40 protein-coding genes and 1 pseudogene are annotated in these 47,636 nt (G+C 58.9%); 24 read left to right on the top strand and 17 right to left on the bottom strand.

Going from position 1 to position 47,636, the window contains the following annotated elements; translation table 11 throughout:
* From RJQ10_RS07290 to RJQ10_RS07270, 5 genes are all read left to right on the top strand, one after another.
* The coding region (locus tag RJQ10_RS07290) for a TonB-dependent receptor (RefSeq protein ID WP_350145111.1) at positions 1-2,347 on the top strand (2,347 nt) is incomplete at its 5' end.
* A gap of 104 nt (positions 2,348-2,451) precedes the next feature.
* On the top strand, positions 2,452-4,392 hold the full coding sequence (locus tag RJQ10_RS07285) for a CocE/NonD family hydrolase (protein ID WP_350145109.1): 1,941 nt from the start codon (positions 2,452-2,454) through the stop codon (positions 4,390-4,392).
* Between the two features lie 30 nt (positions 4,393-4,422).
* Entirely contained in the window at positions 4,423-5,850 is a 1,428-nt protein-coding gene (locus RJQ10_RS07280; RefSeq protein WP_350145107.1) for an acyl-CoA thioester hydrolase/BAAT C-terminal domain-containing protein, read from the top strand.
* Between the two features lie 188 nt (positions 5,851-6,038).
* Entirely contained in the window at positions 6,039-6,791 is a 753-nt protein-coding gene (locus tag RJQ10_RS07275) for a VOC family protein (RefSeq protein WP_350145105.1), read from the top strand.
* Positions 6,792-6,811: 20 nt separating this feature from the next.
* A complete protein-coding gene (locus RJQ10_RS07270) occupies positions 6,812-8,716 on the top strand; it encodes a CocE/NonD family hydrolase (RefSeq protein ID WP_350145103.1) in 1,905 nt (634 codons plus the stop codon).
* A gap of 30 nt (positions 8,717-8,746) precedes the next feature.
* Here RJQ10_RS07270 and RJQ10_RS07265 read toward each other — a convergent pair whose 3' ends face one another.
* Positions 8,747-10,264: a class I adenylate-forming enzyme family protein gene (locus RJQ10_RS07265; RefSeq protein WP_350145101.1), complete on the bottom strand. Its 1,518-nt coding sequence runs from the start codon at positions 10,262-10,264 to the stop codon at positions 8,747-8,749.
* Between the two features lie 7 nt (positions 10,265-10,271).
* Complete coding sequence (locus tag RJQ10_RS07260; protein ID WP_350145100.1) at positions 10,272-11,282, bottom strand: zinc-binding dehydrogenase; 1,011 nt, start codon at positions 11,280-11,282, stop codon at positions 10,272-10,274.
* A 559-nt stretch (positions 11,283-11,841) separates the two neighbouring features.
* On the opposite strand from RJQ10_RS07260, the gene RJQ10_RS07255 reads away from it, so the two are divergent.
* Genes RJQ10_RS07255 through RJQ10_RS07245 form a run of 3 tightly spaced genes read left to right on the top strand, consistent with a single transcriptional unit; the run spans position 11,842 to position 14,150 of the window.
* Positions 11,842-13,188, top strand: coding sequence for an acyl-CoA thioesterase/bile acid-CoA:amino acid N-acyltransferase family protein (locus tag RJQ10_RS07255; protein ID WP_350145098.1), 1,347 nt, complete (start codon positions 11,842-11,844; stop codon positions 13,186-13,188).
* Positions 13,189-13,227: 39 nt separating this feature from the next.
* Positions 13,228-13,626: an alpha/beta hydrolase gene (locus tag RJQ10_RS07250; RefSeq protein WP_350145096.1), complete on the top strand. Its 399-nt coding sequence runs from the start codon at positions 13,228-13,230 to the stop codon at positions 13,624-13,626.
* Positions 13,627-13,637: 11 nt separating this feature from the next.
* On the top strand, positions 13,638-14,150 hold the full coding sequence (locus RJQ10_RS07245; RefSeq protein ID WP_350145094.1) for an alpha/beta hydrolase: 513 nt from the start codon (positions 13,638-13,640) through the stop codon (positions 14,148-14,150).
* Positions 14,151-14,252: 102 nt separating this feature from the next.
* On the opposite strand, the gene RJQ10_RS07240 is transcribed toward RJQ10_RS07245, so the two are convergent.
* Both RJQ10_RS07240 and RJQ10_RS07235 read right to left on the bottom strand, forming a co-directional pair.
* Complete coding sequence (locus RJQ10_RS07240) at positions 14,253-14,921, bottom strand: VOC family protein (protein WP_350145093.1); 669 nt, start codon at positions 14,919-14,921, stop codon at positions 14,253-14,255.
* A gap of 412 nt (positions 14,922-15,333) precedes the next feature.
* Positions 15,334-16,428: a helix-turn-helix domain-containing protein gene (locus tag RJQ10_RS07235; protein WP_350145091.1), complete on the bottom strand. Its 1,095-nt coding sequence runs from the start codon at positions 16,426-16,428 to the stop codon at positions 15,334-15,336.
* A gap of 139 nt (positions 16,429-16,567) precedes the next feature.
* On the opposite strand from RJQ10_RS07235, the gene RJQ10_RS07230 reads away from it, so the two are divergent.
* From RJQ10_RS07230 to RJQ10_RS07215, 4 genes are all read left to right on the top strand, one after another.
* Positions 16,568-17,449 (top strand): VOC family protein, encoded by an 882-nt coding sequence (locus RJQ10_RS07230; protein WP_350145089.1) that lies wholly within the window; start codon positions 16,568-16,570, stop codon positions 17,447-17,449.
* Positions 17,450-17,527: 78 nt separating this feature from the next.
* Positions 17,528-19,633 carry a TonB-dependent receptor gene (locus RJQ10_RS07225; protein ID WP_350145087.1) on the top strand — a complete coding sequence of 702 codons (2,106 nt, stop codon included), beginning with the start codon at positions 17,528-17,530 and terminating at the stop codon, positions 19,631-19,633.
* 11 nt (positions 19,634-19,644) lie between these two features.
* On the top strand, positions 19,645-21,150 hold the full coding sequence (locus tag RJQ10_RS07220; protein ID WP_350145085.1) for an amidohydrolase family protein: 1,506 nt from the start codon (positions 19,645-19,647) through the stop codon (positions 21,148-21,150).
* 39 nt (positions 21,151-21,189) lie between these two features.
* The gene (locus RJQ10_RS07215) at positions 21,190-22,560 is read left to right on the top strand and encodes an amidohydrolase family protein (RefSeq protein WP_350145083.1); all 1,371 of its coding nucleotides are present in this window, start codon (positions 21,190-21,192) and stop codon (positions 22,558-22,560) included.
* Positions 22,561-22,721: 161 nt separating this feature from the next.
* On the opposite strand, the gene RJQ10_RS07210 is transcribed toward RJQ10_RS07215, so the two are convergent.
* From RJQ10_RS07210 to RJQ10_RS07200, 3 genes are read right to left on the bottom strand one after another with little or no spacing between them, the layout of a single operon-like run.
* On the bottom strand, positions 22,722-23,579 hold the full coding sequence (locus RJQ10_RS07210; protein WP_350145081.1) for a VOC family protein: 858 nt from the start codon (positions 23,577-23,579) through the stop codon (positions 22,722-22,724).
* Positions 23,580-23,622: 43 nt separating this feature from the next.
* A complete protein-coding gene (locus RJQ10_RS07205; protein ID WP_350145115.1) occupies positions 23,623-23,745 on the bottom strand; it encodes a hotdog domain-containing protein in 123 nt (40 codons plus the stop codon).
* Between the two features lie 27 nt (positions 23,746-23,772).
* Entirely contained in the window at positions 23,773-24,045 is a 273-nt protein-coding gene (locus RJQ10_RS07200; RefSeq protein ID WP_350145080.1) for a PaaI family thioesterase, read from the bottom strand.
* Positions 24,046-24,485: 440 nt separating this feature from the next.
* On the opposite strand from RJQ10_RS07200, the gene RJQ10_RS07195 reads away from it, so the two are divergent.
* Together RJQ10_RS07195 and RJQ10_RS07190 are read left to right on the top strand one after the other, a co-directional pair.
* The gene (locus RJQ10_RS07195) at positions 24,486-24,815 is read left to right on the top strand and encodes a winged helix-turn-helix domain-containing protein (protein ID WP_350145078.1); all 330 of its coding nucleotides are present in this window, start codon (positions 24,486-24,488) and stop codon (positions 24,813-24,815) included.
* Positions 24,812-24,994, top strand: a complete 183-nt coding sequence (locus tag RJQ10_RS07190) for a hypothetical protein (protein ID WP_350145077.1) — start codon at positions 24,812-24,814, stop codon at positions 24,992-24,994. The genes RJQ10_RS07195 and RJQ10_RS07190 overlap by 4 nt, the downstream gene beginning before the upstream one ends.
* A gap of 165 nt (positions 24,995-25,159) precedes the next feature.
* On the opposite strand, the gene RJQ10_RS07185 is transcribed toward RJQ10_RS07190, so the two are convergent.
* The 4 genes from RJQ10_RS07185 to RJQ10_RS07170 are packed head-to-tail and all read right to left on the bottom strand — an operon-like array spanning position 25,160 to position 29,595.
* On the bottom strand, positions 25,160-26,137 hold the full coding sequence (locus RJQ10_RS07185; protein ID WP_350145075.1) for a dipeptide epimerase: 978 nt from the start codon (positions 26,135-26,137) through the stop codon (positions 25,160-25,162).
* A gap of 15 nt (positions 26,138-26,152) precedes the next feature.
* Positions 26,153-27,175, bottom strand: coding sequence for an N-acetyltransferase DgcN family protein (locus tag RJQ10_RS07180; RefSeq protein WP_350145073.1), 1,023 nt, complete (start codon positions 27,173-27,175; stop codon positions 26,153-26,155).
* A gap of 1 nt (position 27,176) precedes the next feature.
* Positions 27,177-28,265, bottom strand: coding sequence for a YkvI family membrane protein (locus RJQ10_RS07175; RefSeq protein ID WP_350145072.1), 1,089 nt, complete (start codon positions 28,263-28,265; stop codon positions 27,177-27,179).
* A gap of 1 nt (position 28,266) precedes the next feature.
* Positions 28,267-29,595 (bottom strand): serine hydrolase domain-containing protein, encoded by a 1,329-nt coding sequence (locus tag RJQ10_RS07170; protein ID WP_350145070.1) that lies wholly within the window; start codon positions 29,593-29,595, stop codon positions 28,267-28,269.
* Positions 29,596-29,979: 384 nt separating this feature from the next.
* Here RJQ10_RS07170 and RJQ10_RS07165 point away from each other — a divergent pair, with 384 nt between their 5' ends.
* From RJQ10_RS07165 to RJQ10_RS07150, 4 genes and pseudogenes are all read left to right on the top strand, one after another.
* A complete protein-coding gene (locus RJQ10_RS07165; protein WP_350145068.1) occupies positions 29,980-30,477 on the top strand; it encodes a MarR family winged helix-turn-helix transcriptional regulator in 498 nt (165 codons plus the stop codon).
* A 256-nt stretch (positions 30,478-30,733) separates the two neighbouring features.
* The gene (locus RJQ10_RS07160; RefSeq protein WP_350145066.1) at positions 30,734-31,195 is read left to right on the top strand and encodes a hypothetical protein; all 462 of its coding nucleotides are present in this window, start codon (positions 30,734-30,736) and stop codon (positions 31,193-31,195) included.
* A gap of 193 nt (positions 31,196-31,388) precedes the next feature.
* Entirely contained in the window at positions 31,389-33,131 is a 1,743-nt protein-coding gene (locus tag RJQ10_RS07155; RefSeq protein WP_350145064.1) for an N-acyl-D-amino-acid deacylase family protein, read from the top strand.
* Positions 33,132-33,569: 438 nt separating this feature from the next.
* Positions 33,570-33,770: pseudogene (locus RJQ10_RS07150) on the top strand (thiamine pyrophosphate-dependent enzyme); the annotation flags it as partial.
* A gap of 51 nt (positions 33,771-33,821) precedes the next feature.
* On the opposite strand, the gene RJQ10_RS07145 reads toward RJQ10_RS07150, so the two are convergent.
* Positions 33,822-35,054: an aminotransferase class I/II-fold pyridoxal phosphate-dependent enzyme gene (locus RJQ10_RS07145; RefSeq protein ID WP_350145062.1), complete on the bottom strand. Its 1,233-nt coding sequence runs from the start codon at positions 35,052-35,054 to the stop codon at positions 33,822-33,824.
* Between the two features lie 110 nt (positions 35,055-35,164).
* Between RJQ10_RS07145 and RJQ10_RS07140 the strand changes: the two genes are divergently transcribed.
* From RJQ10_RS07140 to mobI, 3 genes are all read left to right on the top strand, one after another.
* Positions 35,165-35,617, top strand: a complete 453-nt coding sequence (locus tag RJQ10_RS07140; protein WP_350145060.1) for an Lrp/AsnC family transcriptional regulator — start codon at positions 35,165-35,167, stop codon at positions 35,615-35,617.
* 700 nt (positions 35,618-36,317) lie between these two features.
* Entirely contained in the window at positions 36,318-37,523 is a 1,206-nt protein-coding gene (locus RJQ10_RS07135) for a hypothetical protein (protein ID WP_350145058.1), read from the top strand.
* Positions 37,524-37,878: 355 nt separating this feature from the next.
* The gene (mobI, locus tag RJQ10_RS07130; protein WP_350145056.1) at positions 37,879-38,337 is read left to right on the top strand and encodes a conjugative transfer protein MobI(A/C); all 459 of its coding nucleotides are present in this window, start codon (positions 37,879-37,881) and stop codon (positions 38,335-38,337) included.
* 57 nt (positions 38,338-38,394) lie between these two features.
* Here mobI and RJQ10_RS07125 read toward each other — a convergent pair whose 3' ends face one another.
* The 5 genes from RJQ10_RS07125 to RJQ10_RS07105 form a co-directional block, all read right to left on the bottom strand.
* On the bottom strand, positions 38,395-38,661 hold the full coding sequence (locus RJQ10_RS07125; RefSeq protein WP_350145113.1) for an H-NS family nucleoid-associated regulatory protein: 267 nt from the start codon (positions 38,659-38,661) through the stop codon (positions 38,395-38,397).
* Positions 38,662-38,791: 130 nt separating this feature from the next.
* Positions 38,792-40,195, bottom strand: a complete 1,404-nt coding sequence (locus RJQ10_RS07120; RefSeq protein ID WP_350145054.1) for a tyrosine-type recombinase/integrase — start codon at positions 40,193-40,195, stop codon at positions 38,792-38,794.
* Between the two features lie 247 nt (positions 40,196-40,442).
* Entirely contained in the window at positions 40,443-41,948 is a 1,506-nt protein-coding gene (gene nhaC / locus RJQ10_RS07115) for a Na+/H+ antiporter NhaC (RefSeq protein WP_350145052.1), read from the bottom strand.
* Positions 41,949-41,970: 22 nt separating this feature from the next.
* The gene (locus RJQ10_RS07110) at positions 41,971-43,299 is read right to left on the bottom strand and encodes an aminotransferase family protein (protein ID WP_350145050.1); all 1,329 of its coding nucleotides are present in this window, start codon (positions 43,297-43,299) and stop codon (positions 41,971-41,973) included.
* On the bottom strand, positions 43,296-44,321 hold the full coding sequence (locus tag RJQ10_RS07105) for a LysR family transcriptional regulator (protein WP_350145048.1): 1,026 nt from the start codon (positions 44,319-44,321) through the stop codon (positions 43,296-43,298). Before RJQ10_RS07105 ends, RJQ10_RS07110 begins: the two co-directional genes overlap by 4 nt.
* A gap of 121 nt (positions 44,322-44,442) precedes the next feature.
* Between RJQ10_RS07105 and kce the strand changes: the two genes are divergently transcribed.
* From kce to RJQ10_RS07090, 3 genes are all read left to right on the top strand, one after another.
* Complete coding sequence (kce, locus tag RJQ10_RS07100; protein WP_350145046.1) at positions 44,443-45,360, top strand: 3,5-dioxohexanoate:acetyl-CoA acetone transferase; 918 nt, start codon at positions 44,443-44,445, stop codon at positions 45,358-45,360.
* Between the two features lie 66 nt (positions 45,361-45,426).
* Complete coding sequence (locus RJQ10_RS07095) at positions 45,427-45,915, top strand: GNAT family N-acetyltransferase (RefSeq protein ID WP_350145044.1); 489 nt, start codon at positions 45,427-45,429, stop codon at positions 45,913-45,915.
* The coding region (locus RJQ10_RS07090; RefSeq protein WP_350145042.1) for a hypothetical protein at positions 45,909-47,636 on the top strand (1,728 nt) is incomplete at its 3' end. The genes RJQ10_RS07095 and RJQ10_RS07090, both read left to right, overlap by 7 nt.

Genomic DNA, 47,636 nt, shown 5'->3' with positions numbered 1-47,636 from the left:
GTCGCTGCGTACACTGGCGGAGGCGCTCAACGCACAGACACTGTTTTCGTTTGATGTCGTCCGTGCGGTGGAGGCGCCCGCGCTGTCGGGGGTCTACACGCCCACTCAGGCCCTTGAGGTCCTGCTCGCTGGCTCCGGTCTTCATGGCCGGATCAATGACAAAGGAGTGATCCTGATCTGCCGGAAGGCAGACTGCACTCCCGGTGAGGGGACCAAACAGATGCAAAAGAATGAGCGTGGCATATCCGCCCCAACGGCTCCGTTGCGGCCGCGAGGGTTTCTGCTGACAGCGCTGGCTGCCCTGTTCAGCACCTCGGGTGTTGCACAGGACAATAGTGTGGAGGGCGCCCGAGCCCTCGAAGAGGTTATTGTCACCGCGACGCGTCGCGGCGAATCACGGCTCCTGGATACGCCGATCGCTATCTCGGTGCTCCAGGGATCAGACATCGAGGACAACGCGGTATTCCAGCTTGCGGATGTGCTCAAGGACGTTCCAAGTGTCGGGACGTTTACCTACTCGCCGGGAGACAGCGCGGTACAGATTCGGGGAATCTCCGCCTTGAGCGGTGCGTCCACCGTTGGCTATTACCTAGATGAGTTCCCCTTCCCTGCGGTGAACTCGATTGTCCTGCCTGATGTAGATCCTTACGACCTGCAGCGTCTTGAGGTACTTCGCGGCCCGCAGGGAACCCTGTACGGCGACGGGTCCATTGGGGGTACGGTGCGTATTATCACACAGGATCCTGACCTGGATGGCTTCCAGTTCAAGGCATCGGGCAGCTACTTTGATGTTAGTGATGGCGGCAGCAACGATGCCATCAACGCTGCCATCAATGTCCCTATCGTCGCCGACAAGCTCGCTTTCCGCGGTGTTGCCTCGCGCAGGAACTTCGGGGGCTTCATGGACAACGGCACCACTGGCGAGGAGGATATCAACAGCGCCGAGATCGAGTCCTATCGCGGCAAGCTGAAGTACCAGGCCTCAGACAACCTTTCCATTGTTGCCACGGGCTGGTTCAACGACAGGGTGCAGGATGGACGCAACTTCGGCAGCGAGGACCGGATTGCGAGGACCGAATTCGACAAGGCGGACAGCAGCTACGACCTGTACAACCTCACGGTTACGTACCAGGCCGGCTCGCTGGATATCATCAGTTCGACATCGCTGTTTGCAAGCGACGCCGTCCGGGACGCCATTTTCCCACTGATCGGTGGCGAATTTCTCTTCGTGGATGACAACAGTAACGACACACTCACTCAGGAACTGCGTTTCAACAAGGGGCTGAGCAAGTCTTTCAGCCTCAACGGCGGCTTTATTTACACAGACACAACTATCGACACCGTTCAGTCAACGGATTTCGCAGGCTTCGCGCAGGACGTCGTCTCGGAACTGTCTTCCGAGAACTGGGCCGTCTTTGCTGAATTGCATCACTACAGCATGAATGATCGCCTGGAGCTGACCTTTGGCATGAGGTACTACGAGGATGACAGGTCGTTAAGCGAAATTTCTGAATCTGTGTTCATGGGTGTTCCGCTGGGCAGGACCGACTTTGGCGTAAACGCCGCTACCTTTGATGCCGTTACACCGAAATTCAATGCCTCCTATCAGCTATCGGGTGGCGCGCTCCTCTTCGCCTCCGTGGCCAAGGGGTTCAGACCCGGCCAGCTCCTCCCCGGCAGCTTGTTGCAGCAGGCAGAGCAGTTTGGCGTGACGGTCGAACCGGGGCTCGATCCCGATGAAGTGTGGAATGTTGAGTTCGGGTACAAGAATTCAATGCTGGACGATCGGCTGGTGCTCGATTTGGCGGCCTACTACATCGACTGGAGCGACGTGCAGATCGTCATTCCAATTCTGGGCGGATCGCTCGGGGTTCCACAGAATGGTGCCGATGCAGAGGTGTTCGGTGTTGAATTCGGCATTACGGCGCGGCCTACAGAGCGCCTGACATTCACGGCGAACGGCAATTTCAACACGGCCGAGTTTGTGGACGATATTCCCGCGCTCAACATCCAGAGTGGTGATCAATTGGACAACAGTGTTCGTGAGCAATTTGCTGCCGCGGTTGACTATGTCTTGCCGCTGCCGGAATTGGGGGTCCGCGGTATCGCCAGTACCTCCGTTCAATGGAATTCGGCGAGGGAGATCCGCGGTTTCGGCGTACTCGATACCGCGGACGACATCACCAATGTCGGGGCGCGTATCGGCGTCGAGGCCGATCATTGGGGCGTCTACCTGATTGGCACCAACCTGACCGACGAGACGGGGGCGACGGGCGGTACGGGTGGAAATTTCCTGCTGCGCATGCAGCCTCGCAGTATCGGTATCAGCGCCCGGGTCGATTTCTAATCAGCGAACGGGGTTCTGATTCATACAACAGGCTGCTTTGGCTATCAGGGCAGCCTGTGTAGCTGTTAAAGCTGCGCTGGCTGAGCGACAAAGGTATACGCACAATGAATGAATTCACCAAGCTGGCGGCTCGTCGCCTCGTTCTTTTGGCTTTCGCACTCTTGCCTGGCAGTTACGCATTGAGTGCGTCCGAAGCTACCGACGCTCCAGGCACGGTTCCGTTCGAGGCGGGCCCCTACGGTGTTCGTGTAGAGCGCAGCCATTTCGTACCGATGCGTGACGGTGTGCGGTTGTCGACCGATCTGTATTTTCCTGAGGATTATAAAGGCAAATTGCCGGTCATCATCGAGCGCACGCCCTATGACAAGGGGGCTCGTCGCAACGCCAACCCCCACGACCCGATCTCACCGGCCAGTCAGGCCTACTATTTCGCCAGTCATGGCTACGCGGTTGCAGTGCAGGATCGGCGCGGAAAGTTCGAGTCCGAAGGTAAGTACGTCGTATTGAACAACGATGTCGAGGATGCGCACGACACGCTCGACTGGTTCGCGGAGCAGAGCTGGTTCAGCGGTTCTGCCTCGATGATAGGGTGTTCAATTCCGGGTGCGAACACCATTAAGGCCGCACAAACGCTACACCCGGCCCTCAAGTCCATTGTTCCGCAGTCAGCTGCTACTGGTCATGGCACGGCAGGCGACACCATGGCCAAGTTCTGGATTCGTGGTGGGGTACAGAATCTTGCCATGCCTCTCTGGACCCACTTTTCCGGCTCGAAGCTGTTCTTCCGTCCCCCGTCTCCCATGAAACGTGAGGAGTACCTAGCAGTGCGGGACTTCTTTGAGCCTGCACCCAGTGTCGGGTCCCTGAGTGAAGTAATCAGCGAGGACGGCGAGCTATCCGCCCGCTGGAAAGAGGCCCTCATGCATTTGCCGCTGGTGGAGATCGATGATGTTCTCGGCTCTCCGCCGAGCGACTGGGATGATCTGGCGTCGCGTGCGCCGATGGATCCCTGGTGGGATGGCGGTGACTACCTGGAAGACGAAACACCTGTGAATGGAGCGGCGCTGCACATCAACTCCTGGCATGACTACGGTGTGAACGAAACCTTCCTGCAATACCAGCATTTTCGGGAAAAGGCAGCGTCCGGGTGGGCACGGGACAACCAGTTCGTCATCATTTCTCCCCTGTCACACTGCAATGCTGAAACCGTATCGACGAGCGCGCGTATTGGAGACCGTGAGTTGGGCGATGCGCGCTTCGATTTCTGGGGAACCTATCTCCGCTGGTTCGATTACACCCTGAAAGGCATTGATAACGGGATTGCGGCTATGCCTCGCATCCAGTATTTCCTTCCCGGCGCCAACGTCTGGCGCACAGCGGAGGAATGGCCGCTACCTGGCACGCAGCGCACCAGGCTGTTCCTGGACAGCGGTGGCGCGGCCAATACGCGCCTGGGCGATGGTCGTCTGATTTTCTCCGTGCCGACGAGTGCTGGTGAGGACAGGTACACCTACGATCCTGCTGATCCTGTCTATACCGGGCTGAAGGCTGTGCAACAGGGTTCTTTCGAGGCGTCCTCCCTGGAGATGCGCGAGGACATTCTGGTCTATAGCTCAGATCCCCTGGAAGAGGCCCTCGAGATCACGGGCGAGCTGCGCGCGAGGCTCTGGTTGTCTGCCGATGTACCCGATACGGACCTCGCCGTGAAGCTCCTGGATGTCTATCCCGACGGTAGGGCGTATCCGATACAGGAAGGCTATCTTCGATTGCGTTATCGCGAGGGCTACGATCGTGAAGTCATGATGGAGCCCGGAAAGGTGTACGCGATCGATCTGGACATGTTGGTCGCAGCCAATCTGTTCAAGGCCGGTCACAGAGTGCGCATTGAAGTGACCAGCTCGAACTTCCCCAGCTATGGTCGGAACCTCAATACCGGCGGTAATAGCGCCCTCGAGTCGGAACACCAGCCCGCGCGGGTAACGATTTATCATGGGCCTGGCACGTCGTCCTATATCGAATTACCTGTTGTCCCTGAAAGCGCGTGAAACAACACGGGCCCCGAAGGGACGATGGGGATGGGAATCATCTGTAATTACCGGAGAAACGGAATGAAGCGTTTTGCCTTTGCATTGTTCGCAATATTCGGCGTCACTGCGTCGACTACCGCAGCAGAAATAGCTATTTCACCGAAGGACAGGTTGTGGCTCGATACCCTGGACGTTGAAGTCACGGGCGCGGCGCCAGGAGCGCGCGTGGTAGTCGAGGCAAGCATGGAGGATCTTGCCGGTTCGATCTGGACATCCCGCGGCACGTTTACCGCGGATATCGACGGCCGGATCAGGACTGGCGATAGTGCGTCTCATGAGGGCACCTATACCGGTGTCGACCCCCGGGGACTCATCTGGTCGATGCTCCCTACAGATTCCGAAGGGCTGAATACCTGCGCTGAAGCCGACTGCATGCCGCAGGACGTGCCGATTTTTCCGGCCCTGTCTGTGATGAAGCCGACGACGATAAGCTATCGAGCCATTGTCGAGACCTCGGTGGACAGTGAAAGTACCGAAACGGTCACCACATCAGGAATATCGCGCTATGCCGCGGTAGACGTGCGTCGTGAGGTAGTCCAGTCTGGATCGTTGCGCGGGGTATATTTCAGTCCCCCCGGTGAGGGGCCTCATCCCGCTGTTGTGGTCATAACCGGCTCCGGCGGCGGCGTGAGCGAGAGAACCGCGGCACTTCTTGCCTCCCACGGTATTGCCGCGTTTGCGCTCGGCTATTTCAACTATCAAGACAGACCGAGAGGACTCACCAACATACCGCTGGAGTATTTTCGCGACGGACTGGACTGGCTGCGGAGTAAGGCCGGCGTCGACAGGGTTGGGCTCACGGGTGTGTCCCGCGGGGGAGAAGGTGTCTTGATTATCTCATCGACCTTTCCAGACCGAGTCGGCGCGGTAGTCTCCAGCGTGCCGTCAAATGTCGTCCAGCCGGGTTGCTGCGGTCCCGGCGATATCTCCGAACCTGCGTGGACGCTCGCCGGGGAGGCCCTGACATCAGCCCCCTACCGCCTTAAGCTGGGAGAGAGCTTTGCGACACGGTTTGCGTCCGAAGAGGATGCTCCCAGCTGGCGCAGGTTTTATCTCCCCGGCATGTTGGCTGGGGGTGACGCTGCGATCGAAGTTGAGCATATCGACGGGCCGATCCTGTTCATTAGCGGCGACGCCGACGTCTTATGGCCGGGCGATATTGCAGCTGATTTAATGATGCGCCGTCTCGCCGAGAAGGATTTTTCCCATAGCACCGAGCATTTGAAATTTACCGGCGCGGGTCACACTGCCGGTGGGGCTCTTCCGGTCACGTCAATGACCTCGCGAACGATGCATCATTCTCTGGCTGATGCCTGGATTGCTTTTGGTGGCACGCCGGCAATGAATGCTGCATCAACAAGGGGATTTTTACGGCAGGTAGAGTTTTTCAAGACTTATCTCGCCCCGGGCGGATGAAGCGTGCTCCACAGCGTCTTCGCCAGCCATGGTCGTAACCTCAATACGGGCGGAAACAACGCCCTTGAACCCAGGTTTCAGTCCGCTGGTGTGACGGTTCATCATGGTTCCGCAATGCAATCATATATAGAATTGCCTGTGAGTGTCGAACAGATATGAAGTATGTTGCCTGGTCACCTACTGCGACTATGCAGAGCAGAATCGCGTTTATCGCATTCCATATAGCTATTTTGATTTCTTTGGGGTGTTCAATGCTTCGATCAGCGGCCGTTGCAGAGGAGCTTTCCCCTGCAAGACTTGATCATCTGGTCCTGACTGTACCTGATGCCAGGGGCGTTGTTGAAGCCCTTGAAAAGGCCTTGGGCGCTGATTTCGAGTACGGAGGAGTGCATCCCCGGCTCGACACAGAGAATTACTTGCTTGCAATAGGCGAGCTCGTGTATCTGGAGGTGCTTGCTCCCCAAGGCGGCAATCCTGCATTACTTCCTTTCGCGGCAGCTTTACGAGCCCAACGCAGTCCTGACCTTCCTGCGTTTGCGGTGTCTTCAGAGAACTTAGAACCACTTAAAGAGCGGTTGGAAGAGCTCAGCATACACACCTCTGCGATAACCAGGTCTTCCCGAAGAACTTCAAGTGGCGCTTTGCTTGAGTGGAAAGGGATGTACATCTTGTCAGAGGAATACAAGGGGTTAGTCCCATTCGCAATTGAGTGGGTGGCAAATTATCACCCGACTCACAGTCTTGTGAGAGTGGCGAATCTGGTCTCGTTGAATGTGACTCACCCTAACCCAGAGGGGCTGCGCAATATTTATGACGCTATTGGGCTTAGTGTTCCTGTTTACTTTGGCCCAAAGGCAGGCGTTGTGGCGAGAATTGCCGGTAGGAATGATTCTGAAGTTTTACTGATCGGGAGCGGGGCCGGCTTCGAAGTTAAAGAATAGGCCATCTGGAGGAGATTATTATGTTCACCTGGGTAAAAAATTGCGCGATTGTTCTTTTCTGCATTGCGTTGCCGCTGGCTGCGGCTGATTACACTACTCTTGACGACCTGGGACCCTACGAGGTGCGTGTCGAGCGGAGTCACTTCGTGGAGATGCGCGACGGCGTACGCCTGTCCACGGACCTGTACCTGCCGGTCGCGGCGGAGCGTTCGCTGGGAACAATCCTGGAGCGAACTCCCTATAACAAGAACAGCGACCAAACTGGTTCGATTACCAAGGCGCGATTCTTTGCGAGCCATGGTTTCGTTGCCGCGCTGCAGGACAAGCGCGGCAAGTATGAGTCTGAGGGCGAGTACCTGACTACCGCCAACGATGTCGAGGACGGTGACGACACGATCGACTGGATTGCCAGGCAGGACTGGTCAAATGGCAAGGTCGGGCAGATGGGCTGTTCCTACCCCGGCTTCACCACGTTCATGAGCGCGCAGAGTATGAACCCGCATCTGGCTGCGATCATCCCGCAGTCAGCGGCGATGGCGACCGGTTCCATGGCGGGCCGCTATTCGCTGCTGTGGCGCCGCGGGGGGACGGTCGCTCTCAGTATGGCGGCCTGGCACGCAACCGCGGGCTCCAAAATCTATTATCGGCCGCCGCCGGGACTGAGCCGGGAAGAGTTTCTCGATATCGTGGACCATTTCGATCCGGTGCCCAAGAACTACAACATGTCGTCTTTTGCGGACCTCGAGACCCTGCAAAAATTTCAGAAGGCCTACTTCACGCTGCCAGCCAGGGACATCCTCAAGGGCTTGGATGCGCCGCCGAACGATTTCGTCAAGCTGAATTCGATTCCGCACTACGACAAGTTTTGGGATGAACTCGGCTACATGACCGATGACACGCGCATTGATGTACCGGCGCTACACATCAACTCATGGCATGATTACGGTGTCGCGGAAACACTGATCCACTTCAATTTTTTCCGCGAGAACGCCGTATCTAAACAGGCCAAAGAGAATCAGTACGTTATTATCGCGCCGACCCAGCATTGCCAGGCCGAAACGGTCTCGGAGCACACTGTGGTCGGCGATCTGGATGTGGGCGACGCGCGTTTCGATTTCTGGGGCACCTATCTGCGCTGGTACGACCGCTGGTTGAACGGCAATGATTCCGCACTCGAAGGGATGCCGAGAGTCCAGTATTACAACATCGGTGCCAACGAATGGCGCAGTGCAGACAAATGGCCGCTTCCGGGGACCCGCTACACCAGGTTTTATCTTGACAGCGACGGCTCCGCGAATTCCCGCTGGGGCGACGGTCGTCTGGAGCGTGATACGGACCATTCAGGCAGCAACAGTGACAGCTATGTTCACGACCCAGCAGCGCCCTTCACGACCCTGGTAGCGACCACGGGGGTGGACACGGATGTCTGGTTCGGTGGCTCGCGCGACCGCCGCGAGATTGAGACGCGCAACGATGTGCTGATCTTCGATACGGCGCCGCTGGAAGAGGCGCTGGATGTTACCGGTCCTGTGAAGGCGGTGATCTACCTTTCATCGAGCGCTGTTGATACGGACCTCGATCTTACCCTTGTGGACGTATTCCCGGATGGGCGCGCCATGGGCGTGTACCAGGGCACACTGCGGGTGCGTTACCGCGAGGGATTGGACCGCGAAGTGCTGATGGAGCCGGGCGAAGTTTACCCGGTGGAGGTGGACATGAATGCCATTTCCAATACCTTCCTGCCGGGCCACAGGGTTCGCCTGGAGGTGGCCAGTGCCCGCTATCCGAATCACGACCGCAACCTCGGCACCGGGGGAGACAACTTCACCGAGAGTGAGGGCGTGGTGGCGAATAATACCATCCACCACAGCAAGGATTATCCCTCGCACCTCGTGTTGCCGGTTGTTTCACCCAAGCAGCGATAAGCTGCCACGCTCTGGCCGCTCGATTCTTGCCTACTGTGCGGCGCTATTGGCATGCGCCGCCAGCAGTACTTCAAGATGCGCCAACAACGCCTTGCGATCGATTTTCCGCGTCCCACCAAGTGGCATCGCATCGAGGATAACCACCCGCCGGGGATGGGCGAATGCAGGGCCGTTGTCCAGCGTGAAGCGCTTGATCTCCTCTTCATCGCTGTGCGCCCCGGGCGCCAGCACCACAAAGGCCGCCGGTGCCTGTCCCTTGGTGGTATGGGGCATGGGGATAACAGCCGCCTGGGAGACAGCGGGATGCTTCTCCAGCAGCGCTTCAACCTGGCCCGGGTAGATGTTTTCCCCGCCGCAGACGAACATATCGTCCTCGCGGCCCACAAAGTAGAAGAAGCCGTCCTCATCCCGGCGCATGATATCGCCGGTGCGGTACCAGCCTTTAGCGAAGGCTTTGGCGTTGGCGTCCGGGCGGTTCAGGTAGCCGGGTGAGACCGCGGGCGTGCGCAGCTCAAGCGGTCCCTCAACATCCGATCCATTGCTGAAACGCCAGTCGATATCCGCTACCGGATAACCGATGCTGGTAGGCGGGCGCGGCAGCCCCAGCGGATGATCCCTGAATGCAATAGGGCCAGCTTCCGTGGTGCCATAGCTGTTGCGGATCGACGCCCGGGGAAAAAGCTCGCGCACCTGCGCTACCAGTGTCTCCGAGACCGGGGAGGATCCCAGGAACACCTGGGTCACATGCGCCAGCGCTTCTGCCGGCGGCCGGTTGGATAGCTGGGCTGCCAGGGCGAACATGGTCGGTACTCCGGTGACGTAACCGATGCCGTGGTCGGCAATCACCTGAAGCCAGGTGGCAGCGTCAAAGCGCGGCAACAGGTGAATGACCATGCGATTGGAGAGCGCCATGGTGGCCAGGAAGAAGCCGTTCATGTGATAAAGCGGCGTGGCCACCGCGATACGCTCCGGCTCTTCGGTATTAAGGTCTGTAAAATAGTGTGTCAGCGCCCAGCATTGACCGTGGTGGGTCAGCGGTACGCCTTTCGGCACGCCGGTTGAGCCGGAAGTGTACAGTACTTCGGCGATATCCTCGGAGCCCGGCTGGAAACATGAGAAGTGGGCGAGATTGTCGTCAGCGGAGAAAAGGCCATCGTCGTCCAGGGAGATCCTCGTGAGCTCATCTGGCAGGTCCGCCAATCCGGCCTCATGGAAACACCAGGTGCAGGCAGCATCCTGGATCACATGCGTCCGGGTATCGGCGGGCAGCGCAGGATTCAGCGGCACTGCGACCGCTCCCAGCCGCATGACGGCCAGGTAGGCCAGCAGATAAGGCAGACTGTTGCCGCCGAGAAGCAGCGCCCGCTCACCCAGTTGCATCCCAGCCCGCTGCAGCCGGTTGGCAACTGCGTTTATGCGCTTGTCGAACTCGCGGGCGGTCAAATGCTCCAGCGTGCGACCCTGTGCATCAAGGGCTACCAGCGCTTGTTTATCTGCCTGCGCTGGCAGGCGCAGGCAGTCGCCCAGATTGGTGAAGGCAAGGTTCATAAGCGACTCACGGTTGCAGCAGGATCTTGCTGAAGACCTCGCGGTCCTCCAGCATGCGCTCGGCCTCGGCGGCTTCGCTCACGGGGAGTATCTTCTCGACTACGGGATCAAGCCTGCCTTCGGCAATGAGTGCCACCAAAGCTTCAAGGTCGCTGCGCTGCCAGCCGTCCGACCCCAGCATCTGGTGCTCGTAGCTCCACCAGTAGCGTGCGTCGATCTGCAGGTCATAGCCGGCGGTCGCGCCGCAGGTGAGGATGCGGCCGCCCTTGCCAACGCAGCGCTGCGTGTCGAACATCGTGTCGCCGCCGGTGAAGTTCACGGCGACATTGACCCCGCCACTGCCATCCAGCCGTGGTTTACCGAATACGGACTTCACGCCCTCCCGGAAAGGCGACTCGTTGTAATTGTGGACATGGTCGGCACCGATCTCCCGCAAGCGTTGCAGTTTGTGTTCACTGCTGGCGCAGGCAAGAACTTCGCAACCCATCAGCTTCGCTATTTGTACGCAAGCCACGCCAACACCACCGCTGGCGCCGAGCACCAGAACCTTTTCACCGGCACTCACTTTGCCAATGGTGACCATCATGCGCCAGGCGGTGCCATAGGCCAGTGGCAGGCTGGCAGCAGCCTCAAAACTGACATTGTCGGGTAACTCGATGAGATTTTCTGCGGGCACGGCCACCTGCTCGGCCCGACCGCCATCGACGGTCTCGCCGATCATGTGGGGCTTTCCGTCCTGAAAATAAACCGGGTCCACAAGTGCGCGCTTGCCCTGCCACCTAGGATCGACGCCGGCGCCAAGGGTCACAACGGTACCGGCAATGTCCGAGCCGACGATGACCGGCAGCTCCAGATGTATGCCGGGCATACCCCGGCGGGTGAAGACGTCGTGGAAGTTGACGGCACACGCTGCGACGGCCACCACTACCTGGCCAGTATCAGCGGTCGGTGCGGGATGGTTTTCGCGAAACTGCAGCATTGAGCGGTCGCCGTGGGCGAAAGTGAGTGTGGCTTTCATTGAAACTCCTGCGCAGGGACGATTCTCGTGTTCATTGTTCCCACAGATTACCGCCGCTATTACAGACCGGCTACGTATAACGGTTGAAAGACTGTCGCAGATAACTTTCGCGATTTCGGCGACAGTGTGTCGACTACCGCAGCGGAAATAGCTATTTCATCGAGTGACAGGGTATGGCTCGATTCCTGCGCTGAAACCGAGTGCATACTGCGGGACGCGCCTTTGTTTTTTATCAACTACCGCTAGAGACGCACGGTTTGCTTGGCGCGTGGTGTCTCACAGTTTTCTGATGGCTTATCGCTTTTCCGGAGCGAGGTGAAAGTATTTCATCCGACGGAATAAGTAAATTTTTCTGTTATGCCGCGACAATTGACTGCGACATGCAATAGGCAGGGTGGAAAGGTTAAAGTAGCTGCCTCTGTCTCTTGTTACCGCACAGATTGCAACGGTGCCGGAAAGCACGGCACGGCTTGTGGGTCAGACGATGCTGCCTAGAAACGCATCTGCTTTCTTTAAAGTGCACGACAGATCATTAAGCATGTAAGTAAAGGAGAATACTGTGACGCCAGTGCTATCAAGCTCGCGATCCGAGGCTTTCGTTACCGATGAGCTCAAGATCTACGCATCCGGGCTGACGCCCGGTGAGCAAGTCAGGATTTCGGCACATCTGACGGACATGGCCGGTGTGGAGTGGGTATCTTACGGTGACTTTATTGCGGATCATGAGGGGCGTGTAGATTTGAGCGAGGCCCCAAGCGAGTCAGGTACCTACACCGGTGTAGATGTCGGGGGACTCTTCTGGTCAATGCGGCCGGGCGCCGGAGGTGGGAGAGAATTTGTTGCGCAAGCCTCGGCAAAAGCCCACAAGTTAGGTCAGCCGGACCTGGAGCCAACCGAAAATTACGATGTGATATTTAACCTGGCGAGGGACGATGACAGACTCGCCGACTGCAAAGTCCGTTTTAAACGACTGTCTAAGGGCATTCGTCAGGTTTCTCTATCCGAAGGCTCCCTGCGTGGCCAGGCCTTCATGTGGGAAGATCGCTCGGTCTCTCGTGGAGCGATTATGTGCCTTACCGGCTCAAACGGTGGTGTGGAGCTTAGCTATGCGCCAGCGCTCGCATCCGCGGGGTATGATGTTCTAAGTCTTGCTTACTTTGCATACAAAGACCTCCCTTCGGGCATTGCGGCGATTCCACTTGAGTACTTCGAAGCGGGATTCCAGTGGATGCAGCGGACCTTTGGCGTCGATCGAGTTGGGGTGCAGGGTGCATCGCGAGGCGGTGAATTGAGCCTGCTCCTGGCGGCTCACTTTCCGGAGTATGTGTTGAGCGCGGTTGCATTTGTCCCGATGTATGCGTCGGCCTCTTCGTTTGGGGGTGAGGATAGTGCTATCGGGCCTAGTTGGACGCTGGGCGGGGAAGATATTCCTTACGCGATGCCTACGACAGAAATGAATATTGATGAGGCGCGTCGTCAGAGTGAAGGGGAGCCTCACGGCCTCGCGATGTCAGAGATGTATATGCAGGATTTCGACCGCCCTGAAGTCAGGCAGTCGTGCGCTATTCCTGTCGAGCGGGCGCGGGCTGACTTACTGCTAGTGTCTGGCGTGGATGATCAGATGTGGCCGTCGCATTGGGGTAGTGATCTGGTGGTCAATCGACTTCGTGCCAAGGGCTATGCCCTAGAGTACCGGCACCTGGCACTCAGAGAAGCCGGCCACCGAATAATGCCTCCAAATACGGTGACCACATTTGCGCATCTCGTCCTCCACGACGTTGCGGACTTATTTCTCGCCTGCGGAGGCACGCCACATGGCGCGGCGTTGGCGGGTCGCAGGGCCTGGACTGCGATCATTGAGCATTACGCTCGTGTCTTTGGAGACGAGGCGCCTCCATCCCCTTAATCATGAATCATCCCCCCGACAGTGGGTTCTGGAGACTACATGGAAATCATCGATCAAAAACAGTGCACGTTTACTGCGAACACTGACGTAGTATGGGTTCGTTCGTCGGCGAATGGGCATCTATACCGGGTCACGGTTACCCGCCCGCTTGTGCCCAACGAAAACACGCAAAAAGTCCGCGGGCTGATCGTCGTTGATGGGGACCATATGGCTGGCTTGCTTGTCAGTTCGGTCAACATCATGGCTATGGCAGGTGAGGTGCCTCCCACTGTGGTCGTATCGGTCGGCTATCCGCTGGATACGGAAATACCCTGGATGGTGCAGAGAGGTCGCGATCTAACACCGACGCGATTTCTTCCCTACGAGCGATTTACCGAGAAGACACAGGGAGATGCGGGCCCCGCATCAGGGGGGCAGGTTCATTCCTGGAATTTCTGACAAAAGAACTCATGCCGCATGTCGCGTCAAACTATGCTGTCGAACCTGACGAATGGACGCTTACCGGCGCCTCCCTCGGCGGTTTGTTCACGGTTTACGCGCAACTTATGGCGGCTACCGCTTTCCGCCGTTTTAATGCTGTTTCTCCGTCTCTATGGTGGGACAACGGCTGGGCATTCGCGCAGGCCAAAAAATTTCTAGCGGAGCCGTCAACAGTCGACGCTGCAATTTATCTCTCAGCGGGCGAGTTTGAGTCAGCTGAGTCTCTGGCGGCACTCAAACAAACAATGCCACCTGACCTGCTCGCGGTATTTCGCGATTGCTTTGAATGTAGAGGCACTGCGCTCGATATGCCGATCGATGCACATGAAGTGGCATCTATGCTGCGACAGAAGGCTGGACTTCAGGTCAATGTCAAAACAATGCCCGGTGAGTCCCACACGAGCGTGATGGGTGTGGCTCAGAGCCACGGATTACGTTGGCTCCACAAAGTCACCAATCGTGGACAGGGATCCTCGTCATGATGGTGTCACTGAGCCGGCCGTGCCCGTCTGTGCCGGCAAGTCGCCGCTGCTGTTTCTTTGTGATGACTCGCCGACCATTGCCACAATGGATCAGGAGGCTCGCTAGCCCAGCGGTGGCAAGCGCTTTCTCGGCCCATTGATGCAGTGGCGCTGACCATTGAAAACAATGTCTATAGTCTGGTCCCAGACCGGTCCGGGTTTATAGTGCACCCTGTCGTCTTGCAGTCCGATGCTCTCCAGCAGTCCGGCAAGCCGGCGCACACCGGGTCCACAAAAATCCAGGGCGGCGACCTTGCCGACGGGCGGCTGTATCCCGGGATGCTGCGGCTGCGCCCCCCAGTTAATAAAGAAGGGTAATTGGCATCCGAGGTCTTCATCGCGTGTCATCAACAGCGACCAGTGCAGGGTTACGCCCTCAGGCGTCTCCCGGCTACCTGTGAACAGATCACTGCAGATGACGCCACAGGACGTCAGTGCGTCTCTGATTGCAGGCAGGTCGCGGCTGCGTAGAGCCCACCAGCAGAAAGCAGGTTCGTGAAGCTTCTCGCACTCTGCGCGCCCCGGCGAATTCGATGCCTGGTGCGGGTCGGGCGCCAGTAGTTCCAGGTAGGTCTCGCCGGCGAGAGGCAGGAGTGCATTGCGCGTTCCGTACCCAGGGTGAGATCCCCCGAGCTGCGGTGCGGTACCGGTAGTGGCTTCAAACCCACGAACGGCGTCATCCAGTGACGGGCAGCCGATGAGGATATGGTCCAGCTCGCAGGTAAGGGTCACTCGATAATATCCTTGTGTTGCTCTGTCTGGGACGATTCCTCAACCCCAGACAGTTTATCCAGATGCGCTGCCAACGCTTTACAATCTACCGTGTGCGTGCCACCGAGGGGCAGGGCATCCAGAATGATGATCCGCCGGGGATTGGCAAAGGCCGGGTGATTCTCTAGCAGTGTCTCCACCTGGCCCGGGTATATGTTCTCTCCACCGCAGATGAACATGTCGTCCTCACGGCCCACGAAGTAAAAGAAAGTGCAGCACGGAACGGTCGCCGTGGGCAGTGGTGAGAGTCGCTTTCATGGGCTGTCCTGCAGTCGGGATATTGTTGAATGCTTGCTGATCCCGGCAGGTTACTGTTGCCTTGAAATGGCTGCTACATACAGCGGTTGAAAGGCTGTTGCCTGATCTTCACGATTCAGCCGCCGATGCGCAGTGCCTGCGGCGTCTTGCCGTAATGTTTGCGTATGGCCTGAGTGAAGCTGGCGGGATAGCTGTAGCCTACTCGATAACCGATTTCCGAAATGGACAGGTCAGTGTTCTCGATCAACATCAGGCCCGTTTCCATCCGCAGCTGGACAATGAACTCCTGGACAGTCTTCCCGAACAGCTCTCGGAATCCGAGCTTGAGCTTAGTGGTGTTGATGCCCACGAGGCGCGACAGCTCCTGGATGGAAGGGGGGGTCGCGTAACTGGCTTCGAGCACACGGCGCGCCTCGTGGAGGCGCGAGACATCGCGCTGGGTGACGCGATTCGCACCTGTATTGGGCACAGTACGGGGCCGGAACTGCTCTATGACCGTCACCAGAATCTCCAGCGCCCGGGCGCCGAGGTACAGTCGCCTGGTGTCCGCGGAAAACATGTCCCGTGACTGGACCATGTCACGGGCGAGGCCGATCAGGGTGTGCTGAGCACCCAGCGGCTGGTGCAGGTCGGGGAGTTCATCGCGCTGCAAAAGCGAGAGGAACGGTTCTCTAAGCGCAGTGCTGTCCAGGTGTAAGGACTCCAGCAGTGATCTGGACAGGTGGATGCACACACTCTGAAATGGGGTGTCCACCGCGTCGAGGGTGTAAGGCACTTTCCGCTTGCCGCTGAAACAACTCATGGTGCAGTCCCCGGGGCCGCAGATGACTCGCCCCTGGGTGTCGAGCATGCGCCCGGAGAGCGTAATACGGACCTTGAGCACCTTGTCGTCTGGCCACTGGGTCTGAATGGGTTTGCGATATTGGGCGTCAGCAATGGAGAGCAGCAGGCCTTCCATGATGTAGAGCATGTCCCAGTAGCCGCTGCCCTCGTCCCGGCTGAGGTAATGACGCGCACCAGAGGGGTTGAAGCTGGCACCCATATCCAGTTGCTGCGGTGACCCTACGACCAGCTTTTGCCCGCCGTCGACCCCGGTGTTCTCAATCGGGTTCTTCTCGAACACCGTCTCCCGAATCTGCTCAAGGCGAGCGCCGGTCACCACCAGTGACGTGGATGGGAAATCGTTCTCCAGCGTGCCTTTGGTTTTCATCGGCTGTTTGGTTCCGAATCGGTTGTGTCAGTTGTTTGTTTATTAAAGTATTTCAACTGTTAGCATAAATCAAGGACGGAAAATACTGCGATAGTTGGCGCAACGGCCACATGATCCGATTGGGAAGGGAAACTGCTACATGCTCGCTGCCAGGCATTCACAGCCACGCGCAAAATCACTGGACCACTTCGTGTTGCTGGTGCGGGATGCCGATGCCGCGGCGGCGGTCTACGAGAGGCTGGGCTTCCATGTACGGCCACTGGCTGAGCACAAGGATATCGGCTCCCGAAACCGGGTGGTGCACTTCGACCAGACCTATCTTGAGTTCATTGACATGGCGGGCGCTCGTGAAGACGTCGCTGGTCCTTATCTCGATCGGTTCCAAATCGGTGAAGGCCTTGTACATGTCAGCCTGACCAGCAGCCGGCTTGAGGACGACCAGCAGCTCCTGCGAGACCGGGGGCTGCAGCCACATGACATTATCAGTGCCAGGCGCAGCATCACCTTGCCTGATGGCAGCGAAGGTGAGACCGCAAGCCGGTGCTTCTATCTGTGGCGGGAGGACAACCGTTACCTTTCCCTGTTCTTCTCTGACCATCCAAAGCCAGACATGATTTTTATTCCCGAGTTCGTGAGACATGACAACGGCGCGACCGAGGTGAGCCGCTGTGTGTACATGTCGACAACGCTAGCGGCAGATCGGGATTACTTCTGCCGGTGTTTTGGCTCCGAGCCTGTGGACGAGACCTCAGAGCGGATTGCCTGGCAAGGTCCGCGCGGTGATCTTACGGAGATACTTAGCCCCGGTGCTGCACAGGCACGCTATGGCGAACTTCTTAAGTTACATACTCCCGCGCCTCTACCGGGTATTGGCATCGCTCTGCATTATCGCGTCGCGGATAGTGACCGCTGCCGCGCCACGCTGGAGGCAGGTGGCCTGACTGTACGTGAGCTTGACGAAGGGGGTATCGGGGTTGCCGCTGAAAATGCGGTCGGCTGTATTGCGGTATTTGAAAGCTGAGAGAGAAAGTGATTTTCAACATGCGGGGGCGTTGTCCGCGAAAAAACACAACTAAGTATTAATCAGGGGGTAAGTATCATGAAAGATTATCAAGGAAACACTATGCGCCGTCGCGTTCTGGTGGCGGCAGTGGGTTTGGCTTCGACGATAGCAGGCTCTGCGGTGATGGCGCAGGAGAGCGAGAGTCTGCGCCTTGAGGAGGTGCGGGTGACCGCCAGCAAGCGGGTCCAGACGATCGAAGAAATCCCGATGGCCGTGTCGATACTTTCTGCTGACGACATTCGAAACCGCGGCCTTGAGCGCTTCGAAGACTACCTGGTCAGTATTCCCGGGGTGCAATTTATCCCGGCAGGTACGGTTTACACGTCGTTGATCTCGATTCGTGGTGTAGCCGACCCGGGTGCAGAGTTCGGCCTGACCCAGGCGCCGGTGGCGGTCTATCTCGACGAGGCGCCCCTTACTGTTTCCCAGGGCTCCCTGAACCTGGACTACTCGCTGTTCGGGGTAGAACAGGTTTCTGTGGTCAAGGGGCCGCATAGCACACTCTATGGCGCGTCATCCCTTGGCGGCACATTAAAGGTCGAAACACGAAAGCCCTCGGTAACCGACGGGATGTTCGAGGCGCAATTAGGCTATAACAGCATCAGTGGTGGAGACAGTGGCTACACGGCCGCATTCACAGCCTCGACCCCGCTTATTGACGGTAAGCTCGGTGCCGAGGTGACAGCCTACCAGATCGACCGAGGCGGCTACATAGACGATCCTTCGAGGGGCCTGGAAGACATTAACGGCTCCGAGACCACCGGTGGACGACTGGCATTCAGCTGGCTCCCGACGGAGAACCTCTCGGTCGACGCCAAGGTCTACTATCAGGATTACGAGTCTGATGGTCTCAGCTTCTTTAATTTCAGTAGCGGCGGCCTTGACAGCCGCCCGTTGGATGGCCCGCAAACCGACGGGGACGAGGTTTTGCTGGGTTCCCTGGTAATTAACTGGAACCTGGGCTTTGCGGAGCTGGTCAGCGCGACCAATGCCTTCGAGCGAGACAACTTTCTTTACAGAACCGGTCCGTTCTTCGGTTCGCCGGGGGGGTTTACTATTGATTCGACCGCTGAGGCATTCACCCAGGAGCTCCGTCTGGTTTCAAATTCCGAGGGGGCTTTGGATTGGCTTGTCGGTCTCTACTATGCGGCGGAGGACTACACAGAGGTCGGTGCATTTGAAGTGGGTGGGTTTCCGTTCTTCAGCCAGGATCTGACAAATGATATTACGACGGTGGCGGCTTTTGGTGAGGCCAGCTGGCATTTGAACGACCGGCTTTCGTTGACAGCCGGCGTGCGGGTCTCGCGTTACGAGATGGATTCAGAGATTATTTCTGGCGGTCTGACGGAAATTGATTTCAACGAAACCGATGTCAGCCCTCGAGTCGCCCTGAACTACGAAATAGGTGATGGATCCTCGGTCTATATTCAGGCGGCACGGGGCTTTCGCCTGGGCCAGCCCAACACGCCGATTCCGGTGCCAGCACCTGAGTTTGTTGATGCCTTCGATTCCGATTATCTCTGGAACTACGAAATAGGCACCAAGACCGAATGGTGGGACGGACGTGCCCGATTAAACGGCGCAATCTATTACATCGACTGGTCTGATTTGCAGACCTCGCTAGTCGATCCGACAGGTACCTTTAGCTTTGTCGGGAATGCCGGGAGCGCCGAGATTACGGGCTTTGAGCTTGAGGGCGCGGCACTGCTCGCGACAGGTCTGACCCTCGAGGCCGGACTCAGCTACACGGATGCCGAATTTGCGACCGACGTGCCGAGTCAGGGCATTGTCAGCGGTGACCCATTGCTGGGCGTACCCGAATGGCAGTTCAGCGCGGGTTTGCAGTACGACTTTAATGTCGCCGGTCGTGACACTTTCCTGCGGGCCGATTATCTGTTCTATGACGAATACCTGGCTTTTGATCCATTCTCTTTTGACCCCACCTCACGTATAGCCAATGGAGATTACGAACGCATTAACGCGCGTGTGGGTATGCAGTTCGGTGATGTTCAGGTAGCGCTGTTCGGTACTAACCTGAGTGACGAACGGCCCCGGCTTTCGGTGGCCGCCACGTTCGGTGAGGATGCGACCACGCTTCAGCCACGAACGTTTGGTCTGACGCTGAATTACCGCCCTCAGTAAGGAGGTTTGAAGTGCGCATAGACACTAAAATTCTCGCGCCACTACTGCTCGCCACCCTCGGTGGCGTGCACCAGGCCATCAGCGCAGCAACGCTGGTCGAGAACGTACATATTATCCCTATGACCGGGGAAGGTAAGGTTCTCGACGGTGCTGTACTGGTGAATGACGGGCGGGTCCTGGCTGTGGGGCCACTGGCATCAATCAAGGTGCCTGCTGGCGCAGATCGAATCGATGGTGGTGGGGGGTATCTCGTACCGGGTCTCACGGACATGCACAACCACATCGATTCACCGGAGTCATTAAAGCTACAGCTAGCCTACGGTGTCACGACAGTCCGCAACATGTGGGGAACCGATGAGATTCTCGCCCAGCGAAAGGCGGAGCGTACGGGAGAGTTGCTGGCGCCCGATATCGAAACAACCTCCCCGATTCTCGATAACGATCCGCCCTATTTCAAAGGGTCGGTAACGATTGCTGAACCCGGAGAGGCCGAGTCTCTGGTGACCGAGCTCAAGGACCAGGGCTATACCGCGCTCAAGACCTATGAGTTGATCAAGGCCGACGTCTACGCGGCGCTTGTCGATGCGGCGGACCGCAATGGTATGACCATCGAAGGACATATTCCCCAAGCAGTTGACGCGTTTGCCGCGGTGAAGTTGGGGCACGATACGATTGAACATTCCATGCGCATAGACGCCGCAATAGTCGACCCGGCTATTCCCTATTCGAGCGCATTTCGCCCACCGGAGTTGGTCGACCTCGTGGCGCGCATTGATGCTGGAGAGTTGACCTATGAACAGGCCTTTAGCCGGGAGCGGCTGCGCGAGTTTGGCCGCGCAATGGTAGAGAACGGTACGGCGCTCGTTCCAACCCTTGGAGTCTATGAAGTCTTGTCCTATTCGGAGGAGGACCGAGAGGCAATCGCGCAGCATCCTCTGATCGAATACGTCAATCCTGCTTTCCGCGCATTCTGGCTACAGGGCGAGCGTGGCGAGGAGATGACGAACAACGGGGTGCGGGCTGAACTCACCGATGCTGAGATCGCTTCGCTTGAGTATTTTGCCAGTACCGAGCATGGCAAGTGGGTTGAAGTCCTGCACCAGGAGGGCGTATTGATTCTGGCGGGTGTGGACGCGCCAAACCCGGCCATGTTCCAGGGCTACTCGCTGCATGACGAGCTACGCCACATGGTTGAGCGCGCAGGCATGAGCAATTACGAGGCCTTGAAAACCGCCACGGTCAACCCGGCTATCTACTGGGGTATTGAAGGCCAGCGTGGCGTCATCGCACCCGGTGCCGAGGCTGACATGATTCTCTTGGAGAAGAACCCGCTTGAGGATATCTCCAATACGAAGACCATTCGCGGGGTCATGGCTGATGGGCGCTGGTTGGATCGCGCGCATCTCGACAAGTTGCTTGTGGAAGTACGTGAATCCTACATTGCGATGGCCGAGGAACTTGAAACTGGCGCCGAGCCCGCTTCTGGATTCCCTGTCCACCTTCATCACAGCCACTAGCGCTTTATGTTTCTGCTTTCACAAATATCACGTTTCATAGTGGCCCTTGCTCTCAAACGTCGCAGCGTCCGCAGGCTGGGCGCCGGCTTGTTGGCCGCCATTGCAGCGAGCCTTGCGCTGCCCGTGGCTGCAGAGACGCTCGCCCTTGTCGGCGGCGTATTGATCGACGGCACCGGCGGGCCACCAGTGCGGGGTGCGACCGTATTGATTGAGGATGAGCGTATCCTCGCCGTTGGCAAGCGGGCACAGGTGACAGTGCCGGAACACGCCACCATCATCGATGCCAGCGGCAAGACCATTATGCCCGGGCTGGCGGACATGCATGTCCATCTCCTCGGTGGGTGGGACGGCATTTCCGTGGACATGCTGGGTTATCAACGCTACCTCAACTCGCTGCTGTATGCGGGCGTTACGACTGTGTTTGACACTGGCAATGTCATGCCCTACATCATCCAGATGCGCAACGAGATTGCGGCGGGGCGCCTGCTGGGTCCGCGCATCTACAGCGTCGGTGCCCTGGTGGACGGGCCGGACCCCGTCTGGCCCCCGATCGCCTTCGCCCTGAGTTCCTCGGCGCAGATTCCCGCGATAGTGGAGCAACTCGCCAACGCCGGGGTAGACGCCATCAAGGCCTACCAGGGCCTTTCGGTACCCCAACTGCAGTCCCTGATAGCCGAAGGCCAGAAACATGATTTACCGGTCATTGTCGACTTCTGGGGCCGTACCGGATCCTACGACGTGGCGGCTACCGGCCCGCATGCGTTTGCGCACATGCCCCCGAGGCACCTGTCCGATGAGGAGCTGGCACTGATCGTGGAGAAGGGCATTCATTTCCAGACAACCCTGGCAGTCAAAGAGAGTTTCGCTTTCCGGCGGCTGGACGATCTATCCTTTCTCAACATACCCCTGATAAAGGAGACCAGTCCGCCGGCTTTTCTTGACCAGCTGCGCGAGTACGCGCAGGCTCCGAAGGATCGCGATCGTCTGCAGCGGCGGCTCGATAACTTCGCCATTGGCATGGCGTCGGTACCACGATTGCACAAGGCTGGCGTTATGCTGGTGGCGGGCACCGATGCCCCCTATCCGGGTGTGATGCCGGGGGAGAGCCTGCACCGCGAACTGGAGCTACTTGTTGAAGCGGGGATGAGCCCCCTGGAAGCCATCCGCACAGCCACGCTGAACGCCGCCGTGCTGATGGGTGACGAGGACGAGTGGGGTACCATCGCCCCCGGGCAGCGGGCGGACCTGCTGCTTGTTGACGGTCGGCCAGACCGGAATATCTCGCACACGCGTAACATCGAGCTTGTGATCCAGCGTGGTACAGTCATTGACCGGGAGGCACTTGCTCTTGACCCGGAAACCGACCCGGGCTTCCTGCCGGGGACGGCGGTTGACAGCGGCGCGTTTTAACAGCCGCGCGGTTCTGGTCTGTCTGAAAAGCAGTTTATGGAAAGCGATACTTCAATTGGGATCAGCTTTCTTTAATCAACATGTTGATGCCGCCGTATTTGCCGACTTCGTGGCGCAGCTTGGTGAGTGCTTCGATCGGGTTCAATAAATACACTGCGTGACTACTGGTTCTCGCTGAATTCACTGATCACACCTGCCGCGTGCTCCGCATCCACGGTGATAACATCATTCTGTTCCATGAACGGTACGTTCCCTTCCCGTAGCGCGATCCGACAATCCTCCAGCCGCTCCACCTGGTAGCGCAACCCCACGGGCCACACCGCAAAGGGCGTCTCGGGCACCGGGACGGGAAAGCGCCCCGATAACGCCCCAGGGCTCAACAGTTCCAGGCACTCTCCGCGCGATGTGCGCCAGACCAGTTTTTCCGGGCCTTTCTCCACCGGATTGGCGCAAACCATCTCGCTGATATAGAGCTCGTCCGCCGCGAGGTCATCGCTGCAGTAGCTGATGCCCACTAGCGTATGCACGCTGTTGGCGTGGCTTTGCCAGGGCGGGAACCAGATGGTTTCAGGTTTGTCGTGCTGGGTGTAGAACATTGACGACCAGCGCCGCGCAGCGGGGCGCCAGTTGATCATCGAGCGGCTGGCAGTGTTGTCGGGCGTGCCGTCTCCCAGGGTTACCTTCCGCGCGGAATCGAGGATCTGCGCCGGCGTATGGTCACGAGCCAGCAGTCGTTCGCGGTCGGCGGCAACGTCGGTACAGCTCAGCGACAGCATTGACAGGCCGTCCCCGCCCGCGAACCGTGCACTCATGGATTCGCGCATGAGCGGATCCCGGTAATTGTGGAAGTCCCCCAGTAGCTCGAAGTAGTTATGATGGAGCTGGATGATGTGGTTGGCCGAGCCCAGGTTTTCGTGCAGGGTGCGGGGCATTACGGTAAAGCCCAGGCGGCGGTAGGCTTCCGCGGCGGCAGTGAGGTCGCGCACCGAGACGATGACGTGGTCCAGAGTTCGTGACACGGTTTATTCCTTTGAATTTTTGTTGATGGAGCAGTGAGAAGCGTCAGCCCGCGGCTGTTGCGTAGGTGCCTCTGCCGATGGCGAGGAGTTTGCCTTCCTCGGAATAGACGTCGATATCACAGACCGATACCGTACGGCCGATTTTGCGTACCCGCGCATGGGCGATCAGGTCTGTGTTGATGCCGGGGCGCAGCTAGTCTGTGCGGAAGTTAATGGTCGGGACGCCATGGCCGAGCTGCCAGATCAGTGCAAAGTCCCCGGCAATATCAATGAGGCTGGCAATAACACCGCCGTGGTGCTGACCGGTGCCCTCGGCGCGCGAAATGCGCTCGTCAAAGTGCAGGCGCATGACCAGCGTATCCGTAGCGTCATCTGTGCTTTCGATGTTCAGGCCCAGAACCTGATGGAAAGGGCAGTCGAGCAGCATTTCATTGAGTGTATCAAGATCAACGGGGGTGCTTGCCATGGAGCGTATCCTCAGGGGGTTGGTCTTCGCAGGAGCGCAGTGTAGCCTCGCTTGCAGCTACTCGCTGTTGCTTTAGGTTGAGATCCTTTGGCTGGGCGGGTGCTGCCATCGCTCTGGCGCGATTCATCCAACACGGCACGGCGGCCCGGCCTGGAATACATTGGGGAGTGACCGCTTCCAGGGCCTGTCCGAGGTCCAGGCTTTGGCGAAAGCGTGACATTTGGTTAATTAAGGCTTCCCACTGTCCACTCAAGCCAATCCCGTACTCCGAAGCGCCGTTTCTAACTGCGTCCAGCGCGGCTCCAGCGAACCCGTATACCCCACAGCCATCCGCACCAGCCCGTGGCTGATTACTGCAACCTCCATCAGAAGGTTACACCAAGTGTATTATATGATACATTTTGTGTATTGATTATGATGAATCTCTCGGAGATTTCACTATGCTGGAGTCATTGGTAGGTTCAACCAATGCGGAGCGGGTACTGTTGTTCCTGTCTGCGCGCGAAAAGGGCTACGCGAGGGAGATAGCGCAGACTTTTGACGTGGCGCCCAGTCAGGTACAGCGCGTGTTGGATCGGATGGAGCGCGACGGCCTGTTGGTTTCAAATGAAATAGGCCGCACCCGTGTATATGGGTTTAATCCGCGCTTTCCGTTTCGCGAACAGGTCAAGGCACTGTTTCGTGACGCACTGACACGTTACCCTCAAACCTTGCAGGAAAAACTGACGAAAAATCGCCGTCGACCGCGTCGGAAAGGCAAGCCCTTGTGAAGGTAGCCGATCTTGGCGTTGAGGAATTGGCTGCACTGGTATGCACAACGCTAAGCAAGCTCGATGTCGATGTGGTGCTGACTGGCGGCTCCTGTGTTTCGGTATGGACCCACAACGCCTACATCTCACTCGACCTGGACTTTATCGCGCTGGGACTGCACAGCAACCGAGAGATATAGAAAGCGCTGCGTACAATTGGTTTTAGCGCTCAAAAAGCTAACGGAAGATAGTTTGTGCAACCCGACACAGACCTTGTCATCGAGTTCCCGCCAGGCCCACTAATGGTTGGTGACGAGCAGGTGTTGGAGGAACGTATTGACGAGCGCGCCCTGAGGGGCGCTGCATCACCCCCACAGTGCCTGCTCGGGGAGCCCCACGACACCGCCTTCTCCATAGACCAACCCGTGTTCGATGTCCGACTTGAGCAACAGCGGGCCATCGATATCCACGTATTGGCAGAACTGACCGATAACGTAACTCGGCGCCATCGACAACGAGCTGCCACACATGTTTCCCACCATCAGGTCCATCCCGGCCTTGCGGGCGGCATCCACCAGCGCCAGTGCCTCGGTGAGACCGCCGCACTTGTCCAGTTTGATATTGAGCACATCGTAGCGCCGGGCGGCGGTAGCAAACTCTCCAAGGTGCAGACAGGACTCGTCGGCGCCCAGGGGAACCGGGGACTTGAAACCCTCGAGTACATCGTCTTCGCCGCGGGGGAGGGGTTGTTCGATCATGGCGATTCCAAGTCGTGCTGCGTGGGGCAGGTATTCCCCCAGGGCGGCGAAGTCCCAGCCCTGATTCACGTCGACAATCAGCCTGGCGTCCGGCCGGGCGGCACGGATTGCCTCGAGTCGTGCAATGGGGTCGCTCGCATCCAGCTTGATCTTGAGATTGGCAAACTGGTGGGCTTGCCGGGCCCGCTCACCCATGACTTCCGCTGGCGCGACCCCGAGAGTATAGACCGTGGTCAGTTGTCGCGGCGTAATCGACAGCAGCTCCCAGATACGTTTCCCTGCTGCCTTGGCCCGATAATCCCAGAAAGCACAGTCGAGGGCGTTGCGTGCGCCGCCCGCGGGCAGCAGGCTCTGGATCTTTTCGGTGGAGAGATCCCCGTCGAGATCGCCTGTCACCGCTTCGAGCTGTGCGGCCATGGAGTCGGGGTTCTCATCAAGGTAATAGGACCCCAGCGCTTCCCCCCGACCTTGGATGCCATGTTTGCTCACCGTGACCCGCAGGGTTTCGCTGGATTCGAAGTCGTGGCCGGTGATAGCGAACGGGGCCGCCATGGGGAAGGCGACTTTATCAATGGTTATCTGCATGGGCTTGTGTGCTCCTCAGGCTCGGAATTGCGATAAAAGATGGTCGACAATGGCGGCGGTTCCCTCGACCAGGGGGTCGACACAGGGCAGGCCGTAGCGCCCTGCGAGCTCTGCAAGGTAGTCCCCGCGTTCAGTGGCAGGGAGGGTCGAGGTGTTGATGCTGATACCGACACAGCGGATGTTCGGGTTGGTGAGTGAACCGATTGCCACAGTACGCGCGATGACGTCCTCGATAGTGGGCACCGGGTAGTGCTCCCAGCCCGATATCTGTTCCCGACTCGCCTCGTGACAGACCACGAACGCGTCCGGCTGAGAGCCAAGCAGCAGGCCATGGCTGACCGGGGCATAGGCCGGGTGGAAGATTCCCCCCTGACCTTCAATCACATCCCAGTGCCCCGGGCTGTTGTCCGGCGACAACAACTCCGCGGCTCCGCTGAGGAAGTCGGAGACGACCGCATCCAGGGGAATGCCGCGTCCGGCGATCATGATGCCGGTCTGCCCCGAGGCCCGGAAATTAACGTTGACACCGGCGCTGCGCATATCCTTTTCCAGCTGCAGGGCCGTGTACTTCTTGCCCAGCGCACAGTCGGTTCCGACCGTCAGCAACCGCATGCCGCTGCGTTTCTTGCCGGTGGCTACCGGCAGCTCCGCCGGCGGTACCCGGATGTCGACCAGGCGGGCACCGCTGCCCGCGGCGGCAGCGGAGAGGACGGGATTGTCGGCGAGGCGGGTATGCAGACCGGCGACGATGTCCAGGCCTGCTTCGGCGGCGGCCGCGAGTGTTGCCTGCCAACTTGCCGGCAGCGCGCCACCGATAGTGGCAGTACCGACGATTACGGATTTTACTCCCGCGGCTATGGCTGCCTCGATCGTCATGTCAGGCAATCCCAGGTCCGCGGTATCTATGGTGAGCCTGAGTTGCCCGGCGCAAAGTTCGCGTCGCCACTGGACGAGGCCAGCACCGGTCTTGACGTAGGCCCAGCGTGCTTCATCGCCCACGAAAATCAGGTAGGGTGCGTTTATTGAAATTGCGTGCATATCAGTGTCCTTGCAGGGATAGCCGATGGATTTTCCAGATACCCAGAGTCAGTAGTGGCAGAATGAGGATGGCAATGAATACCCAGGTCAAAAAGCCGTAGCCCTTGGCGATCAGGTCCACAATCCCGATCGCCGTGGCGCCGTACACCGAAACCAGCAAGAGTCCTCCCGCGATCAGCGGTCGTGCAAAGCGCGGTAGCTGGTGGTCTGTTTCGTGAGCCTGCACATTGATGCGCTCATTGATCGAATGCAGCAGTCCGGTACCGGTCTCGACGAAGGTGCCGAATACCACCAGCTGGAACAGCAGTTGCAGCCACGGTGTCTGCAGCTGGGCCATGAGATACAGGGCGGGCACCGGTTGCTCGGCAATTTGCGGGTATTGCGACATCATCGCCAGATAGAACATGAACGCCGGGACCACGGCGATGGCACCGGTAATCAGGCCGGCACCAATGGCCTGGCGCCGAGTCGTTAGCAGCACCATGCAGAAGAGTACCGCAGGCAGATTGATGTTGTAGCCCGCATAGCGGACACCGTTGACCAGCCAGCTCTCTCCGCCCTGGTCTGCATCCAGCGTGTGCTGGATGGCATCGCCGAAGCTGACGAAGGTGATGATGAACAGGGCGATGTACACCAGGTAGAGCAGTACCGACCAGAACGCCAGCGCTTTCTGGATTACCGCCGAGCCGAGAAAAGTCAGCAGACCCACCAGCACCATCATGGCAACTGTGCCGGCCGTCGCCGGTACACCCAGCAAGGTGAGAACCAGTTCCCCCGCCGCGGAACCCACCACCGCGAGAATCAGGATGACCAGGGCAATGTAGGCGATCTCGTAGAGGATCCAGGCCGGGCCCAGCAAATGTCGGCAGAAGGTCCGGTAGTCGTAGGAGCGCGTCACCCGTGCGAACTCGTAGGCCGCAGCCATGACGACACTGAAAACCAGGCCGGCGACCACGATACCGAGTAGCCCCCCCACGGGTCCCGAGGGAATAAAGAACTCCACCAGCTCGCGACCGGTGGCATAACCTCCGCCGATGATCACCGACTGGAAAATCAGCCCCGGGAGCAGGTAGGCGCGCCACGCAGCCATGTCAGCGGTCGCCGGTTGGGATGGCGGGGAAGGGCGGCCGGTCCATGGCCGGGATGGTGATCTCCAACCCGGCCACTACACCGTCCTTTTCCCGCAGGCGCACCTGCAGGTCCATCCCCCCCTCCGCCACAAACTCCCGGGGCCCCACGGCGGTGAGAGGCAGTGTGGGAGCCTGTTCATCATCCGCGGCACCCAGCCGGGCCAGCAGGGTCCCATCGCGGTACAGCAGCGAGAAGAGCCCATCGGCTGTGATCCGGAAAGGTGTCATCAGGTAGTTGCCGGCAAATTGGCGCAGACGCTCCGGGGCGGGTTGGATGGCCAGTGCTTCCTGCATGACCGGCTCTTCGCCCAGCAGCACGCTGCTGATCTGGCGCGAGAGCACGGCCGGTGCCACCGGCGGATTGCCGGCGTTGGTGAGCACAACGATGGTCATGTCCAGTTCCGGATAGTAGGCGTGATGGGACCTGAAACCGGAAATGCTACCGCCGTGAGCCCATACGGTATAGCCTAGGTGCTCATTGCGGGTGAGGGCGCCGAGTGCATAGGTTTGCGGGGTGCCATCGGCAAACACGAGTGTCCTGGTGGCCAATTCGCGCAAGCTGTCCGCGATCCGCGGCGAGGTAAAGAACGCGCGCCGGTAATGGGCCAGGTCGGCTGCGGTCGCCTGGATGGAGCCCGCGGCGAAGGGGGTGAGATAGGGCGTGGGCGCGGCATTGTGGAAGCCGTCGGGGGTGACCAGGTAACCGCGGGCACGCTTGTCGACAATATCCTCGTAACGCCCGCTGTAGGTACGCGCCAGTCCCAGCGGATCCAGGATCCGGTCCTGCAACAGAGCGTAGTAGTCTTCCCCGGTGACCGCTTCAAGGACAAGGCCCAGCAGATAGTAGCCGGAGTTCGAGTACAGAAAATGACTGCCGGGCTCGAAGTCGAGCGGCGTATCGGCGAACAATTGCAGGATATCCTCCCGCTGGTTCGGTACCCAGCTGAGGATCGCCTGCCCCGCCGAGAGAGCCGTGTAGTTGGCGATGCCCGAGGTGTGCGTCAGCAGTTGCTGCAGGCTGGCGTGGCGGCCGGGGCCCGTGTAGTCGGGAAGGTAATCGACAACCCGTCCCTGCAACTGCAGGCTGCCTTGGACGACCAGTTGCAGAACCAGGTGCGCGGTGTAGGACTTGGTGATGGAGCCGAGCTGATACACCGTATCAAGATCGGCGGTCACCCGGTGTTCCAGATCGGCGAAGCCTACGCTCTTGCTGTAAACCGTTTCGCCGCCTAGATCCACCAGCACTGTGTAGGCGGGCGTGAGTCCCTGCCAGGGTATCTCTCTGGCCACCAGGGCATCGACCCTGTCGATTGAGTCCGGGTCAGGTTTCCACGTTTCCCCGGACCAGGAAAGGCTGGAAAGAGTCGCTAGGACAATGCAGCAACAGCGTCGGGTACATGTTCTTATTGTTGAGGTAATAATGACCTTATCCTCCAGCCAGTGGGGTCATTGCCTGGCTTGGGCGGCTGTCCGGGACCACCTGCGGGGTCCCGGCTGCGAGCTGCGCGCATGCCCGGCAGTTCATTCAGTGCTAATCTGTGGGCGGTACTTTGTCCCCGCCCTCAGGCGGATCAGACGTTAGCACAAGTATGTTGTCATGACAACGAAGTTGGTGGGTTGTTGTCTGCGAGTTATATGATACGGTCGCGGCCCGGCCCGCAATAAGGAGAGACGATGCCTCTAGCGCCCCTGCCCAGGTTGAAGAAGGAACAGCTGACGGAGGGTATGGAGCCGCCCTCTCACATCAGTTATCAGATCACGATTGCCGCCAACCTGATGGCTTTTGGTAGTAGTGCCAGCAACGTAAAGCGTTTTGGTATCAAAACCCGGGAGTGGCGGGTACTCGGCTGCCTCACTCAGGTAGGGCCGGCTACAGCCAGTGATATCGTACGCCTGGTGCATCAGGACAAGGGCAGTATCAGCAGGGCTATTACCGGCCTGGAGCGCGAGGGTCTGGTCGGGAAGATTCCCAATCATGCACACAAGAGCAGCCCCCATATCTGGCTGACGGAGAAGGGGCGGAAGCTGGTTGATCGGATCTATCCAGTATTTATCCAGCAGGCCGAACTGTTCACCGATGTTCTCAGCGACAGGGAGCAGCGAGAGTTGTGCCGACTCCTTGACAAGCTCAAGAACCATGTCGAGCGGGTGCGGATCGAACAGGGGATCTAGCCCGGGGACTCTGCGGACCTGCTTGCGACCCTTGCAAGTACCTGGATTCATTGTGTTGTTATAACAACACTCCTGTGCTACCTTTTCCCATTCGCATCCAGCTCGGCTGTCGGCTCGGAGTATCCGGCGGGCCCCCAGGAAACACCATAAAGACAATGGAGAGCAGATATGACGGGGAAAATAGGGGAAAGTGCGTCTGGCATACGCTGTGCGCGAGTATGCCTTTAGCCTGGGAAGGCTGTCGCTGGACGTTGCCATGTCAACGCTGCCAGCTGGCGTCGTTTTTGCTCAAGGTTCCGGAAACGTTGTGCTGGAGGAGATGGTTCTCACGTCCGCGGCGACCCGACTGCAGTCCGGATTCGAGTCACCCAAGCCGGTTACCACGGTCAGTCGGGAGCAGCTTGACCGCGAATTCGATGGTGCCCGGGTTGATGCCCGCAGCCATCTGCTCATCGGTGGCGACATGGAGAACCACGACGGTGTCTTGAACCAAAGTGACCGCGACTGGGGCAGGGAGCGCTGGGGGGTTGTCGGCAACCCGCTGGATACCGGTCCCGATGATGGCATTCCGGCACGCCTCATTGTCGAGGAGCAATCTTTCTCCCCCGATGGCATCACCGTGCTGGATGATGCCGGTGTGGTGGGCCCGGATGCCGCGGGCGACAACCCGACCCCTGAATGGCGCTGGAACCTTTCCGGTGACTACCGGATCGGGTAGCTTGGCGTGACCGCATAATTGCGCTACGTCGGCGGTGGCGACTTCCTGGCCGATCAGGCGGCCGAAGACATCAGTGACAACGATGTGGACGACGTCTACTACGTTAACCTGGTCGGTCGCTACTTCTTTGGCGGTGTGAGACACACTTTCCAGCATCGTCACGCCAGCACAATAATTTACGGGAGCACTGAACATGAAATCAACGTGGAACTTTCGGGGGCTGGCCCTGGCCCCATTGCTGGTGCTGATCGGCGCATGCTCGGACCAGGCTGACCAGGCCCAGGCCCAGGCCCAGGCCCAGACCGCGGCAGCAGCAGATGCGGAGCCAAAGCAGTATGCCCTGGTTCTGGCCAACGGCACTGTGGTTGATGGCACGGGTAGCGAAGCTTACCCGGCAGACCTCGGGATAGAGGACGGGCGAATCGTTGCCATTGGCAAGCTGGATGGCGCAGCTGCGGGCCAGGTGATTGATGTCAGGGGCAAGGTCGTTGCTCCGGGCTTTATCGATGTACATTCCCACGCGGACCGGGCGCTGGACGATCCGTCCACGGCGTCAGTCGAAGGTTTCCTGCGGCAGGGCGTGACGACGAGCCTATATGGAGTGGACGGTTTTCTCGACCTTGAGCACATGCAGCGCTACGCTACGCTTGGCGAGCAGGGTGGCATGGGCACGAACTTCATGGCTTACATCGGCCACAACGCCGTGCGCCGGGAAGTGATGGAGCTGGAGAATCGCGAGCCGGATGCAGCCGAGCTGCAACGCATGCAGGACCTGGTCAAGGCGGCCATGGATTTTGGTGCGGTCGGCCTCTCCACCGGCCTGATGTACCTGCCGGGCAGCTACGCGAGCACCGAGGAAGTGGTGGCACTGGCGAAAGTCACCGCACCCTACGGAGGGGTCTATGACTCACACGTGCGGGATCCCGCCAAAAACCTGCTGGCTTCGCACCAGGAGTGCCTGGACATAGGCCTCGCGGCCGGTGTGGACCCACACCCGGGCCACATCAAGGCGGTGGGCGCCGCAAACTTTGGCAAGGGCCCTGACATTGTTCGCCTGGTGGAGGCCGGTATTGCACGCGGGCAGAATGTAACCGTTGATCTCTACCCCTATGATGGTGCCGCCACCGCCCCGGTCATCGCGCTGCTCTATCCCGGTGACGACGAGCGTGGCAAGGCGCTCAGGCAACGGATGGCGGGCATCATGCGCAACGAGCCAGCGGCAGGGGATACCATGGAGCAACTGACGCAGGATCTGCGCCAGTACTGGAGGGACACTGCCGGGCAACCAGAGGTTCTGGCAGACGCCAGGGCAATCACCGAGGAACCGCCCGAGGGCCTGTACAGCTGGGTCGAAGTAGTGGGCTACCAGTCGATGCGGATCGTCGTCAGCGAAAACCAGGAGTATGAAGGACGGATGGTCGTGGATCTGGCGGAGGATCTGGATATTACGCCGTTCGAACTGTATCGGCAGCTGATCGTCGCGGAAGGCGACAACGCCATGGTCACGTTGGGTGCAATCCAGGAAGATGATATCCGTATTGTCATGCGCCAGCCCTGGGCGATGATTTCCTCCGATGGTGCCGAAGTCGATCCGGAACATCCGCGCGGTCGAGGAACCTTTCCCAGGGTGCTGGGCCGCTACGTCCGGGAGTGGGGTGTGCTGAGCCTTGAAGAGGCCGTGCACAAGATGTCCGGATTGCCGGCGCAGTATCTCAAGCTGACCGATCGGGGTGTCCTGCGCGAAGGTGCAGTCGCCGACATCGTGGTATTTGATCCGGAGACAGTTATTGACCGTGCAACCTGGGCGGAGCCCGCGCTGTACGCCGAGGGCGTGGAGCACGTATTCATAAACGGTGACGCAGCATTGCTGCACGGAGCTGTAACCGAGCAGAGGCTCGGACGGTTTGTGCCGTTTGCGCCGGGTGCTGCACGATAGTTGATTCCCCGACCTAACCCGACCGGCGCGGGGCATTTGCACTGATAGTCTTCGTGAGATGCCTCCCGTCGCAGGGTCACGCGATCTCATTATCGACAATGGTGTGGTCTACGACGGCTCGGGCGCGGCGCCCGTGCGCGCCCGCATCGCCGCAGAGGAGGGTGTGATCACTCTGCCGGAGGCAGTGCGCCGGCTGACGTCGCCGCCTGCCAGCAACCTTGGGCTCGCCGGGGGTTATCGCACGGCTCCCCCGGCTGCGCCCACATACCCCGGACCGCGGACAACGCACAGGCGCTCGCGCAGCTCTGCGAGCGCGCGCACTGTACCGGGCATGAGGCCTGGCTGGACTACCTGGCGAACATCAAGCAGCAGTTTCCCTTCGACGTGCCGGAGGGGGAGGCGATCAGCCCGCAGTTCGCGATCCGCCTGCTCAACGAGATGACAGGGGCACCTGCCACCGCTACGGCATCGGGGTCGGTAGTGGTCATCAACAACCAGTGGCTGGGGATGGTCCGCCAGTGGCAGGACATGATCTACGAGGGCCATCGCTCAGGCTCGGACCTGGCGGACCCAATGGCGGTGAAGGCGCCGGGCGACGTCGACATCTACCCGGATTTTCCCGCCATTGCCGCGGGCTATCGGGTGCGTGCCGAGCGGGTATCGGCGCCGTCAGAACTGGCCGCCGCCTTGTCAGCGCTTTGCTACCAGCCCGGTAGCCCGCAGGGCAGTTTCCAGCTGCGTCCAGCGCTGCTCCAGCGAACCCGTATACCCCACAGCCATGCGCACCAGCCCGGGGCTGATCGCGGCATTCTGTAAGGCCTCCTCCGGCATTTCGCTAGAGGTGCTGGAAGCTGAGCAGGACATCAGCGTGTCGAAGTATCCCAGGCTGACGGCCACATAGCCGAACTGATGCTCGTTCTGCAGGGTATTCATGAGAGCCATGGCCTTGGCCTCGCTGCCGGCGTCGATGGTGAGCAGCCCTCCGTAGCCGTAGTCGGGGTGCCGCAGGCGCTCGAACAGTGCATGATCCGGGTGCTCTGGCAGTCCGGGGTAGCTGACAGGAACGCCGAGCGCGGCCGTGCGCTGAGCGAGGGCGAGAGCGCGATCACCATGCGCTGCCATGCGCAGCGGCAGATGGGGGATGCGCAGGGCGACGCTGGCTGCAACCGTTGGTTCCATCGTGGGGCCGAGGATCATCAGCGGGCCAATGTGCAGGTCCATCAGGCTGCCGATGAAGTCGGCACTGGCGCAGACCGCGCCGCCGATCAGGTCCGATGCGCCGCCAATAAATTTGGTCAGGCTGTGCACGACGATATCGGCGCCGAGCCGCGCCGGCGACAGTACCAGCGGCGCAAACGTATTGTCGACCACCAGAGGAATACCGGCATCTTTGGCGATACGGCTGAGGGCGGGTATGTTGACGATGCGAAGTGTCGGGTTGGACATGCTCTCCACATAGAGCAGTCGCGTTTGCGGCGTGATGGCGGCGGCTACGGCCTCGAGATCAGTACTGTCCACAAAGCTGGTTTGCACACCGGTCTTCGCCGGCATGAAGTCGTTCAGCAGGGCCCAGGTGCCGCCGTAGATGGTGTTGCTGGCCACGACATGATCCCCGGAATTGCACAGGGCGAGGATGACTGCCGAAATGGCGCCCATCCCGCTGGCACTACAGTAGGCAGCTTCTGTCCCTTCCAGCGCCGCAAGCTGGCGGCCCAGGTTGTAGACCGTGGGATTGAAGTGCCGACCGTAAAGATAACAGCCACCGGTTTCGGGACCTTTGCGGCCGGCGAAGATCTCCGGCATGGTCGTCGAGTCGACGACCGTGAACGTTGAGCTTGCTTCAATGGACATATTGACGCCGCCGTGTTCGCCGAATTCATGGCGCAGGTTCGCGAGGGCTTCGATGGGGTCTAAGGCGATCATGATGCAGCTCCATAGGCTGTTTGACGATAAAAATTCGTTAAGTCTCTGGTAATTATGTACTATCAGCATCCAGAAAGTTCATATGAGAATAAAATTCGGAATTCATGTTTATGGAAGCTCTGGACGAAACAGACTTCGAAATACTTCGGCAGTTGCAGAACAATGCACGGTTGAGCAACAAGGAATTGGCCCGGCGAGTAGGTCTGGCGCCCTCGACAACACTGGTACGGACCCGTCAATTGGAGCGGACTGGAGTGTTGCGAGGCTATCGTGCCGAGATTGATCCGGCGGCACTCGGTATGGGTCTTCAAGCCCTTATCGCGGTACGTCTCAAGCAGCACACCGCGACCGATGTGGCGTCTTTTCGCGACTATGTGCTGGGTTTGCCTGAAGTACTACGTCTTTATCACATCGCTGGTGCGGACGATTTTCTGGTTCATATTGGCGTGCGTGATTCCGATTCGCTGAGGGATTTTGCTATGGGTGCACTCACCACACGCAGCGAAGTAGCGCACCTTGAAACGGGCCTGATTTTTTCCTGCTCTGAACCCGGTGAGGAATGAGCGTAGTCGAAGTGGCTCGCCGTCACGCGGGCGAGGGGGTCAACAATGAAACCTCCCTGTGCACCTGCAGTGCACTTTGCGTGAATGGAAACAGGTCGATGTACCGCGAAAACACCTGTAGTGCACTTTCATGACCCTGAAGCCATTCTCCGTATCCGCGGCGACGATGGAGGGCAGCAAGGCAATGAAATCGGTAGCTTTGCCTCTCCGCGACGCAATCGCTTCTCTTGATAATGGATCCAGATTGCTTGACTCTCGATTCATGGGGCTGAGCGGCTCCGCCATACTCTACAGGCGCGGCCTGGGAGGACGAGTCAGGTAGACTGACTTGATCCCGGGAATATGGGCTCATCCCGATCGACAGTACGCATGGCGGCATGGTATGTCACGCAAGGGCTGGGACCATGTGCGGGAAGTAGGGCGCGCCGTGAAAAGAGCGTTTCGGGGGAACTTTCAGTCTGGCGTACCCTGCCAGGATGAGTCAGTAGAGTAGGTAACCGTCGGACCCTCCCTGGATGGGCCATGGCTTCATCGGACCAGAAGACAGGTTGTGTAAGCGAGACATAGACAGGTTCCAGGGCAAACCACATACTTTTGCAACTACTCCGAACAAGCCTGCCAACGTGATGAAACCGTGCGCTCTCCAACAGCACCAACCTGCCGCCGAGTTTCTCGTTAACCGCGCTGTAAATGATTGGCCATGACCGCCCACAAATGGCAATTTACTGCTCGCTTCCGCCGCCAGGCCTTCGGTTGGCGCTCTGATCTGCCCATCAAGCGTATCCGGGAAGCCGTCAAGGAAATCAAGCAGGTCGCTCGCAAGGAGCCTGTACTGGCGGCTGAGGGCGCCGTCACTCTGCTGGTGAAACTCTCTCCGGCGCTGGAACAGGTGGATAGCTCCTCGGGTGCCCTGGGCTCGGCGGTCAATCGAGCGATAGGTGCCCTGGTGCCGATCATTGCCAAGGCAGACGTCGATACGCCCCTGCGCGAGCGTTGGCTGGACCGCTTGTGGGAGGCGCTGCAGGAAGACGATATGCCCTACATCGAAATCCTGGGCGACCACTGGGGCGACTTGTGCGCGACACCCGCGGTGGCGTCACAGTGGGCTGACGAATTCCTCCCTGTTCTCGCAAGTATGTGGAGCCCGGCAGCACCTCGCCACGGATACTTCAAGGGCACAACTGCCTGCCTGGCATCCCTGTACGCGGCCGGCCGCTACCGGGAGCTGCTGGCATTGCTGGACAAGGCGCCGTTCAAGTGGTGGCATGACCGTCGCTGGGGCGTAAAAGCGCTCGCGGCAATGGGCAGGAAATCCGAAGCCATCCGTTATGCCGAGGATTCCCGAGGTCTCAATGATCCCGGCTGGCAGATTGCCCAGGCCTGTGAAAGCATCTTGCTGTCCTCCGGCTTGGCCGACGAGGCGTACCGCCGCTATGCCATTGAGGCCAACCAGGGCACAACGTACCTGGCGACATTTCGCGCCATCGCCAGGAAGTATCCCGACAGGTCAGCGGAAAAGATCCTGCGTGACCTGATCGCCAGCACGCCGGGTGCCGAGGGCAAATGGTTTGCCGCTGCCAAGGACGCAGGCCTGTTTGCGGTTGCTTCTGAACTCGCGACTCGCAGCCCGACCGATCCACGCACCCTGACGCGAGCCGCCCGTGACTACGCTGAGAAGCAGCCCGACTTCGCGCTGGCGGCGGGACTGGCTGCACTGCATTGGATCTCACAAGGTCACGGTTACGAGATTACCGGTGCTGATGTGATCGATGCCTACTCGGCGGTCATGCAGGCGGCCCCAACGGCAGACATTGCGGCGGGGGTTAGTACGCAAATCCGGGCCATGTGTGCAGCACCCGGAGGAGAGTTCTTGCGGGCCGTTCTGAGTCGTCAGTTGTCGAGTTGAAAGTCATTCCTGCGAGCAGTCCCGCAGTGCATGGGCCAATGCAGCAGTCTTGTCACATCAGGCTTGTAATGTCGCCATGAGGTTGCATTATGTCGGTCTTTGTCAATAAATACCGACAAACGCAACATCATGAGTTGGCAGCGTCTTTAGGGTAGGTGATCAGCGGATCCACCCATGGATGGTCATGCAACATCCGCTATCGCAACCGAGCAACACGTGCAGTATTGACACCTTGCCGTCCACCATCCAGTCACGCAATCAGCATAATCCTTTTCAGATGCGCATGCTCGAGGACGAACTACAGCTGTTCTCTGGAGCCGCAAGCGCACATTACATGTCTGATTAGGAGGTGGCTGTGACGATACATGATAAGGATCCGTGGTATCAGAGTTTCCGGGACCTGATTGCAGTCGAAGTTTCCGCATTGCGGGAGCAGACGCAATCGCAGGTGAACTACTTCTGGCAGCAGCATCACGAGACTCACGCGACGCGACCCTACGATGAGTGGGGGCGTCTTGGATTACGTCTTCGGGATCGAAGCGTGGTGTTCGGGATCGAGTGGTATTTGAATTCCTACTACGGTCCGCGCAAAAAACGGGTGGTAGTTAGCAAGGCGGTCACCTTGGCAGCTGATCGCAGTGCGAAGCTGGCTGAGGTTACGAGTAAACTGAAGGCTTGGGAGCTGGAACTCACTCAGTCACTCGAGCCACAGTTTACGATTGTCCGTCGTCAGCTGGACGAATTCGTAAAAATGAACCTGCGGGCACAGATTTACGTCCAGCGTAAACAGAAATTGCGGAGTACAAACGGATAAATCGGGGAAGAATCCGGGCAGTGGGCGGGGCTGCCACACTGCCACAGGAAAAATAGCTTAGCCAGAAATCTCGCAACTCTCGCGGGAATTACCGGCGTCGAAATATGCCTGAAAGACCTTCGGCGTCCGCCCACGCCCTGACCACAGATGTTCCTGCCCATCGATTTCCAGGCGGTAACGCGGCGGAATAGTGGGACGCTTGCCAACCTTCTTCGCGGCGGCGGGTTTACCTTTCGCTGGAGCTTTGCTCGCAGCCTTGGGGGTTTTGGTTTGGGCTTTGGTTTTTGCCTTGGCGCTGTGTCGGCGGTCTCGATTGTAGTCCACTTCAATTGTATAAACTCTTCTCCTCCAGGAACAATTCTTCACGAGTCAGCTCATTCTGGCGCAACTGACGCCCGGTTGGCGTGTCTGCTCAGCAGCGCCGGATTTCGGTGCTCCAGTTTGCGCTTAATCATTACCTGATCCTCCGCACTCCGGACTCCGCCCTCAAAATTGCTTCAATACGTTCCGCTAGCAGCCGCCAGGCCTCGCGCTTCTCCTGCGCGTAGGCGTGGTGCAGATAGTGTCGCCTCACCTTGCCCTTCAGGACGTGACCTTGGCAGCGGTCGATGATTTCCAGTGTGACACCGAGCGCTTGCATCATCGTTGCACCAGTGCGGCGCAGGTCGTGTGGTGTCCACTCACCATTTTTGCCATTGGCCAACACCAGGAAGTCATCATGGCGTCGGCCAGATAATGGCTTGTTGCCCTTCTTGAACATCGATTGACAGTCGCCGATGACCTTCGAGTACGCTTTGGTGGAGATGGGGCCGTCCTTGTCTCGGTTGGGAAACAGCAAGCGGGTTGCGCCGGTCAGGCCGTGCAACTCTGTAAACTGGCGCAGAGCAAACCGCGACAGAAAGATGTGGTGATCCTGTCGTTGGCGGCGTCGGCCTTTGGTGTTGGGGGCAGGAATGAGCCAGGTGGCGGCATCGAGATCAACATGGGACCACTCGGCTTGCATAAGCTCCCCGATGCGGCACAGCGTGCTGAGGCAAATCCACATGGCAAGCTGAATCTGTCTTCCAATCGGCTTCGACCCCTTGTATTTTTGGCCTGGGGGCAGGGCGGCATAGTCGCTATCCAGCTGGGCGAAGATGTTGTGCAGTTCCCGAAGCTCAGCCGGAGACAGGATGCGGTCCCGCTCTTCCACATAGTCGGCATCAAGGAGGGCCTCGACGTCCACGAGATCGCAGGGATTGCCGTCCACCATCAGTCCGCGCCAGGGCTGGCGCTTTTCCGCCCACCGGAGCATCTGGCCAATGTCATTGCTTCGGACCACCACGGAGCGATTCAGGCCGCGGGCGCGGATGCCGCGCAAGACCGCCAGAATGTCTCGCTCTACCAGGGTTGACAGTGGCTTGTTGCCGATGACGGGCAGGACGTCTTTGTCAAAGCTCCGCTTGAGCTCCTCATTTCCATTCTGTCGTGCCACCCCGTCCTTGATCCACTCTTTGAACAAGTCGGTCACCGTCAGGTTATGGGTGGCTTTGCGCTTCGCCTCAGCGATGGTCGCCTCCACGGTTGCCTGTGCCTCGATCCGAGCCGCTTTCTTGGCTGCGGTAGGATCAATCCCATCGGTCACTACGACCCGGACACGGTCACGCTCGGCGCGAATCTCTGCCAGTGGCTTTTTAGGCCACGACCCAAGGCGGTGGTCCCGCTTCTGGCCGTTCAATTTGAATTCATAGCGGAAGAGGACGGTAACGCCACGCTTTCCCGCCCGAACCTTGCCGACCAGGCCGCCAACTTCACGGACGGTACCGCCGTCATCGGCGGCGGTTAGTGCCTCCAGACGCTTGGCCGTTATCTTGCCCATCTCATTTTTGCCCCACTTTTTGCCCCACCGAATCGACTGGCTTGCAGTGTATTTCGATCTACGACAATGGACAAGATAATGTTGTAACTATATGATTAAAAACGTTATTAATGTGTCCGAGTGTTTCCGTGGGCGTCCGGGAAAATCCGGTTTTAATTGCATGGCATGCAAGAGGTCGACGGTTCGATCCCGTCTAGCTCCACCAAAAACAACCCCGGGCTGCCAGGCCCGGGGTTTTTTTTGCGTGTCAGGCCTGCACGATCTTGACGATACGAATGTTGAGGAAACCGTAAGCCACCGCCATCAGCGGGCTGACCAGGTTGAAAAAAGCGTAGGGCGCATAGGCAAACGTGGCGACGCCGAGGGTGGCCGCCATGAACGCTCCGCAAGTATTCCAGGGTACCAGGGCAGACGTCATGGTGCCTGCATCCTCCAGAGTGCGCGAAAGATTTTCCGGCGCCAGACCTCTGCGCTTGAACTCCAGTTGGTACATGCGCCCCGGCAGTACAATGGCGATATACTGGTCGGCGGCGATAATGTTCATGCCGATGGCGGTGAGCACCGTGACCAGGATCAATGAGCCGGTGCCGTGTACGCTCTTGAGCGCGGTGGTGACTATGCGGGCGAGCAGGCCGGTTTTCTCCATTATGCCGCCAAAGCACATGGCAGCGATGATCAGCCACACAGTGTTGAGCATGCTGCTCATCCCGCCCCGCGACAGCAGCTGGTCCAGTGGGGCATTGCCGGTGCTGGCCTGGAAGCCATCGGTCATCGCCAACCAAAGCCCCCTGAAAGTCGCCAGTGTGGTACCCAACTCGCCGCCGGGATCACCGAAATCACGGGTAACGCTGCTTTGGCAAAACACAGCCACCAGGCAACCTGCCAGAGTGCCGATAGTGATGGTGGGAAGCGCAGGGCACTTGCGCCAGGCCAGCACCAACAGCAGAACCAGCGGGAAAAATGCGGGTAGACCCAGACTAAAACTCTGCTCGATAAGGGCTCGGGTAGTATTGACGTCGGCAATGGTTTGTATGCTTTCCGTTTGTCCCCAACCAATCCAGGTAAACAGTGCCAGGGCTATCAGAAAGGAGGGGGTGGTGGTCCACAACATGTGGCGGATGTGGGTGAACAGCTCGACGTCGACCATTGCCGGTGCCAGGTTGGTAGAGTCCGATAGAGGCGACATCTTGTCGCCGAAATAGGCGCCAGAGATAACGGCCCCCGCGGTGATTTCCGGCGCCAGCCCAAGGATATGGGAAACGCCAACCAGAGCGATGCCTACAGTGGCTGCCGTAGTCCATGAGCTGCCTATAGCGGCAGAAACACAGGCGCAAAGTATAAGCGTGGCCGGGTAGAACCAGCCCGGGTCCAGTACGCCGAGACCGAGATGGATGACCGCAGGTGCGGTACCCGCGAGCATCCAGCTGCCAATCATGGAACCGACCATGAGCAGGATCAGGCAGGCCTTGAAGGCGAGCTTGATGCTGTCGATAATCGCATTTTCCAGTTCTTCATATGGCTGGCCACGGAGTACGCCGATGACGACGGTGATCGCAGCTGCGAAAATCAATGCCAGCTGACTGGGCCCCCCCGAGGCATCGTCACCAAACAGGGTCACCGCAAGTCCGAGCATCAGCACGAGGCAACCCAGCGGCAGCAGCGCAAGCCACAGGGACAAATGTTCAGTGGCCGGGTCTGGATGGGTGCTGGTCCGATTCTCTGCCACCGTTTCGTTGCCCCCGTGCTGTTTCATGGATTGCCTTGGCCTGCCAGCTTCAGAGTCGGTTCTGGCGGCAAAAGTCCGCCAGGCTCGCGCGCAAAGTGTCGATAATTTCACCGATGTGCCGGGGTTCGCTGATCATGGGCGGACAGACCATGAAGTGGTCACCGATGTAGCCGCCCCGGCTCCGGCGAGGGTAGATGATCAAGCCACGCTGGTAGGCCAGGTCGCTTAGCTGGAGGTAAGCATTCAGCTCTGCGGGGAGCGGTTCCATGGTGTCCTGATCGGCGACCAGCTCAAAGGCCAGCAGCAGGCCTTTGCCGCGCACATCGCCAATGACCGGGAATTCAGCCTGCAGCTGCTGCAGTCCTGCCTTGAGCAAATCCCCGACCTTTTCCGTGTTGGACAGCAGTTGCTGGCGTTCGATTTCATCCAGTACAGCCAGGCCAACCGTGCAGGCGATCGGGTTGCCGGCATAGGTATGGCCGTGCTGGAAGCCGCCGCTATCGAGCACCGCATCGACAATCGAATCCTGTGCGGTAATTGCCCCCAGCGGAATGTAGCCGGCTCCGAAACCCTTCGCCAGGGCAACAATGTCCGGGTTGATGTTCCAGTGTTCCGCCGCCAAAAAACGTCCGGTACGACCAACCCCGGTCATCACTTCATCGTAGATCAGCAAGACGCCGTAGCGGTCGCAGATATCGCGGATTCGCTGGTAGTAACTGTTCGGCGCTACCAGTGCTCCTGTGGACGCGCCACCGACGGGCTCCATGATGAAGGCGAGCACGTTCTCCGGGCCAAGCTCTTCGATTTTTTCCTGGAGTAAGTCGGCATAGCGGAGTCCTCGCTGATCATCGCCCAGCTCGTCACGATCCAGGTAGCAGCGCGGTGCGGCGATTTTGGGCATGTCCTGGTACATTGGCAGGAAGGGATCGTTCAGCGGCCCGTATCCCGTGACCGCTAGCGCGCCCAGTGTGGAGCCATGGTATGAGGGCGTACGCGATATCACCTGGTAACGGCTGCCCTCGCCGCGGCTCACCGCGTACTGGCGGGCGAGCTTGAGCGCACTCTCCACGGCTTCTGAGCCACCTGAAACAAAGAATACCTTGTTGTGGCCAAGAGGGCTCAGTGCGGCGACGCGTGCCGCCAGTTCTTCCGCCGGTGCGGTTTCAAAGTGCAGACGGTAACCAAAAGTTGCCTGGGCCATTTGCGCTCGCATGGCCGCCAGTACTGCCGGATTGGAGTGGCCGATGTTGGATACCATCGCGCCGCTGGAGCCATCCAGATAGCGCTTTCCATCACAGTCCCACATATACACGCCTTCCGCGCGGTCGAGCAACGGTCGGCGCAGGCGACTTTGGTAGAACAGGTGTGACTCCTTCATTCGATGCGAGGCCTCTTGGGAGTGGTGTTGCCATAGGTTCGTTGCGCCAGAGGTGTTTCGGCAATCAGCGTCGTCAGCTTGTCGAGGAAGGTTGCTTCCGCCACGTTCAGATTGGCGCGTGGATTGCTGATAAGAGTGATGTCTACCGCCGGGGCATCCTTGTAAGGAGGCAGTTGCCAAAGGCGACCGCTCTCGATGTCGCGTTCAACCACGTGGATTGGAAGCGGGCCGAAGCCGAGTCCCGCGGTGATCATGCGCCTGACTTCCTCCAGGTTGTTGGAGGCACCGGCAACCCGCTCGCTGAAGCCGGCTTGTGCTCGCAGCGCTGCTACAGAGTTCAGCACATCTCCGAGCTCGTCACTGAAAAAAGTCACGCGCTCGTGGCCTCGCAAGTCATCCAGGCCAAGCTTCTTGAGTCCGTACAACGGGTGGCCCGGGCCGCAGAAAAAACCGAAGTGCTCACGGTAGAACAGTTGGCTCTTGATATCTGTACGTGCAGGCAGGGCGAGACAAACGCCAAAACTTGCCTTCTTGGAGAGTACCGCTTCCAGTACCTCATGGCTGTTCATTATGGATACAGAGAACGAGGTGCGAGGGTTATCGCGGTGAAATTCTGCCAGCGTATCGTCGAGTAGAGGGGTGGTGATATGACTCGCCATACAGATATTGAGATGGCCTTCGACGGTGTTGCTGAGGCTGGCCAGCAGGTCGGGAAGTCGGGATACCGAGCCAAATATGTCGAGGCATTCCCGGTATAGCGCCTTGCCCTGTTTGGTCAACACAAAGTTGCGTGGGTCACGCTCTGCCAGCGGAGTGTCGAGAATATGCTCCAGTCGTTTCAGGGAATTGCTGACTGTCGGCTGTTTCAGGCCCAGTTCAATGGCAGCTCCCGTAATGCTGTTTTTCTCGGCGACAACGAGGAACGTTCGCAGCAGATTCCAGTCGAGACTCCAGCTCAGGTTGCGCGTAACGAGTGGCGCTGGATTTTTTTCCGAAGGGTCCGGGCTATCTTTCAGTCGCATAATATCATTTCTTAAAACTATGATTGACTTGAATATCATCAAGGTATCAAATCATCAGCGAGTGGGGAATATATTTTTGGCAATATCTATGACGAGGGGCACTGTGGGCAGGAAAGTCATTGTGACATGTGCGATCACCGGATCGATTTACACGCCAACCATGTCGCCGTATTTGCCAGTGACTGGAGAGGAGATCGCGAAATCCTCCATCGCCGCGGCGGAAGCTGGCGCGGCGATCATCCATCTTCATGCCAGGGTTCCAGAGGACGGTCGTCCCAGTGCGGAGCCAGCACATTTCCGCAACTTTATTCCAAGTATTGATGCCGCCTGCGATGCAGTACTGAATATCTCCACCGGCGGCAGTTCGCTGATGAGCCTAGATGAAAGGTTGGCCCCGGCGCGGGCGATGGCGCCGGAAATGTGCTCGCTGAACATGGGTTCCATGAATTTTGGCATCTTCACTCTGGCGCGAAAATACAAGGATTGGCAGCACGATTGGGAGCCGGAGTTGCTGGAGGCCACTCGCAGCCGGATGTTCGCCAATACCTATCAGGACATCGAGAGTACTGTTCTGGAGCTGGGCCAGCGGCAAGGCGCGCGATTCGAGTTCGAGTGCTACGATATGGGGCACATTGAAACACTGGCCTACTATCTGCGTCAGGGGCTCGTGCAGGGGCCTGTGTATGTTCAATTTGTGCTTGGGGTCATGGGCGGGATCGGCGCAACGCCGGAAAATCTCATGGCGATGAAAACCAGCGCAGATCGACTGTTGGGTGATGCTTACCAGTTTTCTGTACTGGCGGCCGGTCGTCAGCAAATGGAGCTTGCAACCATGGGTGTGATTCTTGGCGGCAATGTCAGGGTGGGGTTGGAAGACAGCTTGACGATACCCCCCGGCAAGCTCGCAGAGAGCAACGCCGAGCAGGTGATCAAGATACGACGGATAATCGAGGAGCTTGGTCATGAAGTGGCAACACCTGATGAGGCCAGGGCGCTGCTACAGTTAAAGGGTCGCGACCGGGTACGGACAGATTTTTAGGGGGGTTCCCATGATGCTAACCGCGATGTCGGTGCATGCAGCGCGTCCAACCGGTTGCATTGCACGATGATCGGGATTCGTTCGACAACCGTCGCCGACGCCGCAGCCATTGACCAGATGCTGCGGGCTCTCGCGGAGAGTCAGGGTCAGGCAGAAAAATATCACGGTAGTTCCGCAGCCCTGGCCCATTTCGGGTTCGGTTCCGAGCCGGCGTTCCATGCAAGACTCGCGACTGACGGAGACCAGGCAGTGGGAATGGTTTTGTACTTCTGGGAGTTTTCGACCTGGCGCGCGCAGCGTGGTGTGTATATCCAGGATCTCTTTGTCAATCCTCAGCAGCGTGGTACCGGCTTGGCGACACGCCTCTTGGTCGAAGCCGCCGAGCATGGTCGCGAAGTTGACGCAGCTTATCTTCGCCTGGCACTCGATCACGCCAACTTGCGAGCCGCCCGTTTTTACCAGCGTCTTGGATTCAAGGGTGTGGAGGAAGATTGCATGATGTTGTTGCAAGGGGAAGCCTACCGGGCACTGCGGCGCGAGGCTGTGTCATGTTGACCCCGGGGCGCGTCATGGCGGGTTTGCTGGCGCTGCTGTTGCTGCCTTACGCGGCGGGAGCGCAGGAGGCTACCCGGGTTCCTGTGCTTGCCCAGGTCGCACATCCGCACAGTTACTACTGGCGGGAAATGTATATGCCACAGCTGACTGCCGGCCCGAGTTCTGCGACCTTCAGTCCGGACGGCGGCAGTGTGATCTACAGTATGCAGGGGTCGCTCTGGCGCCAGGCCCTGGATTCTACGATGGCAGAGGAGATCACCGCCGGCCCCGGGTACGATTTTCATCCGGACTGGTCGCCCGATGGGCGTCACGTGGTATTTGCCAGGCAGCACCACAATGCACTCAACCTGATGCTGCTGGACCTGCAGACCGGCCGGGAGACTGCGCTGACCACGGGAGGGGGAGTTCATCTGGAGCCGCGCTGGAGCCCCGAGGGGGGACGTCTCGTCTACGTTCGCACCGATGCAGATGGTTTTTTCGGGATTTACCTGGCGAATGTTCGCGGCGACAGGCTCGTCAGCGAGCAGCCTCTCGTGGCTGGCAAGAAAACCGAAAAGTTTCGTTATTACTACTCTGCGGAGGACCACGCCATCAACCCGTCGTGGTCACCGGATGGAAAATCCATTGTCTACGTCACCAATCCCGAAGTGGCGTGGGGCACCGGCGGTATCTGGGAAGTGCCGGTGGATGACCCGCGGCAAGCGCGCCTGCTTGTCAGCGAAGAGACCACCTGGGCGGCACGCCCCCAGCTGGCAAGCGATGGCAAGCGTCTTCTTTACAGCAGCTACCGTGGCCGCCAGTGGCACCAATTGTGGATTACCAACCGCGGGGGCGAATACCCGCTGCCAATAACCTTTGGTGATCACGACCTCTGGCAGCCCCGCTGGAGCCCCGATGACAGGCAGCTGCTCTACGTGAGTAACGCGTCGGGCGGGCTGGAGCTGGTGTTGCACACCTTTGCCGGGGGGGCAACCCGGGTACTCAACCCCGATGAACGGAGATATAAACGACCCATGCGGACGCTGCGCCTGCGGGTTGTTGATGATGCTGGCCTGGTATTGCCAGCGCGGGTGAGCCTGCTGGCAGCGGACGGTCGTCACTATGCCCCCGACAATGCGCTCGTTCACGGTGATGACTATGTAGACAGCGCAACGGCAGACCACGAGAACCATTATTTTCACTGCCCAGGCGAATGTAGTGTGATGGTTCCGGAGGGGCCGTTGCAGGTCTTTGCCATGCACGGTTTCGAGCATCGACTGGTGCAACAGTCGCTGGCATCACCGCCCGCGGATGGCCGCCTCGATCTGGTACTGGCGTCGCAGCCACTGCCGCAGCGTTTTGGCAATTATCACAGTGCCGATCTGCATGTGCACATGAACTACGGGGGTGCGTATCGTCAGACCACCGCCACCATGGCAGCGGGGGCACGCGCTGAAAATCTGGACATTGTCTATAACCTTATTGTGAACAAAGAGGAGCGCATTCCGGATATCGCACTGTTTCGCACTGACCACGAGTCCTTTGACGGAGTCACCGTATATCAGGGACAGGAGTACCATACCAGCTACTGGGGGCACCTCGGTCTGCTGCATTTGGAGAGCCATTTCCTGACACCGGACTTCTCTTCCTACTGGCATACGGGGCTGGCCTCGGCTTATCCCTCCAACACACTGATCCAGGAACTGGCCCGCTCCCAGGGCGCGGTTACCGGCTATGTGCAC

The sequence above is a fragment of the Haliea sp. genome, assembly GCF_040222615.1.
GTDB lineage: Bacteria > Pseudomonadota > Gammaproteobacteria > Pseudomonadales > Halieaceae > Haliea.
The sequence above is the reverse complement of the archived record's forward strand: the minus strand, read 5'-3'. Positions and strand labels throughout refer to the sequence as shown.

Coding starts and splice junctions, on each gene's coding strand:
- RJQ10_RS07285 (WP_350145109.1), top strand. CDS start 2,452: ATGAATGAATTCACCAAGCTGGCGGCTCGTCGCCTCGTTCTTTTGGCT.
- RJQ10_RS07280 (WP_350145107.1), top strand. CDS start 4,423: ATGGGAATCATCTGTAATTACCGGAGAAACGGAATGAAGCGTTTTGCC.
- RJQ10_RS07275 (WP_350145105.1), top strand. CDS start 6,039: ATGCAGAGCAGAATCGCGTTTATCGCATTCCATATAGCTATTTTGATT.
- RJQ10_RS07270 (WP_350145103.1), top strand. CDS start 6,812: ATGTTCACCTGGGTAAAAAATTGCGCGATTGTTCTTTTCTGCATTGCG.
- RJQ10_RS07265 (WP_350145101.1), bottom strand. CDS start 10,264: ATGAACCTTGCCTTCACCAATCTGGGCGACTGCCTGCGCCTGCCAGCG.
- RJQ10_RS07260 (WP_350145100.1), bottom strand. CDS start 11,282: ATGAAAGCCACACTCACTTTCGCCCACGGCGACCGCTCAATGCTGCAG.
- RJQ10_RS07250 (WP_350145096.1), top strand. CDS start 13,228: ATGGAAATCATCGATCAAAAACAGTGCACGTTTACTGCGAACACTGAC.
- RJQ10_RS07245 (WP_350145094.1), top strand. CDS start 13,638: ATGCCGCATGTCGCGTCAAACTATGCTGTCGAACCTGACGAATGGACG.
- RJQ10_RS07235 (WP_350145091.1), bottom strand. CDS start 16,428: ATGAAAACCAAAGGCACGCTGGAGAACGATTTCCCATCCACGTCACTG.
- RJQ10_RS07230 (WP_350145089.1), top strand. CDS start 16,568: ATGCTCGCTGCCAGGCATTCACAGCCACGCGCAAAATCACTGGACCAC.
- RJQ10_RS07225 (WP_350145087.1), top strand. CDS start 17,528: ATGAAAGATTATCAAGGAAACACTATGCGCCGTCGCGTTCTGGTGGCG.
- RJQ10_RS07200 (WP_350145080.1), bottom strand. CDS start 24,045: ATGGCAAGCACCCCCGTTGATCTTGATACACTCAATGAAATGCTGCTC.
- RJQ10_RS07195 (WP_350145078.1), top strand. CDS start 24,486: ATGCTGGAGTCATTGGTAGGTTCAACCAATGCGGAGCGGGTACTGTTG.
- RJQ10_RS07185 (WP_350145075.1), bottom strand. CDS start 26,137: ATGCAGATAACCATTGATAAAGTCGCCTTCCCCATGGCGGCCCCGTTC.
- RJQ10_RS07180 (WP_350145073.1), bottom strand. CDS start 27,175: ATGCACGCAATTTCAATAAACGCACCCTACCTGATTTTCGTGGGCGAT.
- RJQ10_RS07175 (WP_350145072.1), bottom strand. CDS start 28,265: ATGGCTGCGTGGCGCGCCTACCTGCTCCCGGGGCTGATTTTCCAGTCG.
- RJQ10_RS07165 (WP_350145068.1), top strand. CDS start 29,980: ATGCCTCTAGCGCCCCTGCCCAGGTTGAAGAAGGAACAGCTGACGGAG.
- RJQ10_RS07160 (WP_350145066.1), top strand. CDS start 30,734: ATGTCAACGCTGCCAGCTGGCGTCGTTTTTGCTCAAGGTTCCGGAAAC.
- RJQ10_RS07155 (WP_350145064.1), top strand. CDS start 31,389: ATGAAATCAACGTGGAACTTTCGGGGGCTGGCCCTGGCCCCATTGCTG.
- RJQ10_RS07145 (WP_350145062.1), bottom strand. CDS start 35,054: ATGATCGCCTTAGACCCCATCGAAGCCCTCGCGAACCTGCGCCATGAA.
- RJQ10_RS07140 (WP_350145060.1), top strand. CDS start 35,165: ATGGAAGCTCTGGACGAAACAGACTTCGAAATACTTCGGCAGTTGCAG.
- RJQ10_RS07135 (WP_350145058.1), top strand. CDS start 36,318: ATGACCGCCCACAAATGGCAATTTACTGCTCGCTTCCGCCGCCAGGCC.
- RJQ10_RS07120 (WP_350145054.1), bottom strand. CDS start 40,195: ATGGGCAAGATAACGGCCAAGCGTCTGGAGGCACTAACCGCCGCCGAT.
- nhaC (WP_350145052.1), bottom strand. CDS start 41,948: ATGAAACAGCACGGGGGCAACGAAACGGTGGCAGAGAATCGGACCAGC.
- RJQ10_RS07110 (WP_350145050.1), bottom strand. CDS start 43,299: ATGAAGGAGTCACACCTGTTCTACCAAAGTCGCCTGCGCCGACCGTTG.
- RJQ10_RS07105 (WP_350145048.1), bottom strand. CDS start 44,321: ATGCGACTGAAAGATAGCCCGGACCCTTCGGAAAAAAATCCAGCGCCA.
- RJQ10_RS07095 (WP_350145044.1), top strand. CDS start 45,427: ATGATCGGGATTCGTTCGACAACCGTCGCCGACGCCGCAGCCATTGAC.